This window comes from Inhella sp. (genome assembly GCF_041912635.1).
Classification (GTDB): Bacteria; Pseudomonadota; Gammaproteobacteria; order Burkholderiales; family Burkholderiaceae_C; genus Inhella.
Genome location: NZ_JAYRMO010000039.1, coordinates 1 through 49,410, shown reverse-complemented (window position 1 = coordinate 49,410; position 49,410 = coordinate 1). Strand labels below are relative to the sequence as shown.

The following is a 49,410-nucleotide window of genomic DNA, read 5'->3' as shown; positions in this document are numbered from 1 at the left end:
AAACCAGTCCCGTCAAACCGTCAAAATCCATCCCGGCGTAACCCCCTCGGGACGCCCGTTTACCCCACCTGTTGCTGGCTCCAATATGGCGGACATGGGTGGCTCCAATACGGCGATCCGCGACAGAACCCCTACAAACTGAAGGCCTGACCCCGCTGCCCGTGCCCGAAACGGCGATTTGATGTCGAACTCGGGCGGTCTGGGCAAATCGGCAACTCTCCGGTCAGCGCTTTTCCGCGGCGTTGCCGCCTACGCGAACGACCGTGAGTCCTGAGTCCGCGCCAAAACGCGGCAGCACCTCGGTACGCAGGCGAGCCAGCTGGGTGACGCAGGGTGGGCACGGTTCGGAGACATAGAAGACAGCACGGGGGCCACTGAGCCCAGCGGTGAGTCCGAGCACCTGGGCTTCAGCTTTCCATTCGCGCACTTTGATTTCCGCAGGAGGAAACTGCAGCTTGCTCCCCTTGCTTTGCCATTCGAGTGCCTCCAGCGCTGAACCATGGAAAACCAAATGCCCTCCAGCATCAAACAGTTTCAGTTGGGGCACTTGGATATAGAAGTTGTTCTTTGGATCATCTGGATGCGGTGTCCAGCGAATCAGGCCCTTGTTCTTGATCAATTCCTCGCTAACGGCGACGCTCGACATTACGCTTCGCGAGTCAAGCCGAGAATCGGCGGCGGTCGCGGTAACGGCGATCAAAGCAAACAACGCGAGTGATGCAGCCTTTACGGAGAATGGTTTCGTCTTCATTGCTTTGTCGAATTACCTGTGCCAGAGGCCTGTTGTGACTTCAAATAGTCGCGGATCGTCTCGTAGCGAAGCTTTGCGATGTCTTCGTCGGTCATGAAGCGGCCTTGAGGCTGCGCGGGCCTTGAAACATCTAGCACTATCGCCATACCCTGCGGCTGCAGCTCTGCCTTGGCAAGCGCGACCTGCGCGCCACTCCCTTTCAAATTCTCGCGGAGTGTGTCCATGACATTTGCCGCCGCGGACATATCGCCATTTCTGCTAGCAGTAACATATGGCGGAATGCGCACCATTGCCGTGCAGGCAGCACCGGCATCGCAACGCCAGTCTTCAATTTGGGCCTGATATGCAGACAGGGCTTGTCCCTGCAACGCAATCATGACTGTTTTTCTCATTTCCTGAGTTTGTTCGAGGGCCCGTGGTGCCGATGAAGCACCAACCGTAGCCGCAGGAGCACTCAACGGAACGCTAGCAGCGTCAAAAGTATTCGCGGACGCGTTAACGGTCGTCGCCCGCTCAAGGGATTCACGGCTACGCTCTACGACTTGAACAGCAGGTGTCGAATGCTCGGTCCGCTTGCTGGCAAGCTGATGCCAAGCAATGACGCCCGCCAAGCAAATAGCCATCAACACAATAGAACCGAACTTCAAGCGCTTGCTCTTGCCTGCAGACGCCGGCGAACTGCTTTGCATTCGCATATTCATAGTCTTTGCCCAATGCCCTGCTGACGGTCCGCGTGGTTTTGACTTGGCCCGTCCGCAGAGTCCTACAAAAGGATCACTGCACCAACTGAGAATATCGGGTCACAACACAGCCATCGGCATTGCATGCAACACAGCTTCCATTACCGCAGGTGTAGACGCTGCAGGGAGGATTGCAGCTGACGCCGCCGCCGGGCAGCGGAACCGGCGCAGCGGCCAAAGCGAGCGCAGAAGTAACGGCGCCAGCGAAGGCGAGAAGGATGCTTTTCAGTTTCAGCGAAGTTCCCTAGTTTGGTATTGAATACCGTTTATGGGCCACGGCCAAAGCAACAGTGGCGCTGAATTGTGGCCGACATGTTCAGGCGAAGCTGCATCGGCGATGCGTCCTTCTAGGTGTTTACGCCACAGCAATTGAAACCGTATGCAACAGCGAGCGGCATTTCCGGGCCCGTAGCAGCCGATTTGCCATACCGACTGCCTTCTGCCGCCGCGGCGCCCGAATCTGGCAACTACCGGCGGGCGCCGGGGTCAAGCCTTTAATCTGACGGTGCCTGGGTCAGGCCTTTAGACTGAACCCCTACAAACTAAAGCCCTGACCCCGCTGCCCGCCCAGATTCCGTAGAACAGGCGCTGACCATTGGGTATAGCGGTACCGCTGCATAAGAGTTCAAGGATCTCGTTACAATGCTGAAGAACGCATTCTAGGAACAGCAGGCAGAGGCCTTCGTAGCAAAGAAAAAGCCTTGAAAGCGTTGCCCCCGCAAACTTCTCGGATTGCTGGACACAGGGGGCGCAGCGAAACTTACTGATTCAGGCTTGAAGCCACAAGGCATGACCTCTGTAGAGTTGGCCAACCCTGGCTACGCAGGCAGATCCTCTCATCGCCAACACTGACCAGGCTTTGCATGCATCAGCGCCTGCGCCCACTCCTCATACTGCTTGCGCTCTGCATAAACCTCGATGCATGGGCCCAGCCATTCAACACGCCAGATGCCAGCACGGTCATTTCCGCACTCTTTCCGGGTAAGAGCTTGTTCGAATGGGCGCGAAGCAGCGGAGATTTCAACGAGGACGGGTTCGGGGATTTGGCCCTTATCGTGACCCTCTCGGCGGACGGTACGCCCATGCAGACCCGTCTGGTCGTTCTTGCGGGCTCGGCGGCGGGGACGTTGACGGCGCTTTCCGTCTCGTCAAACTATTGCGAGGCGCAGAAATTCTTCAATCTGAGCGCAAAGGGCTCGAATCTCCTGGTGTCTGCCGTTCAAACGGCGGACGCGAACCAAATGGCTTCTGAAACCCTGCAATTTCACTTCAGTCGCCGTTTGGGGGATTTCGAACTCATCGGCCGCGAGGATTCCTGGGAATCGTATGCAGACAATCGGTCCGGCCGGGTCAGCGTCAACTATTTGACCGGCAACACGGTCGAGTACGCACAGGTTCGCGGCCGAACCAAGGAAATCAGGCGACAGAAGTTCGCCACCGCGCCGCTGGCCAGGCTGAACGGGTTTGATTGCGCCCAGTGGCTGGCGGGCAATCCCAAGTGAACCCCTGAGCCCGGCAACTGGCCCGCGAAGCCCTTGCTGTTGTCTGCTTGGCGGGCGGCAGGGCCTGCCTAGACTGGCCCCCATGTCCGTCCCGCGCCGCACCCTGCTCGCTGCCCTGCCCCTGCTGGTGGCCGGCTGCGGCACGCCGCTGCGCACGCCGCCGCTGGCCATCACGCCGCGCCAGGCCTTGCAGTGGCGCAGCTTTGTGGACGAGCAGCTGCGCGGCCAGATCGCCCTGGGCGAGGTGCAGGGGGCGGATGAGCCCGCCGTGGGCTTTCTGCAGCAGGCGCTGGCCTTTGTGTGGGGCAGCCCGGTGGCGGGCCAGGTGGTGCTGGATGCGCTGGAAGACCAGCTGCGCGCGCTGCGCCTGCTGGCCAGCGCGGCCGAGCCCGGGCGCTACCGGCTGGATGCCAGGCTGATCCAGCTGGAGGTGGGCGGCCTGATTGGCAGTGCCGAGGCACAGGCCCGCGTGGAATACACCGTGCGCGAACGCGAAGAGGGCGGCCGGCTGATCTACCAGCGCCAGGTGCGCAGCGAAGGCAAGGCCGGCTGGCTGGACCATGCCTTCACGGCCGACCGCCAGCGCCTGGCCAAGGAAGCGGCGCTGCGCGCCGGGCTGGTGCTGCTGGCGCAGGATCTGGTGGCGCTGCGCGTCTGAACCCTGCGCCCCGGGGGCTGGCCGGCCTTCAGTCGGTGCGGAAGGCCCCCATCACGCCGATGAGCTGCTGCGCCTGATCCTTCAGGCTCATGGCCGCCGCGCTGCTTTGCTCCACCAGGGCGGCGTTCTGCTGGGTGGCGTTGTCCAGCTCGGTCACGGCCTGGCCCACTTCCTGGATGCCGCGGCTTTGCTCGTTGGTGGCCAGGCTGATGGCGCGCACGGTCTCGGTGACTTCGGCGACGACGCGCAGCAGCTCGTCCATGCCCTGGCCGGCGGCGCGCACGCGGGTGGCGCCGGCCTGCACCTGCTCGCTGCTGGCCTGGATGAGGCTGCGCACCTCGCGCGCGGCGGTGGCGCTGCGCTGGGCCAGGCTGCGCACCTCGGCCGCGACGACGGCAAAGCCGCGGCCCATCTCGCCGGCGCGCGCAGCCTCCACCGCCGCATTGAGCGCCAGGATGTTGGTCTGGAAGGCGATGCCGTCAATCACCCCAATGATGTCGGCGATCTTCTTGCTGCTGCCCTCGATGCCCTGCATCAGCTGCACCACCTCGCCCACCATGGCGCCGTTGCGGGTGGCGGCGCTGCTGGCCTGCTCGGCCAGGCGGCTGGCGTTGCCGGCGGCCTCGGCATTGCTGCGCACCGATTCGCTCAGCTCCGTCATGGCCGAGGCGGTTTCCTCCAGGCTGGAAGCGGTCTGCTCGGTGCGGTGGCTCAGGTCGGCACTGCCTTGCGAGACCTCGGCGCTGGCGGTGGCAATCGAATCGGAGGTGGCACGCACCTGCTGCACCAGCTGCGCCAGGCTGCCGACGAACTGATTGAAGCTCTCGGCCAGGTGGCCGATCTCGTCGCTGCTCTCGACCTTCATGCGGCGCGTCAGATCGCCTTGCCCGTTGGCGATTTCGCCCAGCAGCTGGGCGGCACGGCCCACCGGCGCGGCCACGGCGCGCGAGGCCATCAGCACCAGGCCGAGCGAGAGCAGGCCGCCGATGAGGATGCCGGCCAGCGCGGCCACCTGCACCGCGCGGGTGACCGGGCCGACCAGCTCGGCCTGCGGCACCTCGGCCACCACATAGCCTTCGAGTTCAGGCACGTAGGAGCTGGCCAGGAAGCGCGTGCCCTCGTGCTCGTGCTGCAGCACGGCGAAGGGCTTCTTGTCGAGCAGCACGCGGGCGGCGGCGGCGTCCAGCTTGAACAAGCCTTGCAGCTTGTGCTTGCCCTCAATGCTGAGCTTGGGGTCGCGGTGGATCAGCACGCTGCCATCCCCGCGCACCAGGAAGACCGAGCCGGTCTGGCCGATGGTGTAGGCCTTGATGCTCTGCGCCATCGCGTCCACCGACAGCGCCACCCCGGTGGCGCCGCGCTGCGTGGCGCTGGCCTCAAAGCGCGCGTTGATGAACATCATGTAGGCCTTGCTGGTCGGGTCCTGATCGATCTCGACCGAGTAGGGCTTGCCCGAGTTCAGCATCGCCGGCAGCCAGGTGTCGCGCTCGGCCAGCATGCGCGAGAGCCCTGACTCGTTGAAGTACTTGCCCGTGGCCTGCGAGACCCAGAAGACCTGCGCGGTGGATTGCTGCTGCTTGACGGCGCCGGCCAAGGCCTTCCAGTCGGCCACGCCTTCGTCGGGCAGGCCGGCGGCTTCCCACTTCAGCAGATAGGGGTCATGCGCCACCTGCAGCGAGGCCGACAGCGGCACGGCGATGCGGCGTTGGATGTCGGCACGGATGCCGGTGACCAGGGCGGGCAGCTCGTCGTTGACGATGCGCTCGCGCACCGTGCTGCCGATCATCCAGGTGCTGATGACACCGCTGACCGCACTGAACAGCAGCAGACAGGCCGCCATGCAGGTGATCAGCTTGCGCTGTATGGACCAGCGCGCCCACTGCCGCTTCAGGAATCCGAGCATCGTCGTCTCCACTGGGGGTGAGCGACGATTTCACGCGCGTGCTGCGCGTGAAGGCAGGGGACTTACCCTTCTTTTGCAGGAGGGTGGAGCGGGCGCGGCGGTGCTTCACGCCGCAGCTTGGCAAAGGGCCCGAACAACCACGAGCGCACGGCGATCACCATGGTGTAGGGGCGCTTCTGGTCGGGCGGCAGGCGCTGGTCGGTCAGGTGCTGCTGCGCGAAGTCTTGCGCCACGCGCTGCAGCCGTTCGTTGAAGGCGGTGATCAGGGCCGGGCTGATCTGGCCGTGCACCAGCAGCAGCTTCTCGCCCTCGCCATCGAAGTCGCTGGCGAAGAACTCGTCCACCGCGTGCTCGCGGAAGAAGCGCATCACCGGGCCACCCGGGCGCCAGCGGAAGGTCTTGGCCACCAGCAGGCGGTAGCGGTTCAGCGGCCGCAGCTCGATGAAGCCCAGGCGGTCCAGCTGTGTGAGGCAGCGGATGCCCTCGGCTTCGTCGTAGCGGTAGGTGGCCAGCACCTGCTCGAAGGGCCATTGCGAGAGGCAGCAGATCGCCATCAGCAGCAGCTTGGGGTCGCCCACCACCGCTTGCTCCTGCTCCACCGAGAGCTCGCGGCGCAGCGGCTGGGCGTCGGCCACGCGGCGCGCCAGGTCGGCGAAGTCCATCTTCAGCACGCGCAGCACCTCGTCGATGCGCGAGAGCGGCAGATCGCCCTCGGCCGCGAACATGCGCTTGACGCTGCTCTCGGCCAGATCCAGGTGCTGCGCCAGTTCGGCGTAGGTGATGCCGGCGAGCTTGAGCTCGGCCTTCAGGGCGTTGATGAGGTCGCGCGTACTAGACATCCCGGCAGTATCTATTTCTCCAGGGAGCGCTTCTCGAACAGGTAATCGGTGTTGTCTTGGTGCCCTGCCGCGCGGGCGGCGCCGTAGCGCGGCGTCTGCGGGAACTCGCGCGCCACCTCGAAGCGGATGCGCTCGTAGAGTTGGTTGCCGATCTGCCAGGCGCTGAGCTGCTTGAGGCGCTCCATCAGATGCCAGGCGAACACGGAGTGGCCGTCGCGCCCGGTGTCGGCCACGGGCTCGTTGCCGCCGGAGGACAGCACCACCACGGCTTTGCGGCTGAGCAGGCTGTCAGGGGCGGCGCTGCGGTCCACCTGCACCTTCTCGCTGCCGGCCAGGGTGCCGGAGTAGCAGCTGTCCGAGACCAGCAGGGCCTGGCGCGCACCGATCAGGCCCACCAGGCGGGCGATGTCGGCATTGCTGAGCCAGCTCTGCGGCTGGTCGGCGCGGCTGTCGGCGGGCAGCCAGTAGCCCATGTTGGTGCCGGGCTCGACGACGCCGTGGCCGGCGTAGTAGATGAGCACCGAGTCGTTGCCATCGGTCTCCAGCGCCAGCTGGTTGAGCGCGCGCACCATGGCTTCCTTGCTGGCGTCTTCCAGCGTCACGGTGTCGTAGCCGAGCTGGTCCTCCAGCAGCTGCTGGACGGCGCGCACATCGGTCAGCGCGCCGCTCAGGTCGGGCACTCGGTCGTCCTGGTAGTCGTTGACGCCGATCAGCAGCGCCACCTTGCGCGCGATATTGGGCAGCGCGGCCTCGCGCACCTTGCGCGCCTGGGCGCGGCGCAGGCGCTCCAGCCCGGTCTGGGTCTTGCCGGCGGGGGCCGCCTGGGGCGCCGCGCTGGCCAGGCGCGCGGCCTGGATCTGCGCCTTCAGCGCCTCGGTGATCAGGCACTGGCCGCTGGCCAGTTCGGGCTCGCTGGTGCAGGGACGCACATCGGCCAGGGCCGGGTCCAGCTGCAGGCGGTGCAGGGCGTCGGCGAAGACCTTCTTCTTGTAGTTGTCGCGCGCGGCCAGCAGGGTGATGAGCTCGGCGCGCGACATCTGGCTGCTGTTGATGGGCGTGAAGCTGGCGCCGCCGCTGCCCTGGGCCACACCGGGCAGGGCGTCGAGCGTGCGGCCCTCGCCGGGGGTGGAAAGCTGCACGGTGGGGGTGCTTTGCGTCAGCGCCGTGCCCAGGGCCACCTGGTTGTCCACCGCGGCGGGGGCCACGCTGGCGCTGCTGCTGGGCGGGCCGGACCGGTAGAAGGCGCCGCTGCCGGTGGCGCTAACGAGCAGGCTGCCGCCGGCGTCGCGGCTGAAGGCCGCAGGGCTGAGGCTGTACTGGGTGAAGCTGGGGCTCAAAGCGCCCAGGCTGCCGGTGCTGCCCTGGTCCATGAAGACCAGCCAGCGGCCGTTCGGGGTCTGCAGGGCGTTGGCGCCGGCCTCGTTGCTGAAGCGCTGCAGGGGGCTGCTGCCGTCGGCGCCGAGCAGGGTGATGGCGTCGCCGGGGGCGGTGGAGCGCAGGGCGGCACCGGGGGCCAGGGTCAGGTCGTCGATGCGCACTTCGATGCGGCTGGGCAGGCTGGCGCTGGTGCGCAGGGTGACAGGGGTGCCGGTCAGCGTGATCCGGGTCAGCGCGCTGGCAGGCATGCCGGCCAGCACGGCGCCGAAGCTCGACAGGTCGTCGAGCTCATCGGCGTGCACGGGCAGCACGTTCAGCAACTGGATGTCCACCAGCTTGCCGGCTACGACGCGCGGGTCCTGCGCGCGCTCGTCCGGGAAGGCCATATTGCGCTCGCTGCGGATGCTGACGGTGTCCCCCGCCTGCAGCAGCCAATTGCCGTTCAGCGAAAAGCCATCGTGGTCGTCGCTGGCCAGCTTGTGGCTGCCGCTGATGCTGAGGGTGTTGCCGGCCAGGATGCGACCGCCCAGGCCGAGCAGGTTCACACCGGCGGTGTTGCCCATGGCGATGCCGGTGATCTGCACCTGCGGGGCCTGCAGCAGCGCGCCGCCCCCCATGCGCACGCCGCTGAGCTCGTTGTGGATGATGGCGGCCTCGCCGTACAGGCTGAGCTGGGTGGCGGCGCTGACGCTGCTGTCGACCACCTTGAGCTCGCCACCCTGCGTGGTGCCGGCACGCAGGCTGATGGCGCCCTGGCTGGCGCTGAGCGTGGCGCGATCCAGGCTGAGCGTGGCCGAGGCATTGAGTTCCATGCTGGCGGCGCTGAGCTGCGCGCCGTGCAGCAGGATGCCGCCCTGCGGGGCCGTGATCTTGAGGCTGTTGCTGGCTTGCCAGATGCTGTTGGTATCCGCCAGCTCCAGGGCGGGCTTGGGCATCAGGCCGTTGGCCTGCAAACCGCCGGTGTAGCGGTCGAGCTCAAGGCCCACGCCATTCACCAGCACCTCGATATCGGTGGCGCGCAGGTTCAGCGCGGTGCCGGCCGCGCCCTGGCTGATGTCGGGTGAGCCGCTGACCAGCAGGCCCCAACCTTTGGCGCCGCCATCGCCGAACAGTTCGATGCGGCCCGCGGCAATGGATGTCTCGACGCCGCCCATGACATTGATGCCCCAGCTACCCGTGCTGTCAGCCGCCGGGGCCACCAGGGACTCGCCGCGCCCCCGCAACTTGACCGTACCCGTGCCGGCCTGGATGTTGACGCCCTGCAAGAGCACACCCGTCGCGCCTTCGAACACCACGGCATTGCCCTGAACGGGGTTGTTGTTGGCATCGAAAGATGGCAGGCCCACGGCCGCGCCGGTGCCGCCGGTGATGGTCAGATCGCCGCCCCCTGTCATCAGGCTGCCGAAATCGACGCGCACGCGGCCACTCAGGTCGCTGTCCGCGTCCGACGTGAACGTGACCCGGGTGCCCGGGCCTTGCGAGAAGTCCAGATCGCTGAAGCGCACCGCAATCGAGCGGTCGGCCTGCAGACTGAAGCTGGCCGGCGCCCCCTTCACCTGGCTGTTGAAGATGCCGATGTTGTCGCCCGTCAGACTGACGCTACCCCCAAGTCCGAACTGCAGCGTGCTGCCCTCGGCGATACGGATGCCGGCGTTGTTGCGAAGCAGCTGGGTGTCGGACACCCGCCCGTTCAACTGCAGATCGATGCTGTCCAGCGTGCTGGAGCGGATGCGCAGCCCATCGCCGCCCTCGCCCAGGCCGGTCAGGCTGATGCTGGCCGCCTTGAGCTCACTGCCCTGCATCGAAATGCCGTCGGCGCTCCCCAGGCTGCCGCCGCGTCCATGCAGCTGGATGCGGCTCGCACTGCCCGAAGCCAGCAGCTGGCTGGTGCCGAAGTCGATGCCCGCGCCCTGGCCACCACCGCGCACGGCGCCGCCATCGCTGCCCTCCATGCGGATCGTGGCGCTGCTGCCCGTGGTGCTGAGTTCGCTGTCGAGCAGATAGACCATCGCACCGGCCGGATCGCCAATGCCGGTGCGTGTGCGCAGGCTGATGTCGCCGCCACCCTGCAGCTTGACCTGGTTGAAATAGAAGCCGTCGCTCAGGGCCTCGAAGGGCGCCTTGGTGCTGATGTCGACATCGGACAGCAGCGAGCCCACCAGCCCGGTGTTGCGCCCGCCGATGCCCAGCAGTTCGAGCTTGCCGCCGGGGTCGTCCGGCCCGGCGATGGCCACATGGGTGAAGAGGTAGCTATGACCGTCGGTGATGCCGCGGTTGTTGGTGCCGCTGAGCGTGACGGTGGCGCCCGGCCGCGCCTGGCGCGCGTCGATCTGCAGGCCGCGGCTGCCGAAATCGCCAAAGCCGTACAGGCCGACGCCGATGCTGCTGCCCTGGGTGTTGGTTTGGCCTTCGAGCTTCAGCTCCGCGCCCTGCACCCGAATCAGAGTCTGCGTGGCGCTGCCGCCTTGGCCGCCGATCAGCAGCAGGCCATTGCCGCCGCTGGTGGAGAGGTTGAAGCCCTGCAGGTGCAGCAGCGAGTCGGCCGCCGCCGTCGGGTCCACCACCGAAAGCGTGCTGCCCGGCCCGACGGCCACGCCATTGGCGCCGCTGTCGGTACGGCCGTCCACCAGCAGCCGGTGGCTGGCCTCCAGCACCACGTTTTGCGCCATCTCGATGGCCGCTGCGCCTTCGGAGCGTGCGTTCAGCCCGATGTCGCGCGCGCGCAGCGTGCTGTCGGCGATGCGCGTGGCGGTGGTGGAGCCAAGCGCACTGCCGCCGCCAAAGATGCGACCGGCGTCGAGCGTGGAGGCATCGATGCGCAGGCCAGCAAAGCCGCCCGGCTGGGCCAGGGTGGAGATCATGGTCTGGCAGCCCTGCAGCGCAGTGCAGATGTCGCGCGAGCTGCCGAAGATCAGGTCGCCGCCGGCGGCGTTGACGGTCACATGGTCGAGGTGGATGCCGGTGGTGGCGTCGAAGTTCAGCGTCAAGGCGGCGCCGGTGCTGACCAGGCTGCTGTTGCTGATCAGGATGTCGGCATGCGCGTCCAGCGTCAGGCTGACGGGGCTGGGCGGGTTGACGGACAGCGCAATCGAATCCGCCAGGATGTTGCCGGCCTGGGTGTTGGCGCCTGCGGTGGCCGTCGCCACGGTCACCGAGTTGCCCGCGTTCAGCGCCGCGGCCAGCGTAGCCACGCTGAGCACCGAACCATCGGCGGTGCTGCTGAAGTTGGGGCCGGTGCTGATGTTGACGTCCGGCCCGCTGCTGCTGATGCGGATGTCGTTCGGGTCCAGCAGCCACAGGCCGTTGCGGCCCTGCGGCGCGCGCAGGTTCAGGCCGGCGGGCCGCGCATCCAGCCAGCCGCCCGAGGTCTCCACGAAGCCGCCGTTGCCGCCCTGCGGCCCGCCCTGGGCGCTGAAGTGACCGTAGGCGCGCGTGGCCTCGTTGCTCCACAGCCAGATCGAACCGCCATCACCCGCCTGCGTGGCGTCGGCGCGCAGTTCGGCCTGCGGGGCCATGTAGACGGCGCGGGCGTTGGGCAGCGCCGCATCGCGGCCGCCGGCCCCGCCGCCCACGTAGATGCGCCCGCCGCCGGCCGCTGCCGAGGTGTCCGCCCGGGAGCCATCGAGCAGGGCCACTTCCTGGCCCAGCAGCTGGATCTCGCCGCCGGCGGCGGCAGTGACGCTGCCCGCGCCCAGGCTGAGCCGCTGGCTGGCCTGCAGCACGATGCGACCCTGCGCGTCGGTGCCGAGCGAATCGGCCTGCACCAGACCCTGCTGGTTGACGCTGGCGGCGTGCACGTCGATGCGGCCACCGGGGGCGCTCAGGTGCCCGAGGTTCAGCACCTCGCCCGCCGCCACGTCCACGCGCACGGCCAGGTTGGGCGCACCGCTGTCCACCAGCTCCACCTGGCGCGCCGCGGCCAGCTGCACCTGGCCGGCCTCGATGGTTCCGGCGTTCTCCACCCGGCCGCCGAGCAGCACGATCTGCCCACCCAGGCTGCCGCGCAGCTGGCCCTCATTGCGCACGCTGGCGCCCTGCTCGGCGCTGAAGCGGTAGCGGCCGCTGATGAAGTCGGCGTCGCTCAGGTTCAGGGTCGAGGTGACCAGGCCGGCCACATCCACGCGTGCCCCGGCGCCGAACAGCACGCCCTGCGGGTTCAGCAGCCACACCTGGCCGTTCGAACCCAGGCTGCCGAGGATCTGCGAGGGGTCGCTGCCGACCACGCGGTTCAGCACCTTGGAGCTGGCGTTGGCCTGCTCGAAGTACACGCCGGCGCCGGCACCGATCGAGAAGCTCTGCCAGTTCAGGATGGCGTTCGGGCTGTTGCGCACGGTCAGCTGGTTGCCCTGCTGCTGCAGCTGCGCCTGGCCTTGCTGCACCTGCAAACCGGCGGGCAGGGTGGCGGCCAAGGCGGGCGTGCAGCACAGCGCGATGAGCGCGCGGGCCAGGGGGCGCAGTGTGGGAAAGCGGTTCATGGCGGTCTCCCAGTCTCAGAAGCGGGTTTGCAAGCTGAAGTGCGCGCGGACGCCGTCGCGGCGGGTCTGCAGCGCGTCCTTCAGCGCCACGCCCACGTCCAGGCGCAGCTGGGTGTCGCCCTGGCCCAGGCGCAGGCCCGCACCCAGGCTGGCCAGCTCGCAGTTGCGGCGCGTGTTCACGCAGGGGGTGCTGCCGCGGTTGCGCGCCCAGCCCAGGTCCGCAAACACGATGCCCTGCAGGCGCCAGCGTTCGCTGAAGCGCGCCCCCCAGTTCGGGCTCCACCACTCCAGACTGGCCTGCAGGCCGGAGTCGCCATTCAGCTCGCGTTCCTCGTAGCCGCGCACGCTGAACTGGCCGCCCAGGCCGAAGGCCTCGGCGGGCACCAGGGCGTCGGGGCTGAGCTGACCGTTCAGCTGCAGCTCCAGGCTGCCCCAGTCGTCCAGCGGCAGGCCCAGGCTGCTGCCGAAGCGCAGCAGGCTGTAGCGGCGCTTGGCGTCGGGGCGGATGGCCTCGAAGGCGGCCTGGCTGCTGTCACCCCCGCCCAGGGCCAGATTGGTTTGCAGGCTGGCGTGCAGACCCCAGCGGATGCGCTCCACCGCCTGCGCGGTGTAGCCCAGGCTGAGCGGCTGCAGGCGCACGCTGGCGCCGGCCGCGCCGCAGGCGCCAGGGGGCAGGCCGGCGATCGAACAGTCGTTCAGGTAGTGGCGCTGTTCCAGCGCCACTTGCAGGCGCTGGTCCACATTGCCGGCGCGCTCCAGGTAGCGGCTCAGGCGCAGGCCCATCACGCGGCCGCGGCCCGAGAAGGCCAGGTCGCCCGCGGCCGTCTGGCTGGTGCCGCCGTCCACGTCGGACCAGGCGCCGTAGGCATCCAGCGCCAGCAGGCTGGCATAGAAGGGCTGGCGCAGGCCGGCGCTGAAGACCTTGACGGCCGAGGGCTCCTCGGGCGCGGTCTGGAACTCGGTGCTGAGCACGCGGTCGCCGCCGGCGAAGTTGGCGTGCTGCCAGCCCAGCGCGGCGCGCCAGCGGCCGGTGCGCTCGCCGCCGCTGTTGTCCAGCCGCGCGTGCCAGCGGCTGGGCGGCTGCTGCTGCACGGTCAGCACCGCTTCCACCTGGCCGGGTTGCACGCCGGGCTGCAGCAGCACCTGGGTCTGGTGGGCGGGGTTTTCGTTGGCGAGTTGGATCTGCGCGTCCAGCCGGCGCACCTCGGGCGTGCGGCCGATCTGCAGCGCGGGCAGGCGCGCGCGCACCGCCTCGTGCTGCACGGCCGGCACACCGCGCACCTCGACGGCGCTGAGCTGCCCCTCCACCACCCGCAACTGCACCACGCCGCCGCTCAGGGTCTGCTCGGGCACGAAGGCCACCACGCCGCCGTAACCGGCCTCGCGGTAGAGCGCCTGCAGCGCCGCCGCCGCCTCGCGCAAGCGGGTCACGCTGCCGCTGCCTTGGAAGGGCGCCAAGCGCGCCTGGATGCGTTCGGGGGCCAGCAGGGTGTTGCCCTGCACCTCGAAGCGCTGCACCTGCAAAGGCGGGCTGTCGGCCGCGTGGGCTGCGGGGCGTGCCGCCAGCAGACAGAGCAATACCAGGGGCAGGACGGTTCCACGCATGGTCTAGGGCCTCATCGCTTGCCGGCTGCGGGCGTGCCCGCGCCAGGTTCTTGGAAGGCCCGCCCGGCGGCCGGCCACCTGATCGTGACAGGTTGTTGTACGCCTGTGCTGCGGCAGCGTCCCCCGGGAAGGTGCGGAGAGACAAACCGGGTAAGGGGGCGCAAGGCGATACCGCGCGGCCCGATGCGCGAGACCCCGAAACCCCTGCCCCGAGGTGCACTGTGCCGCGTAGATACTTCGCCGCCCTCAACACAGAGGCACTACGCACCAAGGAGAGACAGATGGCGACCCGCTACGTGATGCAACGCGACACCAAGGCCTGGCAGACCCAAGTCTGGACGGCCTTCATCCTGGCCGTGATGGCCTGCGGCTACGGCGTGCTGAACATCCCTGGCACGGATGTGGACCGCGGCTTCCTGGCCATCGGCCTGTTCTTCTCGCTGTTCGCCTGCTTCGCCGTGGCCAAGACCGAACGCGACAACCGCGACGGCCAGGTGGACACGCAGGGCTGGGTGATGCTGGTGTGGGTGGCGCTGGCCGCGGCCTTCTCCATCACCGCCTGGGGCCTGTGGCGCATGGCGGTGGACGGCTGGGTGAAGAGCTATCTGCTGGTGAGCTGGCTGTTCCTGGTCAGCAGCACCTTCACCCTGGCCAAGATGCTGCGCGACCGCCACGAGGCCGATCTGATGGCCCGCACCGCCGCAGCCGAGAAGGCTGAGAGGGCCGCCGAACGCGGCAGCGGCAGCGCCAACGGCGAAGCCCGCCAGGCCTGATTCGGTCCAGCCCCACCCCCCCGCCGCCGCGCCGCCCCCAGGGTGGCGCGGCTTTTTTACGTCCTGGCCTTGGCCTGCAGGAAGCGCCGCTGGCGTTCCAGGGCCTCGGCGGTGGCAGCGGCCAGCTGCGCTTCCAAGCGCGCGAGCGTCTGCTGCATCAGCTCCAGCTGGGCCACCAGGGTCTGGCTGGGACTGCCCGGCCCCTGCAACGCGCGCTGTGCGGTGGGCAGGCGCAGAAAGGTCTGCAAGGCCTCGGGCAGGTAGCGCTCGGCACAGGCACCCGGGTAGAAGGCGTCTTCGCCGGCCAGGCTGGCGCGGGCCTGCGGGTCCTGGGCCAGCTCCAGCAGGCGCGCCAGGCCCTGCTTGAGCGGCAGCAGCGCCTGCAGCACCGCATCGGGCAGGTCCGGCGCGGCGCGCTCCAGCTGCGCGTCCAGGGCCTCCAGCACCTCCGCCCGCACCAGCGGCAGCAGGTTCACCGCCCCTGCGCTGCGCTGGGCGCGCTGCCATTGCCACAGCGCAGCGCCCAGGCACAGCGCACCCATGCCCAGCGCCAACCCGAGCGACACCGGCCCCTGTGCAAACAGGCTGGCACTGAGGGCGGAGCTGCCCCCCAGCGCCAGCGCCAGTACGCGCTTGCGCATGGGGGCGCGCGCCACCGGTTGCAGCTGCACTGCCAGCGGCGTGCCCACACGGTGGCGAGCCTGCAATTGCTGGGCGCGGCGCTGCAAGGCCTCGTTCGCACCCGCGCCGTCGGGTTCCACGCCGGCCGCCTGCAAGCGGCGTGCGGCGGTGCGGCGATTGATCGGGCCGGAGCCCACGGCGTAGCGGCTGTCCTGAGGGTCGTCGTCGGCCATACACCGGACCAGGGGAAGGGGGGCCGGGATGATACGAAGCACCCCCCGCTCCGGTGGCGCTGCGCCCTGCGCGTAGCGGCTGCCGATACCGTCGGTGCCATGCGCCGGCCGGGGCGCAGGCCGGCGTTGACGCCCCGGCACCCGGCCGCGCAGCATCCGCCGCCATCCCCTGTCACGGAGCGAAATCGAATGAAGTCCCTGCCCACCCTGCTGCGCCCGCTGGCCCTGGCCGCCAGCCTCTGCCTGCTGCTGCCCACCGCCCAGGCGCATGGCGATCTGTCCGAGGCCAGTGCCCTCTCGGCCCTGCCGGTGGCGGTGTCGGTAGCAGCACCGGTGGTGCTGATCTCGGGGGGTGCGGTGCTCACGGTGAAGGCCGTCGAGGCCAGCGCCGAAGGCACCGTCTGGGTGGTGGAGCGCGCCAGCGACGGCGTGCGTGCCAGCATCCGCTTCAGCGGCCAAATCGCGCAGTCCTCGCTGCTGGCGGCCGGCACGGTCATCACCGTCACCGCCCTGTCCGCCGGCCATGTGCTTTCGGCCGCCGGCCAGGCCATCGCCTTCGTACCCAGCGCCATCGGCGAGGCCCTGCTGCACCACGAGCCCATCACGCGCTGAATCCCATGCGAGCCCTGGTTCTGACCCTGGCCCTGCTGGCCGGCACTGCCCAGGCCGGCCGCAGCTGCGAGCCCCAGCCCCCGCAGGTGGAGGGGGTGACACGCGGCCTGGAACTGGCCGAGCGCACCGCCCGCGCGCTCGATGCCAGCGGCGCCGAGGTGGTGGTGCTGGCCCGCGCCGGGCAGGACCTGAGTTCGTACGGCCTGCGCTGGTCGCATCTGGGCTTTGCCTACCGGCTCAGCCCGGCCACTGCCCAGTCGCCCGGCACCTGGCGCGTGGTGCACAAGCTCAACGACTGCGGCAGCGAGCGCGCCGGCCTGTACCGCCAGGGCCTGGGCGAGTTCTTCCTGGACAGCCCGCACCGCTACGAGGCCGTGTTCGTGCCCTTGCAGGGCGAGGCCGCCGAACAGCTGGCGCCGCTGCTGCGCGACAACCGCGCCGTGCAGCGCCTGCACCAGCCGCGCTACAGCATGGTCAGCTACGCCTGGGGCACGCGCTACCAGCAGAGCAACCAGTGGCTGCTGGAAACCTTTGCGCTCATCGAGCCCGGCGTGCGCGACCGCGAGACGGCGCAGGCCTGGCTCAAGCTCAAGGGCTTCCAGCCCAGCCGGCTGCACATCAACGCAATGACGCGGCTTGGCGCCCGCGTGACGCGCGCCAATGTGGCCTTTGACGACCACCCCAATGCCCAGCGCTTCGCCGGCCGCATCGACACCGTCGGCGCCGACGCGGTGCTGGCCTGGTTGCAACAGAACCGCTTCGGCGGCGCCCCTGTTTACGTGCGCTAAACGCCGCCGCTGAGCGGCACCCCTCCCCATGACGCTCTATGCCCTCAAACCCCGCTTCCAGCGGGGGTTGCGCCCCGCCGTGCGCCATTTGGCCGCGGCCGGTGTCACCGCCAACCAGGTCACCGTGCTGGCGGCCCTGCTTTCCGTGGTCCTCGGCCTGGCCCTGTGCGTGCTGCCGCGCGCCGCCTTTGCGCTGCTGCCCCTCTGGCTGCTGCTGCGCATGGCGCTGAACGCGGTGGACGGCATGTTGGCGCGCGAGCACGGCCAGCAGAGCCGCCTGGGCGCCTACCTGAACGAGCTGGGCGATGTGCTCAGCGACGCCGCGTTGGCCCTGCCACTGGCCTTCGTCGCGCCGTTCGACCCGCTGTGGGTCGCGGCCTTCATCTTCCTGGGCCTGCTGAGCGAATTCGCCGGCGTGCTGGGCCCGGCGCGCCGCTATGAGGGCCCGCTGGGCAAGAGCGACCGCGCGCTCGTGCTCGGGGCCCTGGGACTTTGGATTGCGCTGAGCCCGGAGCTGCCGGGCTGGATCGGCGGCGTCATGCCGCTGTTGTGCGGCCTGCTGGCGTGGACCACGGTGAACCGGGTCCGCCACGGCTTGCATTGAAGGGAGCTTGACCATGGACTACCCCACCACCCGGCCCGAACAACAGGGCCAGTTCCAGACCCATGACGGCCAGAGCCTGTTCTACCGGCACTGGCCCGCGCAGGGGCCGCGCCAGGGGGCGCTGCTGCTGCTGCACCGCGGCCACGAGCATTCGGGCCGCATGGCGCACCTGGCCGACGAGCTGAACCTGCCCGGCTTCGACGTGTTCGCCTGGGACGCCCGCGGCCATGGCCGCTCGCCCGGCGTGCGCGGCTACAGCCCGGGCGTGGCCTGTTCGGTGCGCGACCTGCAGGGCTTCGTGCAGCACCTGCAGCAGGCGCATGGCGTGTCGGCGAGCGAGCTGGTGGTGGTGGCGCAGTCGGTGGGCGCCGTGCTGGCCGCCACCTGGGTGCATGACTACGCGCCCCCGCTGCGCGGCCTGGTGCTGGCCGCGCCGGCCTTCAAGGTCAAGCTCTACGTGCCCTTCGCGCGCCCCGGCCTGCGCCTGCTGCAGAAGCTGCGCGGCGAGTTCTTCGTCACCAGCTATGTGCAGGCCGGCCAGCTGAGCCAGGACCCGCAGCGCGTGGCGAGCTACCAGGCCGACCCGCTGATCACCCGCCCGATCGCCGTGGGCATGCTGCTGGGCCTGTACGAGGCCGCCGAGCGCGTGGTGGCCGATGCCGCCGCCATCCAGGTGCCCACGCAGCTGCTGGTGGCCGGGCGCGACTGGGTGGTGCATGAGAAGCCGCAGCGCCGCTTCTTCGAGCGCCTGGGCAGCCCGGTGAAGGAGCTGCGCGTGCTCGAAGGCTTCCGCCACGACCTGCTGGGCGAACGCGAGCGCGAGCGCGCGCTGGCCGAGGTGCGCCGCTTCGTGCTGGCCCGCTTTGCCGCCCCCTTGCAGCCGCCCTGCCTGCGCCTGGCCGACCGCCAGGGCCCCAGCCATGCCGAGGCCCAGGCCCTGGCGCAGCCGCTGCCGCTGGCCAGCCCGCGCGGCGCCTGGTGGGCGCTGGTGCGCGCCAATCTGCGCCTGGGCGCCTGGCTGTCCGAAGGCCTGCGCCTGGGCCGCCGCACCGGCTTCGATTCCGGCTCCACGCTCGACTACGTCTACCGCAACCAGGCCCAGGGCCGCAGCGCGCTCGGCCGCCTGATCGACCGCGTCTACCTGAACTCGATCGGCTGGCGCGGCATCCGCCAGCGCAAGCGCCATGTCGAAGAGCTGCTGCGCCAGGCGATGGCGCGCCTGCAAGGTCAGGGCGAGGGCGTGCGCCTGCTCGACGTGGCCGCCGGTCATGGCCGCTATGTGTTGGATGCGCTGAACCCACAACAGCGCCCCGAGGCCATCCTGCTGCGCGACTACTCGGCGCTGAACGTGCAGGCAGGCACCGAGCTGATCCGCGCCCGCGGCCTGCAGGACATCGCGCGCTTCGAGCAGGCCGATGCCTTCGACCCCGCCAGCCTGGCGCAGGCGCAGCCGCGCCCCAATCTGGCGGTGGTCTCGGGCCTGTACGAACTCTTCCCCAGCAATGAGCAGGTCGGCCGTTCGCTGCAGGGCATCGCGCAGGCGGTGCCGCCGGGGGGCTATTTGGTCTACACCGGCCAGCCCTGGCACCCGCAGCTGGAGCTGATCGCGCGCGCGCTCACCAGCCACCGCCAGGGCCAGGCCTGGGTGATGCGCCGGCGCAGCCAGGCCGAGATGGACCAGTTGGTGCGCGAGGCCGGCTTCGAGAAGCTGGACCAGCGCGTGGACGAGTGGGGCATCTTCACGGTGGCCTTGGCGCGCCGGGTGGCCGCGTGAAGCCGCAGCCCCAGCAAGCCCTGAAACAGACGATGCGCGGCCTGCGCATCGAGCTGCTGTTGCTGGCCTGTGCGCTGCTGCTGGGCTTGCTGCTGCTGCCCCAGCTGGGGCGGCCCGCCCAGGCCCTGCTGCTGGCCAGCGCGCTGGCCCTGAGCGGCCTCGTGCTGCGCCTGGGCCTGGACGCCTGGGTGCTGCGCCGTTGGCTGCGCGCCGCCGATCTGTCGCAGGCCATGCAGGCCTTTGACGACAGCCTGCAACGCTGGCGCCTGCGCCCGGCCCGCGCGCACGCCCGGGGCCTGCCCGAACGCCTGCACGGGCTGGCGCGGCTGCGCCGCCGCGCGCTTTACCTGCTGGCCCTGCACACCGCGCTTCTGATCGCCTGCGCCCAAGGGGGTATTTGATGGCCCTGTCCGCATTCAGCCAACAGCTCTTCACCGGCCTGGCGCTGACCCTGTGCCTGGCCTCTGGCTCCGCCTGGCTCATCAAGTGGCGCGTGGCCAGCGGCCGCCCGCATGCGGTGATCGACAACCTCAATGCCCGCATCAACGCCTGGTGGGTGATGGTGGGCGTGCTGGCCTTCAGCTTCTGGTTCGAGCGCTTCGGCCTGCTGCTGCTGTTCGCCGCCATATCCGCCCTGGCGCTGCGCGAGTACGCGCGCGTGGCCGAGCTGCCGGACCGGCGCCTGCTGCACTACATGGCCTGGCTGTTCCTGCCGGTGCAATATGGGCTGATCGCGATCGGCTGGTATGGCCTGTACGCGATCTTCATCCCCGTCTACGCCTTCCTGGTGCTGCCCATCCTGGCCACGCAATGCGGCGACACGCGCAACTTCCTGGCCCGCTGCGCCTGCGCCCAATGGGGGCTGATGGCCTGCGTCTACTGCCTCTCGCACGTGCCGGCGCTGCAGACCCTGGCCATCCCCGGCTGGAGCGGCAACGGCCTGCAGCTGGTCGCCTTCCTGCTGCTGGTGGCGCAGGGCAGCGATGTGCTGCAGTACATCTGGGGCAAGCTGCTGGGCCGCACGCCGGTGGCGCCGCAGCTCTCACCTTCCAAGACGGTGGAGGGCCTGCTCGGCGGCGTGGCCAGCGCCACGCTGCTGGGCGCGGCCCTGCACCCCATCACCCCCTTCAGCCCGCTGCAAGCGGCGGCCCTGGCGTTCACCATCTGCGTGATGGGTTTTCTGGGCGGGCTGGTGATGTCGGCCATCAAGCGCGGCGCCGGGGTCAAGGATTGGGGCCAGCTGATTGAAGGCCATGGCGGCCTGCTGGACCGCCTGGACTCGGTGGCCTTCGCGGCGCCGGTGTTCTTTCACTTTGTGCGGTATTGGTGGACCTGAGGGCCGCAGCCCGCGCCGGTTCGCCCACCGCTCGGCCCCGGCTTCAGCGGCCGCACCACTGCTCTTCGCAGGGCACCCCATCCCTGTCGCCGTCCATCTTCACGCCCGGGCAGTTGGCCAGAAAGTACTTGGCTTCAGCGCAGGACTTCATCTGGCTGCAGTGTTGCCGGCCATCACAACGAAAGCCCGCAACAGTTGGCTCCGGCTTGGTGGCCGGCGCAGCCGAAGCCCCGGCAGCGGAAGCGGCAACGGCAGGCCGCTGCAGCCTGCGCTCGGCATTGAGTTTCTCGACCGTAGGGCGCTGGCCGGTCTGCCCGGACGGGCAAGGGCTTTGTTGGAAGGTGACGCTGCCATTCAGCACGCACTTGTGCAGCGGCGCCGCGGTTGCACCAGCGCCAGCGAACAGCAGCAGCGCGATCGCACGCATCGATGAGAGAAGGTTGCCCATGTTGCTGAGCCGCACGCAGAGGCGGCGCTTCCGAGGTGTCGTGCCACGCTACCACCTGGCGTGCGCACCGATACACGGCCCCTGAAGCGACGCTTGGGGGGTTGCAGGCCCTAGCATCCCGCCCACTCTGCAGGAGACCTCAGTTGAGCGCATCCCATTCCAGCCAGTTCGCCCTGATGGCCCAGCGCCGCTTCGCGCCCTTCTTCTGGACCCAGTTCCTGGGCGCCGCGAACGACAACCTGTTCAAGTTTGCGTTCACGGTGCTGGTGACCTACCAGCTCTCCATCAGCTGGATGCCGCCGGCGCAGGCCGGGCTGGTGATCGGGGCGGTGTTCATCCTGCCCTTCGTGCTCTTCAGCGCCACCTCGGGCCAGCTGGCCGACAAGTTCGACAAGCGCGCGCTGATGCGGGGCATCAAGTCGCTCGAAGTCGCCATCATGGCGCTGGCGGCCTGGGGTCTCTACACCGGCACGGTGCCGGCGCTGCTGGCCTGCATCTTCCTGCTCGGCCTGCACAGCACCCTGTTCGGCCCGGTGAAGTACGCCTACCTGCCGCAGCATCTGGCGCCCAATGAGCTGACGGGCGGCAACGGCATGGTGGAGATGGGCACCTTCGTCTCCATCCTGATCGGCAACATCGTCGGCGGCATCCTGATCGCCATGCCCGGCGTGGGCCCGCATTACGTGGCCTGGGCCTGCCTGGGCCTGGCGCTGGCCGGGCGACTCACCGCCCAGGCCCTGCCGCCCACGCCGGCCAGCGACCCGAACCTGCGCATCAACTGGAATCCGGTCAGCGAGACCTGGTTCAACTTGCAGCTGGCACGCCAGCAGCTGGCGGTGTTCCGCTCGCTGCTGGGCATTTCCTGGATGTGGTTCGTCGGCGCGGTGTTCCTGGGCAACTTTCCGGCCTTTGCGAAGAACGTGCTGCAGGGCGACCCCAACGTGGCCTCGCTGCTACTGGCGGTGTTCTCAGTCGGCATCGCCATCGGCTCGCTGGCCTGCGAGATGCTGAGCCGGCGCATGGTGGAAATCGGCCTGGTGCCGCTGGGCGCGCTGGGCATGACGGTGTTCGCGGTGGACCTGTACTTCGCCTGCACCACCCTGAGCCCCCACAGCGGCCCGGCCCACACCCTGGCCAGCTTCGTGGCCGCCCCGGGCCATCTGCGCGTGATGCTGGACTTGGCCCTGCTGGCCCTGTGCGCGGGCCTGTACAGCGTGCCGATGTACGCGCTGATCCAGCTGCGCGCCCAGGCCACGCACCGCGCCCGCATCATTGCCGCCAACAACATCCTGAACGCGCTCTTCATGATCGCGGCCAGCGTGAGCGCCGGCCTGCTGCTGGGCGCGGGCTTCACGGTGCCCGAGCTGTTTCTGAGCATCGGCCTGCTGAACGCGGTGGTGGGCAGCTACATCTTCCTGGTGGTGCCCGAGTACCTGCTGCGCTTCATCGCCTTCGTGCTCTCGCACACCTTCTATCGCCTGAAGCTGCAGGGCGCCGAGCACATCCCCACCGAGGGCGCGGCGCTGCTGGTGTGCAACCACGTCAGCTTCATCGACGCGGTGCTGCTGATGGCCGTGAGCCCGCGCCCGCTGCGCTTCGTGATGGACCACCGCATCTTCAAGATCCCGGTGCTGGGCTGGATGTTCAAGCTGGCCAAGGCGATCCCGATCGCGCCGCAGAAGGAAGACCCGGCCACCTATGCACGCGCGTTCGAGCAGGCCGGCGCCGTGCTGCGCGACGGCGAGCTGCTGGCGATTTTTCCGGAAGGCGGCATCACCCGCGACGGCACGCTGCAGACCTTCAAGGGCGGCGTGATGAAGATCCTCGAGGCCGACCCGGTGCCGGTGATCCCGATGGCGCTGAAGAATCTGTGGGGCAGCTTCTTCAGCCGCGTGGAGCAGGGCAAGGCGATGGTGCGGCCGTTCCGCCGCGGCCTGTTCAGCCGCGTGGAGGTGGTGGTGGGCGAGCCCGTGCCGGCGGCCCAGGTCAGCCCGCAGGGCCTGCAGCAGCGGGTGGCGGAGCTGCTCGCTCAGTGAGCGGTATTCGCCCGCACCTCGGCCAGTGAGCTGACGCCCTGCAGCACCTTGAGGATGCCGTCCTGGCGCAGGGTGTGCATGCCCTCCATCAGGGCCTGGCGCTGAATTTCCTCGGCGCGGGCGCCGGACTGGATGAGCTGGCGCAGGCCGGAGCTCACCATCAGCAGCTCGTGCAGGCCGGCGCGGCCGCGCAGGCCGCTGTGCTCGCAATCCGGGCAGCCGGGCGCCTCGTAGTGCTGCAGCACGCCCTTGAGGCCGTACTGGGTCTGCCAGCTGCTCAGCAGCTCGACGCGCTGCGGGCGCTGCTTGGGCGGCAGCACGCGCAGGTAGTCATCCATCAGGGCCTCGCGCTCATGGGCTTCGAGCGGGCGGTGGCGCACGCAGCTGGGGCAGAGGCGCCGCACCAGGCGCTGCGCCAGCACGGCGATCAGCGAGTCGGCGAAGTTGAAGGGGTCGCAGCCCATGTCGAGCAGGCGGCCCACGGTTTCGGCGGCGCTATTGGTGTGCAGGGTGCTGAGCACCAGATGCCCGGTGAGTGAGGCCTCGATGGCGATCTCAGCGGTCTCCTGGTCGCGGATCTCGCCGACCATGATGACGTCGGGGTCGGCGCGCAGGAAGGCGCGCAGCGCGCGCGCAAAGGTCCAGTCGATCTTGGGATTGACCTGCACCTGGCGCAGCCCCGGCTGGGTGATCTCGACCGGGTCCTCGGCGGTCCAGATCTTGCGCTCGGCAGTGTTGATGTGGGCCAGCACCGAGTGCAGGGTGGTGGTCTTGCCCGAGCCGGTGGGGCCCACGCACAGCACCATGCCGTGCGGGCGCTCCACGGCCTCGCGCAGCGCGGCCAGCTGCGGCGCCCCCATGCCCAGCTCGTCCATCGTCAACGGCTTGCTGCTGGCCAGCAGGCGCAGCACCACGTCCTCCAGCCCATGCGTGGTGGGGATGGTGGCGACGCGCAACTCCAGCGGGTGGCGCTGCGAGAAGCGGGCGAAATTGATCTTGCCGTCCTGCGGCTTGCGGCGCTCGGAGATGTCGAGGTCGCACATCACCTTGATGCGCGCCACCACTGCCTGGCGGTAGGTGTGCGGCAGCTCCAGATAGGGCGCCAGCACGCCGTCGCGCCGGAAGCGGATGCGCACCTTCTCGCGCCCGGGCTGGCATTCGATGTGGATGTCGGAGACACCGCGCGCATGCGCCTCCAGGATCATGCTGTTGATCAGGCGCACGAGGTTGTTGTCGCTCTGCTCGATCGGGCGCTCGTCGTGCTCGGCGCGCAGGCCGCCCTCGCGCTCCAGGGTCTCGACCAGCTGATCGGTGCGCGGGGCGTCGAGGTGCTCGCCGTCGCGCCGGTTGCCCTGCATGGCGCCGATGCGCTCGTAGGCGGCTCGGATGCCCAATCCCAGCTGGCCCAGCGGCGCCAGCGTGGGCACCACCTTGGCCTGGCCGACGAACTCGATCTCCTCCAGCACATCGCGCCGCGTCGGGTCTTCCATGGCCACGATCAGCCGGCCTTCGCGCAGCAGCAGGGGCAGCACCTCCAGGCGCCGCGCCACCGCATGCGGCAGGCGCTGCAGGGCCAGCAACTCGACCGGAAAGTGCGCCACGTCCACCGTGGGGTAGCCCATCTTGCGCGCCAGTGCGGACTGCAGCTGCTCGCGCGTCACCCAGCCGCGCAGCACCAGCAGCTGGCCCAGCGGCATGCCGCGTTCGTGCTTCTGCTGCTCCAGCGCCGCCTCCAGCTGCTGCTGGCTGATCAGATGCATGGCTACCAGGGCCTCGCCGATGCGCAGGATGGGCATGCGCGACTGCGACTCAAGCGCTTGCAGCAGCTGTTCGGGGCTGACGATCGGACCGTCCGCCCGGCTGCTGTCCACGCCACGGGGAAGGGGTTGCACACCCAGCCCACCGCCATCCAGCGGCAGCTCGGCGATGCGGCGGCCATAGTCCCAGTGCTCGATGGCCTCGCGCGGCACGAACAGCCGGTGCACCGAATCGTCCTCAGGGCTCAGGGGCAGGAACAGGAACAGCCCGAGCTCGTCTTCCAGATGGCCAATGGTCTGGCCCTGCAAGACCTGGCCGCCGCGCAGGCGCAGTCGGTACCCGTGGCGTGGGCGGCGGTCGAAGTCGCTCTCGGCTTCGTCCTCGCCGCCGACGCGCAGCGGCAAGGCCGGCGGCACGCGCAGTGGGCGCAGCAGGCGCAGGCTGAGTAACTCATCCCAATCCACCTGCAGGGCCTGCGGCGTGCTGGGCAGGCGCAGCAGCACCTGACGCGGGCCGGGCAGCAGGCGCAGCAACTGCCCGACGCTGCGCGCGCCATTGATGGCGATGATCTCGACGGGTTCGGCCTGTTCCTGTGGCTGCGGCGCCGGGTAGGCGGCGAAGGGCGGCGTGGGCCAGCTGAAGCCTTCTGGCCCGATGTGCGCCTCGCCCAGCGCATCGGGCTCGGTGGCCTCGTATGAATCGGTATCGGGCATGAACTCCTCCGCTGCACGCCCCGCCGTGCCCTTGGGAAGCTGCAGCTTAGGGCAGCCCGGTGCCGTCCGGCAGGAAGGGCTTGTAGAGCTTCTGCGCGGCACCGCTGGCGTGCAGCTCGCTCAGGGCCTGGTCCAGACGGCGCAGCAGCTCCGCCGCGCGCGGGGAGCCGCGCCCCACCAGCAGGTGCTGGCTGACGGGCTCACGCCCCGGGTAGGGCAGGAACTCGAAGTCCTCGGACAGGCTGACGAAACCGAGCTGGGCGGCCCCGCGCACCGGCTCGCGCGAGGACAGCACCAGCTCGCAACGCCCGCGCGCCAGTTTGTCCAGCACCGCCTTGAGCGAAAGCGCGCCGCTGTCCACGCCGCTCACGCCGCGCTCGCTCAGCCAGCCGTAGTTGTAGCCATGGATGCCGCACAGACGGTACTGCCCCAGATCCTCCAGGCGCTCCAGCTGCGGGCCCTGCGGATAGCTGCGGCGCGAGTACCAGACGCCGCCGGTGATGCGGTGCAGCGGCTGGGTGAACAGGAAGTGGCGCTCGCGGTCCTGGTTGCGGCTGCCGTAGATCAGCAGCTCGATCTCGCCGCGCTGCGCCACCTCCTGGACCTCGCGCAGGCAGCGCGGCCAGGGCATGGGCCGCCACTGCACGGCCAGGCCGGCGCGATCCAGCGCCGCGCGCGTGAGCGCCAGCGTGGCGCCCTGCCAGCGGCCCTGGGCATCGCGGTACAGATAGGGGGTGTGGTCGGCCTCGTCGAAGCAAACCTGCACCGGAGGGTCGGCCGCCCGGGCGCACCCCGCCGCCAGGGCGAAGCACAGGGCCAGCGCCGCGCGCCAGCGAAACAAGCGAAGGATCTGCATGGGCGGGCGCAGCTTAGGGCAAGGCGCAGTCTCCCGGCGGGGCCAAGCCCAAGCCTGACCGCCTCCGCGGCGGAAGTTCCGCACGGGTGGGCCTTGATGTCGGTCAAGCCGCACCGGAGCGCCCCCGCGCCTGCAGGGGGTGGCCGTTACAGTCCCCCGGCTGCATTCAGGAGGAGAACAGGCATGCGGGACCTCAGCATTCGCGCGCGGCTCTGGTCGGTGATCGCCGGCTTCGTGGTGGTGATCCTGGTCGGCTCCGCAGTCGGCCTGTACGGCACCCAGCAGGGCACGGCCGCGGCGGGCGCCATCTACGAACAACGCGCGCTGCCGATCGCGCAGCTCGGCCGCATCGAGGCCCAGCTGATGGACACCCGGCTGGCCGTGGACGCCGCACTGACGCAGCTCAACGCCATGGCGGCACTGGAGGCGCAGATCGGCAAGCTCGACAGTGGCCTCAAGACCTACCAGGCCCAGCCCAAGCCGGCCAAGCTCAAGGCCGCCGACGAGGCCCTGAGCCAGGCCTACACCAGCTTCCAGAAGAGCGGCCTGGAGCCGCTGCTGGCGGCGCTGAAAGCCGACGACGGCGAGAAGGCCCGTGCCCACTCCGAGGGCCCGCTGGCCGAGCAGTTCAAGGCCCTGCGCGGCCGCATTGCCGAGACCAGCCAGCAACTCGTGGACGACGTGCGCGGCGCGCACGAGGAAGCGCAGTGGCGCTGGCGCACCATGATCTGGGTGGTCATCGTCGGCGTCAGCTTCGCCTTCGCCGCCGTGGGCCTGTACGGGCGCTGGCTGGTGGTCTCCATCACCCGGCCGCTGAACGAAGCGGTCAAGGTGGCCGAGCGCGTGGCCGCCGGGGACCTGACGGCCGATGTGGACGCCCAGGGCCGTAATGAGCTGGCCAAGCTGATGCAGGCGCTGCAGACCATGAACCAGAACCTCTCGTCCATCGTGGCGCGCGTGCGTGGCGTGGCCGATTCGATCGCCACCGGTTCGAGCGAGATCGCCAGCGGTAACACCGATCTCTCGCAGCGCACCGAGGCGCAGGCCAGCAATCTGCAGCGCACCGCCTCGGCGATGGAGGAGCTCTCCACCACCGTGCGCCAGAACGCCGAGACCTCGCGCGAGGCCAACACGCTCTCGGGCACCGCCAGCAGCGCCGCCAGCGCCGGTGGCGAGGTGGTGGCGCGCGTGGTGGACACCATGCAGGGCATCAGCGAGAGCTCGCGCCGCATCGCCGACATCGTCGGTCTGATCGACTCGATCGCCTTCCAGACCAACATCCTGGCCCTGAACGCGGCCGTGGAGGCGGCGCGCGCCGGCGAGGCCGGGCGCGGCTTCGCCGTGGTGGCCGGCGAGGTGCGTGCGCTGGCGCAGCGCAGTGCCACGGCGGCGCGCGAGATCAAGACCCTGATCGAGCAATCGGTCGAGAAGGTCGAGTCGGGCAGCCGCCAGGCGCACGAGGCCGGACAGTCGATGCAGCAGATCGTCGAGCGCGTGCAGAAGGTCAGCAGCCTGATCGGCGAGGTCTCCCATGCCTCGGCCGAGCAGAACGCCGGCATCGCCAGCGTCAGCCAGTCGGTCGTCGAGCTGGACCAGGTGACGCAGGCCAACGCGGCGCTGGTCGAACAGTCCGCCGCCGCGGCCGAGAGCCTGCGCCAGCAGGCCGGCCAGCTCGTCGAGCTGGTCAGCTCCTTCAAGCTGCGCTGAGGCTCAGGCTTGCCGCTTCACTTCGCGCGCCAGCTCACCGGCCCGGCGCGCACGCTGCAAGGCAACCGCCGGCTCGGGCTCACGCTGGCCTTCGTGGCCGGCGCCATGAACGCCGGCGGCTTTCTGGCCGTGCAGCAGTACACCTCGCATGTCACTGGCACCGTCTCCTCGGTGGCCGATCAGTTCGTGCTCGGCCGCTTCGACCTGGTGCTGGACGGCATCGTCGGCGTGCTGGCGTTCTTGTTCGGCGCCATGGTGTGCGCGCTGCTGGTGAACTACGCGCGGCGGCGGCGCCTGCACAGCGAGTACGCGCTGCCCCTGCTGCTGGAAGCCGCGCTGATCCTGGCCTTCGGCCTGCTGGGCTCGCAATTGGCGCATTGGGAAGGCCTGCTGGTGCCTGCCACCGTGGTGCTGCTGTGCTTCATCATGGGTCTGCAGAACGCCGTGATCACCAAGCTCTCGAACGCCGTCATCCGCACCACGCACATGACGGGCATCGTCACCGACCTGGGCATCGAGCTGGGCAAGCTGGTGTACTGGAATCGCGCGGAGACGGAGCAGGCCCCGGTGCTGGCTGACCGCGCCCGCATGGCCGTGCTGGCCAGCCTGCTGGCCTGCTTTCTGGGCGGCGGCCTGGCCGGGGCCTATGGTTTCAAGGCTTTCGGCTACCGCTCCACCTTGCCGCTGGCCCTGCTGCTGGCCGCGCTGGCGGCCGTGCCGGCAGCGGACGATCTGCGCCAGCGCTGGGGCGGCCGCTGATGTCCGCAATGCGGCCGTGCAGGGGCACACTGGGAGGCATGCGTCGCCTGCTGTGGCCTCTGATCGCCAGCCTTCTGCTTGCCGCCAGGCCCGCGGTGGCCGCGCCCGAGCTGCCGACCGAACTGGCGCTCTGCGACGACGCCAACGAATGGCCTCCCTATACCCAGTACCGGCGCGATGCCGCGGGCCAACCGGTGGGCGAGTTGACCGGCTTCACGGTGGAGCTGCTGCGCCTGATCGCCAGCCGCCACGGACTGCAGCTCCGCTTCGAGATGCTCCCCTGGGCACGCTGCCAGTTGCAGGTGCGCCAGGGCGAGAGTCTGGGCCTGCTGAACGCCATCCGCACCCCCGAACGCGACCGGGAGTTCCTGGTTTCGGCGCCCTTGTACGAGACACGGTTGCTCTACGTGTGGAGCCGGCAGCAACACCCCAACGGTCTGGGCCTGAAAAGACAGCAGGATTTGCAGCACTGGCGGGTTGGCGGGCTGAAGGGGTACAGCTACTCGCAGATGGAGGACGTCAATCTGCGCGGCATGACGAGGGTGCGCAGCTACGAAGCCCTGCTGGAAATGCTGCGTCTGCAACGCGTCGATCTCGTGCTGGTCAACGAGAACGTGCTCCAGGGCCGCGCGCTGCTCGGCTTGGAAGCTTTTCGCGACGCGCGGAGCTTTGGCGTGGCCCCATTGCCTGAGCGCAAGCCCAGCGTCTTCCACCTGATGTTCACCCGCACCCGCCCCGAGGGTGCGCTGCTGCACGCGTTGGTTAACGAGGACCTGAAGGTCCTGCAGCGAGGTGGCGAGCTGGCGCGACTGCGCGCGCAGTTCCTTAGCCCTTGATGCGAGCCCGCCCTCGACCGACTGCGGCGGCGGCGCTGGGGCGACCTTAAGCCTCTTAGACTTCGCGCCTTCATGTGGCGCTTCCTCCTTTCCCTGCTGCTCGGCCTGGGCGGCCTTGGCCCGGCCCGGGCTCTGCCAACACCAGTGCGCCTGTGCGACGACGTCAACGAGTGGCCGCCCTACACCTACTTCCGTCGCGTGGACGGCCAGCGCAGCGCCGAGCTGACCGGCTACACCGTGGAGTTGCTGCGCCTGATCGCGCAGCGCCGCGGCTTTGAGCTGCGCATTGAAATGCTGCCCTGGAAGCGCTGTGTCGAGGCGGTTCGCTATGGCGAGATGCTGGGCTTTCTGAACGCCATCGTCACGCCCGAGCGCAAGGCGGACTTTCTGATCTCGGACCTGCTGTACGAAACCCGCTTGCTGGCGCTGTGGAGCCGTCAGCAGCACCCGAACGGCCTGCGCGTGCACAGCCAGGCGGATCTGGCCGCGCTGCGCATCGGCGGCGTGCATGGCTACAGCTATTCGCAGCTGTCGGAAGCCGAGCAGGCGCGCCTGCAGCGTGCGCCGCATTACGAATCCCTGGTGCAGATGCTGCACCGCGGCCGCGTCGATGTGGCGCTGGTGAACGAGGGCGTGATGCTGGGCCACGCGGCACTGGGCAGCCCGGCCTTCGCGGCCAGCGCGAGCCTGGGCCAGACCGCGCTGCAGGACCGCCAGCCCAGCCGCTTTCACCTCATGTTCACGCGCGCCAGACCCGAGGGTGAGCGCCTGCAGGCCCTGGTGAACGAGGAGCTGGCGGCGCTGCAGCGCAGCGGCGAGCTGGCGAAGCTGCGCGCCCAGTTCCTTGGCGGCTCAGGGTCCTAGCGCTTCTTGGCTGGCGGCGGGTTGTAGTCCACCGTCTGGCACTCGGCGCCCTTGGGGTCGGCACAGCAGGCGGCGAGCTTGCGCAGGCTGTCGTTGAAGGCCTCGTCCCATTGCAGTTTGCTGTGCAAGTTGCCCGGGCTCATCCAGTGCGATTGCGGGAACTGGCGCGACCATTCATTGCCGCCCTCCTGCGGCGCGCGGCCGGTGCTCTGCCACATCGCGGTTTGGCAGGAGTTCATGTTGCCGATGCGGTGGCAGGCGGTGCAGGTATTGCCGCGCGTGGTGATGCCGAAGGCGTGCAGGTTCCACCAGGCCTTCTGGAAGTCCTTGCCAATCGCCTTGGGTTGGTAGCGCCCGAAGGGGTCGCCGGGCAGCTGGGTGGTCTGGGCGATGTAGGGGCTGTACATGAAGGGCCCGCTGTCGTGGCAGCTGACACAAGCCGGCTTGCTTTCGGCCACCTGCTTGGGGCTGAGCCAGACCTTGTCGGGCGGCAGCATCTGCAGGTTTTCGCTCGGGCGTGGCTCCATGGCCTGGCGCGTGCTCAGCGCTGACGGAGAGGGCACGAAGCGGCCGTCGATGCCACCGGCCGCCGTCAGCGGCTCCTGGGCCTTGGCGGTGAACCAGCAGCTCTTGCCGCTCTTGAGGCTGTGCGAGATGACATTGATCTCGTCGAACAGCGGGCTGCCGGCCGGGCGCGCCACCTTCTTGCGGCAGATGGCGCTGATCTGCGCCGTGGCGTCGTCGCGCAGCAGCAGGGCGCGGCTGCCGGGCACGCATTGGCCTTGCGAGCCCGGTTCATACGCGGGCAGCAGCGAGGGGCGGTCGCAGGTCTTGGGCGCTTCGGTGGGCGGCACGGGCTTGCCACCGTCCACGGTGATGGGGATCTCCTCGCCGGCCATGCAGTTGAAGGCCGGGATGGCGGCGATCTCCTTCGCGCATTGGCGGCCGTACTCGAACAGGGTCTCGGCCTGCGCGACGCCGGCCAGCAGCAGGAGGGGCAGCAGGCGTTTCATCGCACAAGTCCCTTCTCTTCCAGGATGACGACGCGGATGGCGGCCTGGTAGCGCGCGTAGCCGGTGCAGCGGCAGATGTGCTGGCCCACCGCCTCTTCAATCGCCTGGTCCAGATCGGCACGTGCGATGGGCGCGACGCGCAGGCGCGCGATCAGCATTTCCGTGGCCATCACGAAGCCCGGCGTGCAGTAGCCGCACTGGAAGGCGAAATGCGTCAGGAAGGCCTGCTGCACCATGCTGGGTTTTTGCGGGCTGCCGGTTCCTTCCACGGTGGTGATGCGTTGGCCTTGCAGCAGGGCCACCGGGGTGGAGCAGGCGAGCAGCGGTTGCGGCTGGCTGCTGGGCGTGCGCTGCGCGGCCACGGTGCAGGCCTTGCAGACGCCGATGCCGCAGCAAAGCCGCGTGCCGCTGAGGCCCAGTTCCTCTTGCAGGAAGTCAACCAGGGCGAGGTCACTCGGGACCTCGGTGTTCACAGGCTTGCCGTTGACGTGGAACTGGACTTTGACCGTTTGTGTTGGGTCGCTCATTGCTTCTTCTCCCCTTGTGCTTGCTCGTGGCAGCCCGCAGGGGTCTTCAACCCCTGCACCCCGACCCCCTTTTCTTTGCTGCGCCAAAGAAAAGGGGGGAAAAGAAAGGCGCTCAATGCACGCAGCCGACCTCGGGTCGGCCGCGACTGCACGTCCGGTTCACATGGCTCCCACAGCCCTCCTCTGCCTGCGAAGACCTGCCCGCTAAGCTGGCCGGGGTACCGGCCGACTAGACCACCGCAAACCATCACGGGCTCTCTGCGATGACGAGACCCCCAACGACAAGCTTGTGGGTGGCTGATGCTGATTGGGAGTCTGTTCTTCGGTGCTTGGCGGCCATGGTCCTCGCTGGTCGGGACGACCGGTACTCCGGGCGCCTTCGAAGTCCTGCCCGTGGCAGTCAGAGAAGCGGTGTGGGAGCCATGTGAGCTGGCCGTGCAATCGCCTGAAGGTCCTAGACCGAAGGCGGCATTCAGCGCCTTTCTTTTCCCCCCTTTTCTTTGGCGCAGCAAAGAAAAGGGGGTCGCCTGCCGGGGCGAAATCCCGGCGGGCTGCAACGAACTCGCAAAGCTCATGACCGCAGCCCCTCCCGAATATCCGAAGCACGAATGGGCAAGGACCGCGCCCTGAATCGATACCCCGTGGCCGCCGCCACCGCATTCCCAATCGCGGGCGCAATCGGACACAACACCGCCTCGGCAATCCCCTTCGCCGTGGAAGAGGAACTCGGCAACGCCGTCACCTTCATCGCCCCCAGCGGCACGTCGCTCCACATCGCCACGTGGTAGCGATCGAGGTTCCAACGCCCATTGCCCGCGCCCTCGACCCCAATCGGCAGGTCCTCCAGCAAGGCATAGCCGATGCCCATCGCAATGCCGCCCTGCGCCTGACCCGTCAGCAGATCGGGCTGCAGCACCTTGCCGGCGTCCACGATCAGATCCACCGCCACCACGCGCGGTTCGAACGTGCGCGGGTCGATCTCCACCGCCACCAGCGCCCCCGAAGGCGCGTAGAGGCTGCGGCCGTAGAGCTCGGCCGCCGGGTCTGGTGGGATCACGTCCTTGCGTTCCACGCGCTGCCAATGCCCCACCGCGCCGCCACGCGCCAGCGCCAGGCCGTCGATGGGCAGCAGCAGCTTGCGCTCGGCCACCTTGTAGCTGGCCGAGACCCAGGTGCCCTGGTAGAGCCCGTGCACCATCGCCCCCACGGGCAGGTGGGCGCGGTGCGCCTCGGCGGCCAGCTGCGCCAAGGGCAGGGGCGCCAGGCCCTCAGCGTGCAATCGGCCGTCCGCCCAGCGCGTGCGGCCCTGGATGCGCTCCAGCGGCACGCGCCACAGCACCGCGGCCGCGGGCAGCAGGCCGGTTTCAAACAACACGCGGCTGGCCTGCTCGGCCACATGCACCTGGTGGAAGGCCGTCAGGCAGGCGCTGGAGGACATGCTGACCGAGGCGGTCCAGGTCGGGTCATCCCAGCCGCCCTTGCTGCCGCCCGTCATGCCCAGCGCGTTGAAGGTGGCCACATCGCCCATCAGCGCCTGGCTGGCGTTGGCACCCAGCCAGGCCGCCGTGCTGATGGCCAGCGTGGTGGCTGAGCCATTGCCCATGTCGACGCAGTTGCTGCGCACGGTCAGGGCGCCATCGGGCGCCATCGTCACCTCGGCCATCACGCCATCGGTGCCGGTGCCATAGGCCTGGTTGGCCAGGGCAAAGCCCACGCCGTACCAGCGGCCTTGCTTGGCCTTCTCCTTCCGGACCTTCTCGCGGTCCTTCCACAGCGGGTGGGCCTGGGCGCGGCGGCAGATCTCGGCCAGCGACGCGGCGGCCTCGTCGATCGGCGCGCCGGTGATGGTGCGGTCGCCGGGTTTGAGCACGTTGCGGGCGCGCAGCTCGATCGGGTCGCGCTTCAGCGCCAGCGCCACTTCGTCCACCATCGTCTCCACCGCCCAGCTGGCCTGCGGGCCGCCGAAGCCGCGCATCGAGCCGGCCACCACCCCGAGCGTGGGCTTGGCCTCGGCGTCCACGTAGGCCTGCTTGACCAGGTAGCCGCTGAGCCCGCAGTAACCGGCCAGCGAGGCCACGAAGGGGCTGTAGTTCTGGTTGCCGCCGGCGGGCAGCACCTGGCGGCTGGCGAAGGCGATGAACTCGCCACTCTTAGGGTCGACGGCGATGCGCTGGTGGATGTCGGACGCCAGCTGCTTGAGCCCGCCCTGGAACTGGCCGTAGCGGTCCTCGGCAATGCGCACCGGGCCGTCGCACAGCGCGGCCGTCACCGCCAGCAGGGGCGGGAACATCGAGACATCGCGGCCGCCAAAGCCGCCGCCGGGGTAGCAGGCGTACAGGGCCACCGTCGTCAGGTCCACCTGCGGGGCGGACTTCTGGAACATATTGAAGGTGTCCAGCGTGTCGCCATTGGTGGCCTGGGTGCCCAGCACCAAGTTCATCATCTTGCGCTTGGCGTCGAACCAGGCGAGACCCGCCTCGGGTTCCATGAGCATCGGGTCCAGCACCTGGGTGCGGTAGCGGCCCTCCAGCTGCAGGGGGCCGGGGCGCGCCAGCTCGGCATCGATGGCCTCGCGAACGCGCCGCGCGGTGCGGTTGTAGGGGGCCGTGGGGCTGTCGTCCTGGTGCGGGTTGGATTCATAGCCGCTCTGCACCTGCGAGAACGGCGCCAGGCCGGGCACCTCGTAGCGCGTCAGGTAGGTCGGCGTGCCGTAGGGGGTGTCCACCGGGTCCGGGGCGGCATCGCCCAGGCGCACCACCTCGGGGCGGAACTGCAGCGCGCGCTGGGCGCGCCGGCAGGCCGCGGCGTTCTCGAACACCAGGATGGCGACCGGCTGGCCAAAGAACTGCGCTGGCGTGCCCGGCGGCACCAGGATCTGCTGCACCCCGTCCGGCCCCTTCATCCAGAAGGGCAGCATGAGGTTCAAGCTCACGAGATCCTTCTGCGGCACACCGAAGTCCGGCAGCGAGCTCTGCACGATGGCAAACAGCGGCTGCGCCACGCCCTGCAGCGCCGCCAGGTCCAGGCCCAGGAACTGGCGCCGCGCCGCCGGCGCGCGCAGCACCAGGGCGGCGCGCTCGGCCTTGGGCCAGCTGGGGAAGTCCTTGGAGCGGAAGTCGCGCGCGTAGATCTTCTGGCCGGTGACCTTGGCCAGGCCCTCGATGCGAAAGCGCGCCTGGCCGGGCGGGCCGGACCAGGCGGATGAGGCCGCCGGCTGCGTCGGCAGGCCTTCGGGCAGGGCCTGGGCCGCCGGCACCGGGCGGCCGCGCGGGCGCGCTTCGGCCAACTGGTGCATCAGCAGCATCACGCCGCCCGCGCCCGCGCCCGCGCCGGCCAGCAGGCGGCGCCGCGTCAGTTCAAAGAAGCCTGCGCCCGCATCGTGCAGGTCGTTGTCGTCCTGGCCCATCGCCATCTCCCTGGAATGTCGTCATTCTTCCGGGATGGCGACTCTTCGCCCCCCGGGATGCCCCGGGGGTCAGGGCCGTTTCCCTTGAAGCGCTTCAAGGAAGCGAGGCGGGCCTCTCCCTACGCTGACGCCACCTTCCAGAAACTCGCGCGAAAGGCGCCCTATGAGCCGAGGACTCACCAGCCAGACCGCTCGCAACATCTTTTACGGTGGGACGGTCTTCTTTGCACTGCTGTTCGCAGTGATCGTGTTCCACACCGAGCAGCGCATCCCGCAGCGCTCCAACGTCGCCGAGCTCACGCCGGCGGTGGTGCGGGGCAAACACATCTGGGAAACGCGCAACTGCATCGGCTGTCACACCCTGCTGGGCGAGGGCGCGTACTTCGCGCCCGAGCTGGGCAATGTGTACACCCGCCGCGGGCCGGACTTCATCAAGGCCTGGATCAAGTCCCAGCCCACCGGCGCGCCGGGCCGTCGCCAGATGCCGAACTTCCATCTGAACGACCAGCAGCTCGACGACCTGACCGAGTTCCTCAAGTGGACGAGCAAGGTCAACACCGAGCAGTGGCCGCCCAACATTGAAGGCTGAAACCACCATGGCAACGACACAAATCAAGTATTCGTCGCAGGCCGTCTCGCGCCTGTACTTCATGGGCGCGATCGGGCTCTTCCTCGGGCAGATCCTGTTCGGCGTGGCGCTCGGTCTGCAGTACCTGATCGGCGACCTGCTGTTCCCCGCCATCCCCTTCAACATCGCCCGCATGGTGCACACGAACCTGCTGATCGTGTGGCTGCTGATGGGCTTCATGGGGGCGGCCTACTACATGGTCCCCGAGGAGGCCGAGACCGAGCTCTACAGCCCGAAGCTCGCCATCATCCTCTTCTGGACCTTCCTGGTGGCCGGCGCGCTGACCATCCTCGGTTACCTGCTGGTGCCCTACGCCACGCTGGCGGCAGCCACCGGCAATGACCTGGTAGCCACCATGGGCCGGGAGTTCCTGGAGCAACCCCTGCCGACGAAGCTCGGCATCGTGGTCGTCGCCCTGGGCTTCCTGTTCAACATCAGCATGACGGTGCTGAAGGGCCGCAAGACGGCGGTGAGCATGGTGATGCTGATGGGCCTGTGGGGCCTGGCGCTGATGTTCCTGTTCAGCTTCGTCAACCCCAGCAACCTGGTGCGCGACAAGATGTACTGGTGGTTCGTCGTCCACCTCTGGGTGGAAGGTACCTGGGAGCTGATCCTCGGCGCGATGCTGGCCTTCCTGCTGGTCAAGACCACCGGCGTGGACCGCGAGATCATCGACAAGTGGCTGTACCTGATCATCACCTTCGCCCTGGTCACCGGCATCCTGGGCACCGGCCACCACTTCTACTTCATCGGCCTGCCCGGCTACTGGCAGTGGATCGGCTCGGTCTTCAGCGCGCTGGAACCGATCCCGTTCTTCATGATGACCCTGTTCGCCTTCAACATGGTGCAGCGCCGCAAGCGCGAGCACCCCAACCAGGCGGCGGTGCTGTGGACGGTGGGTTGCGCGGTGATGGGCTTCCTGGGTGCCGGCCTGTGGGGCTTCATCCACACCCTGAGCCCGGTGAACTACTACACCCACGGCAGCCAGATCACCGCAGCGCACGGCCACCTGGCCTTCTACGGCGCCTACGTGATGGTGGTGATCGCCTTCATCAGCTACGCCATGCCGATCCTGCGCGGCCGCGAGGCCAACCCGCGTCGCGCCCAGAGCGTGGAGATGTGGAGCTTCTGGGTGATGACGATCTGCATGGGCGTGATGGTGCTGGCTCTCACCGGCGCCGGCATCCTGCAGATCTGGCTGCAACGCATCCCCACCGAAGGCGCGATGGGCTTCATGCAGACGCAAGACCAGCTGCGCTTCTTCTACTGGATCCGTCTGGCCGGTGGCGTGGGCTTCCTGATCGGCCTGCTGATGTGGCTGAGCAGCTTCTTCATCACCGCCGGTGAAGAGGACGAGCCGGTGGGAGAGCTGGCGCGGGCTTGATGCGGCGCTGAAGCTTCCGCTTGAATGAACAAGGCCCGGCTTGCCGGGCCTTGTTTCTTCTCTGGGGCGCTGCGCTTGATCCAGTCCATGGCCACCCCAAGGGCCGCCGGGCAAGATGGGCGCCAGCCTGCTCAGACGATGAATCCGCCGCCCTCCCTGTCCACCGCACCGCCCGCACCGGAGCTGCGCGGCGACCTCGCCATGTGGCTGCTGATCGGCATCGAGATGCTGACCTTCGGCCTGATGTTCGTGGTGTTCGCCGTGGCCCGGGCCCGCCAGCCCGCCGTGTTCGTCGAAGGCCAGGCCGTGCTGCACCTGGGCGCCGGTGCCCTGAACACCGCCGTGCTGCTGGTGGGCAGCTGGGCCGTGGCGCGCGGCGTGCACGCGCTGCGCGCCGGCCACACGCGCGGCGGCGTGGCCGGCCTGGCCGGTGGTGCGCTGTGCGGCCTGTTCTTCCTGGGCAGCAAGGCCCTGGAATACGCCGGCCTGCCGGGCGGCGAGCAGGACCTGTCCGAGAACCCCTTCTTCCTGCTCTATTTCATGCTGACGGGCTTTCACGTCATGCACGTGCTGGCCGCGCTGCTGATGCTGGCCACGCTGGCCTGGCTGGCGCGCGACGGCCGCTGGAGCCGCGGCGACGCCCACGCACCCGAGACCGTGGCGGCCTTCTGGCACATGGTGGACCTGATGTGGATCGTGCTCTTCCCGCTCGTCTACGTGTTGCGGTGATGAAGCTTCAGCGTCTCGATCTCGTCGGCCTGGGCCTGCTGCTGGCCACCGCGCTGACCTGGGCGCTGGGCGAATCGGGCTGGCTGCGCAGCGCCGGTTCGGCCTCGGCCACCTTCATCCTCGTGCTGGCACTCGTGAAGGGCGCGGGCATCGCGCTGGACTTCATGGAGCTGCGCGAGGCGCCGCGGCTGTGGCGCTGGTTCGTGCTGGGCTGGCTGCTGCTGGTGATCGGCTTGATCGTGGGGGTACGGCTGCTGGCCGGCCGCTGAAGCGGCCGCGTCCCGACGGCTGACCGTCTGGTCCTCAGGCCGCCGGGTTCAGTCCCGAGCCCAGCGGGGAACGAAGCTGCCCATCCCTTTTGCCGTCCTCGGCATCGATGACATCGGCAATGGCCTGCAGTTCGCGCAGGTCGAGCGTGCCCTTGCTGGCCAGCAAGCGCATCAGCGCGGCCAGGCAGAGCTTCAGTTCCGCGTTCTCACGCTCCAACCGGTGCAGGCGCGTGTTCTGGTGTTCGTTCTGCAGCAGGTTCTTGGCATCGGCCTCGCGCAGCGCTTGCTGCAGCCGTTCGATGTCGCGTTCGGTATCGGCAATGTCCAGGCGATTGCCCACGTCTCCGAGCAGGAGCGTGCGTGTCCAACCCATCTTGGCCTCCCTTCAGGCTTGCGCTTTTGAAAGGGGCGGATTGTGCGCAGGCCGGCGGGGCATCCTGCGGGCGGGCTCTGCGCTCAGCCCCGCACCCGCACCACACCCGTCATCTCCGGATGCGGCCCGCACACATAGGGATAGTCGCCGGCCTTGTCGAACACCCGCTCCCAGCTCTCACCGGGCAGCAGGCGCTCGCTCTCGGGCATATCCCGGAACCAGACCGAGTGGCTGGTGCGCTTCTCGTGATTGCTCCAGCGCACGCGCGCGCCGACGGGGACCACCAGCTCGGCGGGCTGGAACTGCATGCCGCGGATCGCGACCTCGTGCAGTTCCGCCGGGGCCTGCGCATGGGCAGGCCCCAGGCTGCAGGCCGCCAGCCAACCGAAGAAGGGGCGGCGCTGCATGGTCTTACTGCTTGGCTGCGGTCAGATCCGCCTTGGCGTCGAGGCCGAGCGTGTAGCCGAGCGACACCTGGTGGAAGCGGCCAATCGCGTGGTCGTCGTGGATGGCGAAACCGAAGTTCACGGTCTTGCCCGGAGCCAGCGCCACGTCGCCCTCGCCTCCGGTGAGCTTGCGGGTGAAGACCACGACCCACTCGTCGCCCTTCTTCTCGCCCTTGGCATCCACCAGGGCCTTGCCGCCTTCCATGACGCGCTTGTCGGCCACATGGCCGTCGAACTTGCCGCCCTTGCTGGTCCACTGGATCAGGTCATAGAACTTGCCGGCGGCCAGATTGCCCTCGGCCACGTACTTGGTCTTCTTGTCGTCCTTGCCCTCGGGCATGGTGCGGGCGTCGGCGTGGCAGGTCTCCCAGCAGCCACTGAGATTGGCGCGGGTGATCTTGTTGTCCTCGAACATGACGGCCAGCTTGACGGCGTTGTCCTTGTCCATCTTCTCGCCGCCGCTGCTGGGCGGCTGCTTCCAGCTGAAGCGCAGATAGAGGTTGGCGCCGTCGTGCGCGGCCTGCACGCTCACCGGAATGGCCGGCGCCTTGCCCTTGATGGGATGGGGTTCGTTCTTCTGCCCCGTCGCCATCTTCTTGCCCATGTCGGCGGTTTCCTCGTGGTGGCAGCTGGCGCAGCTCTCGCCCTTCTTCAGGGCGCGGGCGCCACCGTGTTCGCTGCCCTTGGTGATCCACTCGATCGGCGAGGCACCGGGGTAGAAGACGGTGAACTTGGCGGCCGGTACCTTGCTCCAGTCGGGCGCGGCGGCGTGGGCCGCGCCGCTGGCCAGGGCCAAGGCGACGGCAAGGGGGGTGAGTTTCTTCAACATGGCGCGGGGCTCCTTATTCATCGTCCTCGGGCATGCCCTTGGGCTTGTGGTGCGCGATGCCTTTGTGGCAATCGATGCAGGTCTCGTTGTTCTTGGCGGCCAGCTCGTGGCTCTTCTTGGCGCGGGGCTTCTGCTTTTCCTTGTCCATGCTGGTCAGGGTGTGGCAGTTGCGGCATTCAAGGGAATCAGCGGCCTTCATGCGAGCCCACTCGCTCTGCGCCAGCTGCAGGCGCTTGGCCTCGAACTTTTCGCGCGTGTCGATCGTGCCGGCCAGCTTGCCGTAGAGCTCGCGGGAGGCCTGGATCTTGCGTTTCATCTTGGGCCACCACTCCTTGGGCACATGGCAGTCCGGGCAGGTGGCCCGCACGCCGGTGCGGTTGGTGTAGTGGATGGTGTTCTCGGAATATTCCTTGTAGACGTTGTCACGCATCTCGTGGCAGCTGATGCAGAAGGCTTCCTTGTTGGTCATTTCCACCAAGGTGTTGAAGCCCCCCCACAGCACCACGCCGGCCGCAATGCCGGTGATCAGCAGGAAGCCGAGTGAGAAGCGGCTGGGCGTGCGCAGGCCGCGCCAGAGGCGCTTGATCGCGCCGGGTTGGTCCGAAGAGGCCACAGCCGTCTCCTTGTCGTTCTGTCGTCGTCAGGTGGTTGGCCCCGGTACGCAACTGCGCACCGGGGCTGTCTCATCAATACACGTCGTGCTGGGTGTTGAAGACGTTGAACTTGCCGGTCGGCGTGACGATGCGCGGATCGGTGATCACCTTCTTCAGCTTCAGCGTCTTGTCGTCATAGATGACGATGGCGCTCTGGTCGGTCTTGCCACCCCACAGGCTGATCCAGACCTCGTCCCCGCCCTCGTTGAACTCGGGGTGGGTGGCGCGGCGCAGGGCCTTGGTCTGCGGCAGGCCGCTGTCCTTGGCCACGTCGAGCTTCACCGGGGCCTTGTTCAGGTCCTTGAGGTCGTAGACGTAGACGGCCTCGGCGTTCTCACGCTCGGGGTTCATCGGCATGTCGGCCCAGAGGTGGGTGGACTTCGGGTGCGTCTTGACGAACAGATTGCCCGCGCCGCCGGTCTTCAGCTCCTGCACGACCTTCCAGTTGTTGGCCTTGTACTTGGCGAACTTCTTGTCTTCGCTCGGCGTGGAAATCAGCGTGATCACCGCGTCGCCCAGGTGGCCGGTGGCCCAGACGGGGCCGTACTGCGGGTGAATGAAGTTGGCGCCGCGGCCCGGGTGCGGGATCTTCTTGGTGTCCACCAGCGCGGCCAGCTTGCCGGTCTTGGTGTCCACCGCGGCGATCTTGTGCGAGGCGTTGGCCGCGACCAGGAAGTAGCGCTTGCTCATGTCCCAACCGCCGTCGTGCAGGAACTTGGCCGACTCGATGGTGGTGGTCTTGAGGTTCTTGATGTCGCTGTAGTCGACCAGCATGATCTGGCCGGTTTCCTTGACGTTGACCACCCACTCGGGCTTGGTCATCGAGGCCACGATGGAGGCCACGCGCGGCTCGGGGTGGTACTCGCCGTCCACGGTATTGCCGCGGGTCGAGACGATCTTGATCGGCTTGAGCGTCTCGCCGTCCATGATCGAGTACTGAGGCGGCCAGTAGGTGCCACCGATCAGGTACTTGTCCTCGAAGCCCTTGAACTTGGAGGTGTCCACCGAGCGCGCATCCGCACCCAGCTTCACCGTGGCCACGGTGGTGGGCGTCTCGTACCAGAGGTCAATCAGCGTCACCAGGCCATCGCGGCCCACGGTGTAGACGTAGCGACCCGAGGCCGAGAGGCGCGAGATGTGCACCGCGTAGCCGGTGTCCAGCACCTGCCAGATCTGCTTGGTGTCGCCGTCCACCAGCGCGAGCTTGCCGGCGTCGCGCAGCGTGATCGCGAAGACGTTCTTCAGGTTGATCTTGTTGAGCTGCTTCTTCGGGCGCTGGTCCACGGGCACGAGCAGCTTCCAGCTCGCTTCCATGTCCTTCAGACCGAACTCGGGCGGCACATCGGGGGTGCGCTGGATGTAGCGCGCCATGACGTTGATCTCATCCTTGGACAGGATGTCGTCGTAATTGACCATGCCGCCTTCGGTGCCGAGCGAGATGATCTTTTCCAGGCGCTGGGTGCCCAGCTTGAGCGTGCCGCCCTCCTGGACGTTGCCGTCCTTGTCCTTCTTGGACCAGTGCGGCTCGAGGTTCTTGCCGGTGGCACCCTTGCGCAACACCCCGTGGCAGCCGGCGCAGCGCTCGAAGTAGATCTTCTTGCCGAGCTCGATCTCGGCGGGGGTCATTTCGGGCGCGCCCGTCTGGGCCTGCGCCCCCACCGCCAGCAAGGCACCCAGGGCCAGCGTGGACAGTTTGGGAGACAACATGCTTAGCACTCCTCTTCAAGGGCCGAAGCAATGCGGCCCGGCAGCACGGATCCATCGAACCAGGATGGGCTCGGCGGGGGCTGCTTTCCTCGCTTAGAGCGCCGCCATGGTTCCCGTTGCGGGGCTGCGCTTCCTTGAAGTGGTTCAAGCGGGTGCGGGCTGTGGCTTTGGCGCCATGTCAGCGCGCGTTGGGCAAGAGCCCTCGGGGGCTTCACCCCCGAACCCCGACCCGCATTTCTTTGCTGCGCCAAAGAAACGCGGGGCAAAGAAAGGCGCTGAATGCGCACAGTCGCCCTAGGGGCGAACTGTGATGGCGGTACTTGGGCTCACACTGACACGAGCCCCCATCTGACTCCGACGGTCAGGACAACGAAGGCGCCCGGAGTACCGGTCGTCCCGGGCACCCAGAACCATGGCCGCCAAGCTTCGAAGAACAGACCCCCAATCAGCTTCGGCTCAAGCCAAACCACTCGTTGGGGCTCCGTTCATCGCAGAGAGCCCGTGATGGTTTGCGGTGGTCTAGTCGGCCGGTACTCCGGCCAGCTTAGTGCCCGGGTTTTCGCAGTCCCAGAAGGGCTGTGGGAGCCATGTGAGCCAGCCGTGCAGTCGCGCGCCGCCCTAGGCGGCGTGCGTGCATTCAGCGCCTTTCTTTGCCCCGCGTTTCTTTGGCGCAGCAAAGAAATGCGGGTCGGGGTGCAGGGGGTGAAGCCCCCTGCGGGCTCTCACAAAAAGAGCGCCTCACCTGCCCTTCACCCCACACACCGCATTCGCCCTCGCCCGCACAAGCAGCGGCCCGCTGTCAGCCCCCAATCGCTCCCGCACCCGCTCGCGCAGCGCCTGCAGCTCATCCGCCGTCATCGCCTCAAACAGCGCGCGCACGGTGTTGCTGCTGGCCGCGCTGCGCCAGTAGTCGTCGAAGTCGGGGAACTCGCGTTCCACCGTGAAGACGGTGCTGCGCACCTGCTGCAGACCGGCGGCGCGCCACAGCGCCTCGGAGGCCTCGCGCGTGGAGATGGACACGCTGGGCGGCAGCTTGGCGGGCGTGCCGCGCTTCTGCAGCTCGGCGCCGATGGCGGCGAGCGGGAAGCCGCCATTCAGGATGTCCCAGTGGTAGGCCGCCACCGTGCCGCCCGGGCGCACGGCGCGCAGCATCTCGGCCAGGCCGGCGGCCGGCTCGGGCACGAAGAACAGCACCAGCGCCATCACCGCGGCGTCCTGGCTGGCGCTGGGCACCGGCAGCTGCATCGCATCGCCCTGCAGCCACTGCACCGGCGCGGGCGCGTTCAGGCGCTGGCGCGCGTAGGCGAGCTGGGCGGCGCTGGGGTCAATGGCCTGCACCGTGGCCGGCGCGGCCCTTTGCAGCAGCAGCTCGGTGAAGGCGCCGTTGCCGCAGCCCACGTCCAGCCAGCGCCCGCCCGGCGCCACTCCGATCCAGTCCAGAAAAGGCTCCCCCACCTTGACCGTCCAGCGACCCATCAGGTGTTCGTAGGCAGCGCCATCGTCAAAGCGGATTTCGTCTGTGGACATGGGGTTCTCCTGGCTGCGGGCATCGTAATCAGCAGGTGTTGACGGTGAGCAAGGCAGCGCGCGAACGGTGCGGCGCTTGATCCGCTTTAAGGACGCGGGGCCGGGCCCTGCCTAGGCTGCAGGTACCGATTTCAAGCCTGAGCCGCCATGCGCACCAGCCCCCTGCACGCCGTTGCCCCGATCACCGCCGCGGCACCGAGCTACCTGCCCCAGGCCGACGAGGTCAGCCTGTTCGAGCAGACGTTCGCCGCCCACCTGCCCCTGCTGCTGAAAGGCCCCACCGGCTGCGGCAAGACCCGCCTGGTGGAGCACATGGCCGCGCGCCTGGGCCGCCCGCTGATCACCGTGAGCGGCCATGACGACCTGGGCGCCGCCGATCTGACCGGCCGCTTCCTCATCGAGGGCGGCGACACCGTGTGGGTGGATGGCCCGCTGACCCGCGCCGTGCGCAGCGGTGCCATCTTCTATCTGGACGAGGTGGTGGAGGCGCGCAAGGACATCACCGTGGTGCTGCACCCGCTGGCCGACGACCGCCGCCAGCTGCCGCTGGACCGCAGCGGTGAGCTGCTCGATGCCGCGCCCGGCTTCATGCTGGTGCTTTCCTACAACCCCGGCTACCAGCATCTGCTCAAGGGCCTGAAGCCCAGCACGCGCCAGCGCTTCGTGGCGCTCTCGCTCGGCTACCCGGAGCCCCAGCTCGAAGCGCGCATCGTGCAAAGCGAGAGCGGCTGCAGCGTGGAGGTGGCCCAGCAGCTGGTACGCCTGGCCCAGGCCCTGCGCCGCCTGACCGACCACGACCTCGAAGAGACCGCCAGCACCCGCTTGCTGGTGATGGCCGCGCGCTTGCAGGCCGGCGGCATGGTCTTGGCGCAGGCCGCGCGCGCGGCGGTCATCGAGGCGCTCAGCGATGACGCGCAGACGCTCGCTGCTTTGGCTGAAGTTCAAGATGCCGTGCTCGGTCGCCACTGAACCCAGCGCGCTGCATGGCAAGACCCTGCAGCGCCGCCGCCGCGCACTGCAGATCGGCTTCTTCGCGCTCTTCCTGCTCGCGCCGGCACTGAACCTGCTGCGCTTTGATCTGCACGAGGCCCAGCTCTGGTTCCTGGGTCAGCGCTGGACCCTGGGCATTGACGCCTTCCGCGCCGGCCAGATCACGGCCAACGAAGTGGCGCTCTCGATCCTGCTGCGCGGCATCCTGCCCGTGCTCACGCTGGTGATCGGCTTTCTTTACGTGGCCTACCGCTGGGGCCGCCTGTACTGCGGCTGGTTGTGCCCGCACTTCAGCCTGGTGGAGGGGCTCAACGCGCTCTTGGCCCGGGCCAGCGGCAAGCTCAGCCTGTGGGACCGCGAACGCCTGCCGGGCGCGCAGCCGAACAAGCGCTGGTGGCCCGCCTTCATCGCCACCGCGCTGCTGTTCGGCTTCGTCTGGGCCATCACCCTGCTCACCTACCTGCTGCCGCCGGCCGAGATCTGGGGCGGCCTGCTGACGGCCAGCCTGACGCCCAACCAGGCTCGCTTTCTCTTCATCGCCTGGGGCCTGATCAGTGCCGAGCTGCTGTTCGCCCGCCATCTGTTCTGCCGCTTCGGCTGCGCGGTCGGCTTCTTCCAAAGCCTGGCCTGGATGGCCAACCCCAAGGCCCTGGTGGTGAGCTTTGCGCGCCCGCGCGCCGCCGAGTGCCGCGGCTGCGAGCCCAGCGCAGACGCCTGCGAGCACGCCTGCCCGATGCGCCTGCGCCCGCGCCAGATCAAGCGCCTGATGTTCAGCTGCGTGCAATGCGGGCAATGCCTGCAGGCCTGCGAGAGCTCGCACGCACAGCGCGGCGGCAACCCGAATCTGGTCTGGACCGTGGGCGTGGACGCGCTGCGCGAAACCTTGAAGCAGCGCCGGGAGAACAACTGATGGAAGAGTGGATCGGCGCGAAGTGGGACCGCTTCGTCACCCAGCGGGCGGCGCAGGAACACGCGGCCGCGGCGGTGCACCTGCACGAGATGCAGCGGCCCTTGACCCTGCTGCTGCATGCCGGCGGCGGCCGCGCCCGCCTGGCCCAGGCTGCGCCGGTGCGGGTGGGCGGCGAGCGCGGGCTGTGGCAACGCCTGGCCGGGGCCGGCACCCGCGCGCCCCTGGCCCAGCTGGACCCCGAGGTGCTGGCCCTGCCCGAGCGCCTGGCGCGCTACCCGGAGCGCGAGCTGAACCGCGCGCTCTACCGCTGGCTGGCCGCACTCGCTTCGCAGCTGGATCCGAACACCGGTTGGCTGCAAGGCAATCTGGCCGCCACCCGGCGCGTGCTGCACACCTTCCCCGGCCTGACCGACACCTGGGAGCAGCTGCGTGCCGCCGAGCTGGCGCTGCGCCGGCCCGAGCCTGAATCGGCCGCCGAGCAGCAGCTGCGCGCCGCGCTGCTCAAGGGCGAGGCCGAGGGCGAGCTCGACCCCGTGCTGCTGGCCCCGCTGTGGTGCTGGCTGCGCCCCATGCCCGCGGGCACGCCGGTGGCGCAGGCGCTCGAACCCGAGGCCGACCCCGCCGCCCGCGCGCGCCAGCAAACCCTGGCCCAGCGCCGCCGCGTGCAGCGCCAGGACGAACTGCAAGCCAGCCGCGCGCCCCTGCTGCTGGGCGCCAAGACCGAGTGGCTGAAGACTTTTGCCGACCCCTTCCAGATCGACCGCGCGCAGGACGACCAGGACGATGGCGACGCCGATGTCGCCGCCGAAGAACTCGACACCCTGGTGCTGCAAAAGCAGGAGCAGAAGGGCAGCCTGGCCGCACGCGTGCGCTTTGATCTGGACCTGCCCGCCGCCAGCGCTGACGACCTGGTCGTCGGCGAGGGCGAGCACCTGCCCGAATGGGACCCGCGCAGCCAGACCCTGCAGCCGCGCCGGGTCATCGCCCAGACCCTGCAGGCGCGGGACCCGCAACCCTGGGCACCCACTCCTGCGCTGCGCACCCAGGCCGCCCAGCTGCGCCGCCGCCTGGAGCTGCAGCGCGCCGCGCCGCGCTGGCGCCGTGGCGAGCGCGAGGGCGAACAGCTCGACCTCGACGCCTGGGTGCGCCATGCCAGCCACCCTGTCGGCGTGGCCGCCGTCTACGAGCGCCGCGTGCGCGCCCAGCGCGAGCTGGCCAGCCTGCTGCTGGCCGATCTCTCGCTCAGCACCGACGCCCACGCCAACAACACCCAGCGCGTCATCGACGTCATCCGCGATTCGCTCTACTGCTTCGGCTCCGCGCTGAGCAGCAGCGGCGACGCGTTCTCGATGCTGGGCTTCAGCTCGGTGCGCCGGCAGCTGCGCCTGCACGAGCTGAAGGGCTTCGACGAACGCTGGAACGAGGCCGTGCAGGCCCGCTTGGGGGCGCTCAAGCCCGGCTACTACACCCGCATGGGCGCCGCCCTGCGCGCCGCGACCCGCCGCCTGCAGCAGCGCCCCGAACGCCAGCGCCTGCTGATCCTGCTGACCGACGGCAAGCCGCACGATCTGGACGGCTACGAAGGCCGCTGGGGCCAGGAAGACACCCGCCAGGCGGTGCTGGAAGCCCGGGCTGCGGGGCTACTGCCCTTTGCGGTCTCGATCGACGAGGCCGCGCCCGAGGTGCTACCGGGGCTGTTCGGGGATGCGGGCTGGGCCTGGGTGCGGCGGCCGGAGGAGTTGCCGGGGCGGTTGGCGGGGTTGTATGGGCAGTTGACGCGCTGAACTCCGCGGCACCCTGAGACCAGGGGCGACGGGCTCATCCGCCCGCGGGAGATGGCTGCTTCCGTCGAAGGGCTTTACACCCACGGGAGTGCGGCGCAGTCCTCAACTCGATTCAGAGAGTGACCCGCTGTTCCTGGATCAAGAATTGCTTTGCTTTGGTGTGAGACAGTTTTTCACTCCACTGGAGGATCGTTGTATGAAGAGCACATTGACTGCACTGGCGCTGACAACTGCATTGGGGTTCACCCATGCAGCTCCGACGATTGATACGACGGGGGCCAGCTTTGGCACGGTTTCGCCCTTTGGCGAGAGCAATACCGCAACCTACGGACAGACATTTTTGGTGACTGGCGCAGAAACCCGCCTGCAAGGGTTTCAGCTGCGCTTGAACGACAACCTGAATAGTGATTTCGTGGACTTCGCTGCCTATGTGTATGCATGGGATGGGGCCAAGGCTACGGGACCCCAGCTTTGGGCGAGCGGAGCCCAGAGTTCAAGCAACAACGGCGGGGCGGATGGCATGGAGCTGTTCAGCTTCAGTACCGGCGGTGTTGACTTGGTCGCGGGCCAGCAATACGTGGCCTTCCTGAGCGCCTCCAACTTCTTTGATGGAGTAAACGGCACTGCCTTCATGGAACTGTCCAATAGCGACGCGTACGCCGGCGGAAACTTTGTCTACTTCAATAACGGCAACAACTTCGGTGCTCTAACGGCATCGACTTGGGACTGCGCTGGCAGCTGTATCGGCGGAAGAGACCTTTGGTTCAAGGCAGACTTCAGCGCGCCGAACAATCAAGTGCCGCTCCCAGCCAGCCTCTATTTAGTCGGAATCGGACTGCTGACCTCAGGTGCGCTGCGTCGAAAAGCGCGCTGAATGTGACTCAAGCAGAAGAGGCCGCGACGCGGCCTCTTTTCGTTCCAGCTTCAGGTTGATCACGCCTTGCCTGAAAGCGCACCATGACCGCCCCCCGCATCTGAATCCCGCTCGCGGGCCTTCACCTGCACAACCCCGAGCTCCACGATCTGCTACTGCAGCTTCGCGAGCTGATCCTCGGTCTGATCACCGGCATCCGCGAAGAGCTGCTGGAGAGCACGGGCAAGCTGCGGCGGCACCTGAAGCTGCACGGCCGAAGACAACTTCGCCAAGAAGGTCGGGGCTTTGCTGACACTGGCGCATCAGGCCAGCCTGCAGGGCTGAGGCCGTGGCCACGCTCTACTTCGTCTGCGGCAAGATGGCCGCCGGCAAATCCACCCACGCCAAGGCCCTAGCGGTGCAGAAACACGCCCTGCTGTTCGTGCAGGACGAGCTGCTGGAAATGCTCTACCCCGGCGAGATCCGCGTGCTGGCGGACTTCGAGCGCTGCTCGACCCGGCTGCGCGCGACGCTGGCGCCGCAGATCGAAGCCTTGCTGCGGCGTGGCCTGGATGTGGTGCTGGACTCCCCAGCCAAAACTCTGAAGCAGCGCGCCTGGTTCCGCGAGCTTTTCGAGGCCGCCCGTGCCGCACACGAATTGCACTGGATCGATGCGCTATGCAAGCATGTATTGACCCAGCGGTTTTTGCTCAGGTCAGGCTGCTTTGGCGAAGGCCTCGGCAGGGGTTTGCATGCGTAAGGCCTGGTGAGGCCGCTCGTGGTTGTAGAAGTTGATCCAGTCCCCGATAGCACG

General features: G+C 68.7%; 42 protein-coding genes. 23 read left to right on the top strand and 19 right to left on the bottom strand.

The annotated features are described in order from the left end of the window. Positions 1 to 223 precede the first annotated feature (223 nt). Entirely contained in the window at positions 224 to 751 is a 528-nt protein-coding gene (locus ACE3QP_RS19140) for a hypothetical protein (RefSeq protein WP_374438285.1), read from the bottom strand. Further along, positions 748 to 1,440: a hypothetical protein gene (locus ACE3QP_RS19135; RefSeq protein WP_374438284.1), complete on the bottom strand. Its 693-nt coding sequence runs from the start codon at positions 1,438 to 1,440 to the stop codon at positions 748 to 750. The genes ACE3QP_RS19140 and ACE3QP_RS19135 overlap by 4 nt, the downstream gene beginning before the upstream one ends. Positions 1,441 to 2,354: 914 nt before the next feature. Here ACE3QP_RS19135 and ACE3QP_RS19130 point away from each other — a divergent pair. Beyond that, positions 2,355 to 2,993 (top strand): hypothetical protein, encoded by a 639-nt coding sequence (locus ACE3QP_RS19130; RefSeq protein WP_374438283.1) that lies wholly within the window; start codon positions 2,355 to 2,357, stop codon positions 2,991 to 2,993. Between the two features lie 82 nt (positions 2,994 to 3,075). Next, positions 3,076 to 3,651, top strand: a complete 576-nt coding sequence (locus tag ACE3QP_RS19125) for a hypothetical protein (RefSeq protein ID WP_374438282.1) — start codon at positions 3,076 to 3,078, stop codon at positions 3,649 to 3,651. 28 nt (positions 3,652 to 3,679) lie between these two features. Here the strand turns inward: ACE3QP_RS19125 and ACE3QP_RS19120 are convergent, their stop codons facing one another. From ACE3QP_RS19120 to ACE3QP_RS19105, 4 genes are all read right to left on the bottom strand, one after another. Next, positions 3,680 to 5,554, bottom strand: coding sequence for a methyl-accepting chemotaxis protein (locus ACE3QP_RS19120; RefSeq protein WP_374438280.1), 1,875 nt, complete (start codon positions 5,552 to 5,554; stop codon positions 3,680 to 3,682). A 62-nt stretch (positions 5,555 to 5,616) separates the two neighbouring features. Next, positions 5,617 to 6,393, bottom strand: a complete 777-nt coding sequence (locus ACE3QP_RS19115; protein WP_374438278.1) for a helix-turn-helix domain-containing protein — start codon at positions 6,391 to 6,393, stop codon at positions 5,617 to 5,619. A gap of 11 nt (positions 6,394 to 6,404) precedes the next feature. Continuing rightward, entirely contained in the window at positions 6,405 to 12,245 is a 5,841-nt protein-coding gene (locus ACE3QP_RS19110) for a caspase family protein (protein WP_374438276.1), read from the bottom strand. A 15-nt stretch (positions 12,246 to 12,260) separates the two neighbouring features. Next, positions 12,261 to 13,850 (bottom strand): ShlB/FhaC/HecB family hemolysin secretion/activation protein, encoded by a 1,590-nt coding sequence (locus tag ACE3QP_RS19105; RefSeq protein ID WP_374438274.1) that lies wholly within the window; start codon positions 13,848 to 13,850, stop codon positions 12,261 to 12,263. A gap of 281 nt (positions 13,851 to 14,131) precedes the next feature. On the opposite strand from ACE3QP_RS19105, the gene ACE3QP_RS19100 reads away from it, so the two are divergent. Then, positions 14,132 to 14,623 (top strand): YiaA/YiaB family inner membrane protein, encoded by a 492-nt coding sequence (locus tag ACE3QP_RS19100; protein WP_374438272.1) that lies wholly within the window; start codon positions 14,132 to 14,134, stop codon positions 14,621 to 14,623. A gap of 56 nt (positions 14,624 to 14,679) precedes the next feature. Here the strand turns inward: ACE3QP_RS19100 and ACE3QP_RS19095 are convergent, their stop codons facing one another. After that, complete coding sequence (locus tag ACE3QP_RS19095; RefSeq protein WP_374438270.1) at positions 14,680 to 15,477, bottom strand: hypothetical protein; 798 nt, start codon at positions 15,475 to 15,477, stop codon at positions 14,680 to 14,682. A 189-nt stretch (positions 15,478 to 15,666) separates the two neighbouring features. Here ACE3QP_RS19095 and ACE3QP_RS19090 point away from each other — a divergent pair, with 189 nt between their 5' ends. The 6 genes from ACE3QP_RS19090 to ACE3QP_RS19065 are packed head-to-tail and all read left to right on the top strand — an operon-like array spanning position 15,667 to position 20,591. After that, positions 15,667 to 16,089, top strand: coding sequence for a hypothetical protein (locus ACE3QP_RS19090; RefSeq protein ID WP_374438268.1), 423 nt, complete (start codon positions 15,667 to 15,669; stop codon positions 16,087 to 16,089). Positions 16,090 to 16,094: 5 nt separating this feature from the next. Then, positions 16,095 to 16,877 carry a DUF2145 domain-containing protein gene (locus ACE3QP_RS19085; RefSeq protein WP_374438266.1) on the top strand — a complete coding sequence of 261 codons (783 nt, stop codon included), beginning with the start codon at positions 16,095 to 16,097 and terminating at the stop codon, positions 16,875 to 16,877. A gap of 28 nt (positions 16,878 to 16,905) precedes the next feature. After that, positions 16,906 to 17,481 (top strand): CDP-alcohol phosphatidyltransferase family protein, encoded by a 576-nt coding sequence (locus ACE3QP_RS19080; protein WP_374438264.1) that lies wholly within the window; start codon positions 16,906 to 16,908, stop codon positions 17,479 to 17,481. A gap of 13 nt (positions 17,482 to 17,494) precedes the next feature. Beyond that, positions 17,495 to 19,255 carry a bifunctional alpha/beta hydrolase/class I SAM-dependent methyltransferase gene (locus tag ACE3QP_RS19075; protein ID WP_374438262.1) on the top strand — a complete coding sequence of 587 codons (1,761 nt, stop codon included), beginning with the start codon at positions 17,495 to 17,497 and terminating at the stop codon, positions 19,253 to 19,255. Further along, positions 19,252 to 19,656, top strand: coding sequence for a hypothetical protein (locus ACE3QP_RS19070; RefSeq protein WP_374438260.1), 405 nt, complete (start codon positions 19,252 to 19,254; stop codon positions 19,654 to 19,656). Before ACE3QP_RS19075 ends, ACE3QP_RS19070 begins: the two co-directional genes overlap by 4 nt. After that, positions 19,656 to 20,591, top strand: coding sequence for a phosphatidate cytidylyltransferase (locus ACE3QP_RS19065; protein ID WP_374438258.1), 936 nt, complete (start codon positions 19,656 to 19,658; stop codon positions 20,589 to 20,591). Before ACE3QP_RS19070 ends, ACE3QP_RS19065 begins: the two co-directional genes overlap by 1 nt. 43 nt (positions 20,592 to 20,634) lie before the next feature. Here the strand turns inward: ACE3QP_RS19065 and ACE3QP_RS19060 are convergent, their stop codons facing one another. Then, positions 20,635 to 21,039: an excalibur calcium-binding domain-containing protein gene (locus tag ACE3QP_RS19060; RefSeq protein WP_374438257.1), complete on the bottom strand. Its 405-nt coding sequence runs from the start codon at positions 21,037 to 21,039 to the stop codon at positions 20,635 to 20,637. A 176-nt stretch (positions 21,040 to 21,215) separates the two neighbouring features. Between ACE3QP_RS19060 and ACE3QP_RS19055 the strand changes: the two genes are divergently transcribed. Next, entirely contained in the window at positions 21,216 to 23,075 is a 1,860-nt protein-coding gene (locus ACE3QP_RS19055) for an MFS transporter (protein WP_374438287.1), read from the top strand. Here the strand turns inward: ACE3QP_RS19055 and ACE3QP_RS19050 are convergent. Together ACE3QP_RS19050 and ACE3QP_RS19045 are read right to left on the bottom strand one after the other, a co-directional pair. After that, complete coding sequence (locus tag ACE3QP_RS19050; RefSeq protein WP_374438255.1) at positions 23,069 to 25,546, bottom strand: GspE/PulE family protein; 2,478 nt, start codon at positions 25,544 to 25,546, stop codon at positions 23,069 to 23,071. The two genes, ACE3QP_RS19055 and ACE3QP_RS19050, sit on opposite strands and share 7 nt — an antisense overlap. Before the next feature lie 46 nt (positions 25,547 to 25,592). Further along, positions 25,593 to 26,402 (bottom strand): substrate-binding periplasmic protein, encoded by an 810-nt coding sequence (locus ACE3QP_RS19045; protein WP_374438253.1) that lies wholly within the window; start codon positions 26,400 to 26,402, stop codon positions 25,593 to 25,595. A 183-nt stretch (positions 26,403 to 26,585) separates the two neighbouring features. Here ACE3QP_RS19045 and ACE3QP_RS19040 point away from each other — a divergent pair, with 183 nt between their 5' ends. The 4 genes from ACE3QP_RS19040 to ACE3QP_RS19025 all read left to right on the top strand — a co-directional run bounded on the left by ACE3QP_RS19040 (position 26,586) and on the right by ACE3QP_RS19025 (position 30,568). After that, positions 26,586 to 28,109, top strand: a complete 1,524-nt coding sequence (locus ACE3QP_RS19040; RefSeq protein ID WP_374438251.1) for a methyl-accepting chemotaxis protein — start codon at positions 26,586 to 26,588, stop codon at positions 28,107 to 28,109. 9 nt (positions 28,110 to 28,118) lie between these two features. Further along, positions 28,119 to 28,868, top strand: a complete 750-nt coding sequence (locus tag ACE3QP_RS19035; protein WP_374438249.1) for a YoaK family protein — start codon at positions 28,119 to 28,121, stop codon at positions 28,866 to 28,868. A 38-nt stretch (positions 28,869 to 28,906) separates the two neighbouring features. Continuing rightward, the gene (locus tag ACE3QP_RS19030) at positions 28,907 to 29,704 is read left to right on the top strand and encodes a substrate-binding periplasmic protein (RefSeq protein ID WP_374438247.1); all 798 of its coding nucleotides are present in this window, start codon (positions 28,907 to 28,909) and stop codon (positions 29,702 to 29,704) included. A 72-nt stretch (positions 29,705 to 29,776) separates the two neighbouring features. Then, the gene (locus ACE3QP_RS19025) at positions 29,777 to 30,568 is read left to right on the top strand and encodes a substrate-binding periplasmic protein (RefSeq protein ID WP_374438245.1); all 792 of its coding nucleotides are present in this window, start codon (positions 29,777 to 29,779) and stop codon (positions 30,566 to 30,568) included. Here the strand turns inward: ACE3QP_RS19025 and ACE3QP_RS19020 are convergent. The 3 genes from ACE3QP_RS19020 to ACE3QP_RS19010 all read right to left on the bottom strand — a co-directional run bounded on the left by ACE3QP_RS19020 (position 30,565) and on the right by ACE3QP_RS19010 (position 35,514). Then, complete coding sequence (locus tag ACE3QP_RS19020; RefSeq protein WP_374438243.1) at positions 30,565 to 31,581, bottom strand: hypothetical protein; 1,017 nt, start codon at positions 31,579 to 31,581, stop codon at positions 30,565 to 30,567. The genes ACE3QP_RS19025 and ACE3QP_RS19020 overlap by 4 nt on opposite strands. After that, complete coding sequence (locus tag ACE3QP_RS19015; RefSeq protein ID WP_374438241.1) at positions 31,578 to 32,108, bottom strand: (2Fe-2S)-binding protein; 531 nt, start codon at positions 32,106 to 32,108, stop codon at positions 31,578 to 31,580. The genes ACE3QP_RS19020 and ACE3QP_RS19015 overlap by 4 nt, the downstream gene beginning before the upstream one ends. Before the next feature lie 571 nt (positions 32,109 to 32,679). Next, positions 32,680 to 35,514 carry a xanthine dehydrogenase family protein molybdopterin-binding subunit gene (locus ACE3QP_RS19010; RefSeq protein ID WP_374438239.1) on the bottom strand — a complete coding sequence of 945 codons (2,835 nt, stop codon included), beginning with the start codon at positions 35,512 to 35,514 and terminating at the stop codon, positions 32,680 to 32,682. Positions 35,515 to 35,677: 163 nt separating this feature from the next. Between ACE3QP_RS19010 and ACE3QP_RS19005 the strand changes: the two genes are divergently transcribed. The 4 genes from ACE3QP_RS19005 (at position 35,678) to ACE3QP_RS18990 (ending at position 38,524) form a co-directional block, all read left to right on the top strand. Next, positions 35,678 to 36,103, top strand: coding sequence for a cytochrome c (locus tag ACE3QP_RS19005; RefSeq protein WP_198113639.1), 426 nt, complete (start codon positions 35,678 to 35,680; stop codon positions 36,101 to 36,103). Between the two features lie 7 nt (positions 36,104 to 36,110). Further along, a complete protein-coding gene (locus ACE3QP_RS19000) occupies positions 36,111 to 37,526 on the top strand; it encodes a cbb3-type cytochrome c oxidase subunit I (protein WP_374438237.1) in 1,416 nt (471 codons plus the stop codon). A gap of 138 nt (positions 37,527 to 37,664) precedes the next feature. Beyond that, the gene (locus tag ACE3QP_RS18995) at positions 37,665 to 38,255 is read left to right on the top strand and encodes a cytochrome c oxidase subunit 3 (protein WP_374438235.1); all 591 of its coding nucleotides are present in this window, start codon (positions 37,665 to 37,667) and stop codon (positions 38,253 to 38,255) included. Beyond that, positions 38,255 to 38,524: a cytochrome C oxidase subunit IV family protein gene (locus tag ACE3QP_RS18990; RefSeq protein ID WP_374438233.1), complete on the top strand. Its 270-nt coding sequence runs from the start codon at positions 38,255 to 38,257 to the stop codon at positions 38,522 to 38,524. The genes ACE3QP_RS18995 and ACE3QP_RS18990 overlap by 1 nt, the downstream gene beginning before the upstream one ends. A gap of 34 nt (positions 38,525 to 38,558) precedes the next feature. On the opposite strand, the gene ACE3QP_RS18985 is transcribed toward ACE3QP_RS18990, so the two are convergent. From ACE3QP_RS18985 to ACE3QP_RS18960, 6 genes are all read right to left on the bottom strand, one after another. After that, entirely contained in the window at positions 38,559 to 38,897 is a 339-nt protein-coding gene (locus ACE3QP_RS18985) for a hypothetical protein (RefSeq protein WP_374438231.1), read from the bottom strand. An 83-nt stretch (positions 38,898 to 38,980) separates the two neighbouring features. Then, the gene (locus ACE3QP_RS18980; RefSeq protein WP_374438229.1) at positions 38,981 to 39,304 is read right to left on the bottom strand and encodes a cupredoxin domain-containing protein; all 324 of its coding nucleotides are present in this window, start codon (positions 39,302 to 39,304) and stop codon (positions 38,981 to 38,983) included. Positions 39,305 to 39,308: 4 nt separating this feature from the next. After that, positions 39,309 to 40,172, bottom strand: a complete 864-nt coding sequence (locus ACE3QP_RS18975) for an ethylbenzene dehydrogenase-related protein (protein ID WP_374438228.1) — start codon at positions 40,170 to 40,172, stop codon at positions 39,309 to 39,311. Positions 40,173 to 40,185: 13 nt separating this feature from the next. Further along, complete coding sequence (locus tag ACE3QP_RS18970) at positions 40,186 to 40,785, bottom strand: NapC/NirT family cytochrome c (protein ID WP_374438226.1); 600 nt, start codon at positions 40,783 to 40,785, stop codon at positions 40,186 to 40,188. A gap of 73 nt (positions 40,786 to 40,858) precedes the next feature. Further along, positions 40,859 to 42,532 (bottom strand): cytochrome D1 domain-containing protein, encoded by a 1,674-nt coding sequence (locus ACE3QP_RS18965; protein ID WP_374438224.1) that lies wholly within the window; start codon positions 42,530 to 42,532, stop codon positions 40,859 to 40,861. 738 nt (positions 42,533 to 43,270) lie between these two features. Further along, positions 43,271 to 44,059: a class I SAM-dependent methyltransferase gene (locus ACE3QP_RS18960; protein WP_374438222.1), complete on the bottom strand. Its 789-nt coding sequence runs from the start codon at positions 44,057 to 44,059 to the stop codon at positions 43,271 to 43,273. A 147-nt stretch (positions 44,060 to 44,206) separates the two neighbouring features. Between ACE3QP_RS18960 and ACE3QP_RS18955 the strand changes: the two genes are divergently transcribed. From ACE3QP_RS18955 to ACE3QP_RS18935, 5 genes are all read left to right on the top strand, one after another. After that, positions 44,207 to 45,028, top strand: coding sequence for a CbbQ/NirQ/NorQ/GpvN family protein (locus tag ACE3QP_RS18955; RefSeq protein WP_374438220.1), 822 nt, complete (start codon positions 44,207 to 44,209; stop codon positions 45,026 to 45,028). Next, the gene (locus tag ACE3QP_RS18950; RefSeq protein WP_374438219.1) at positions 45,006 to 45,959 is read left to right on the top strand and encodes a 4Fe-4S binding protein; all 954 of its coding nucleotides are present in this window, start codon (positions 45,006 to 45,008) and stop codon (positions 45,957 to 45,959) included. Before ACE3QP_RS18955 ends, ACE3QP_RS18950 begins: the two co-directional genes overlap by 23 nt. Next, positions 45,959 to 47,743, top strand: a complete 1,785-nt coding sequence (locus ACE3QP_RS18945) for a nitric oxide reductase activation protein NorD (RefSeq protein WP_374438217.1) — start codon at positions 45,959 to 45,961, stop codon at positions 47,741 to 47,743. Before ACE3QP_RS18950 ends, ACE3QP_RS18945 begins: the two co-directional genes overlap by 1 nt. Before the next feature lie 196 nt (positions 47,744 to 47,939). Then, complete coding sequence (locus tag ACE3QP_RS18940; RefSeq protein WP_374438216.1) at positions 47,940 to 48,617, top strand: hypothetical protein; 678 nt, start codon at positions 47,940 to 47,942, stop codon at positions 48,615 to 48,617. A gap of 328 nt (positions 48,618 to 48,945) precedes the next feature. After that, positions 48,946 to 49,356 (top strand): AAA family ATPase, encoded by a 411-nt coding sequence (locus ACE3QP_RS18935; RefSeq protein WP_374438214.1) that lies wholly within the window; start codon positions 48,946 to 48,948, stop codon positions 49,354 to 49,356. Positions 49,357 to 49,410: the final 54 nt, after the last annotated feature.

Bases quoted from the DNA above. Each gene is read 5' to 3' on its own strand.
- ACE3QP_RS19015 (WP_374438241.1), bottom strand. From the start codon at position 32,108: ATGAGCGACCCAACACAAACGGTCAAAGTCCAGTTCCACGTCAACGGC.
- ACE3QP_RS18990 (WP_374438233.1), top strand. From the start codon at position 38,255: ATGAAGCTTCAGCGTCTCGATCTCGTCGGCCTGGGCCTGCTGCTGGCC.
- ACE3QP_RS19125 (WP_374438282.1), top strand. From the start codon at position 3,076: ATGTCCGTCCCGCGCCGCACCCTGCTCGCTGCCCTGCCCCTGCTGGTG.
- ACE3QP_RS19110 (WP_374438276.1), bottom strand. From the start codon at position 12,245: ATGAACCGCTTTCCCACACTGCGCCCCCTGGCCCGCGCGCTCATCGCG.
- ACE3QP_RS19030 (WP_374438247.1), top strand. From the start codon at position 28,907: ATGCGTCGCCTGCTGTGGCCTCTGATCGCCAGCCTTCTGCTTGCCGCC.
- ACE3QP_RS19105 (WP_374438274.1), bottom strand. From the start codon at position 13,850: ATGCGTGGAACCGTCCTGCCCCTGGTATTGCTCTGTCTGCTGGCGGCA.
- ACE3QP_RS19090 (WP_374438268.1), top strand. From the start codon at position 15,667: ATGAAGTCCCTGCCCACCCTGCTGCGCCCGCTGGCCCTGGCCGCCAGC.
- ACE3QP_RS19100 (WP_374438272.1), top strand. From the start codon at position 14,132: ATGGCGACCCGCTACGTGATGCAACGCGACACCAAGGCCTGGCAGACC.
- ACE3QP_RS19040 (WP_374438251.1), top strand. From the start codon at position 26,586: ATGCGGGACCTCAGCATTCGCGCGCGGCTCTGGTCGGTGATCGCCGGC.
- ACE3QP_RS19010 (WP_374438239.1), bottom strand. From the start codon at position 35,514: ATGGGCCAGGACGACAACGACCTGCACGATGCGGGCGCAGGCTTCTTT.
- ACE3QP_RS19140 (WP_374438285.1), bottom strand. From the start codon at position 751: ATGAAGACGAAACCATTCTCCGTAAAGGCTGCATCACTCGCGTTGTTT.
- ACE3QP_RS18995 (WP_374438235.1), top strand. From the start codon at position 37,665: ATGAATCCGCCGCCCTCCCTGTCCACCGCACCGCCCGCACCGGAGCTG.
- ACE3QP_RS19130 (WP_374438283.1), top strand. From the start codon at position 2,355: ATGCATCAGCGCCTGCGCCCACTCCTCATACTGCTTGCGCTCTGCATA.
- ACE3QP_RS18945 (WP_374438217.1), top strand. From the start codon at position 45,959: ATGGAAGAGTGGATCGGCGCGAAGTGGGACCGCTTCGTCACCCAGCGG.
- ACE3QP_RS18985 (WP_374438231.1), bottom strand. From the start codon at position 38,897: ATGGGTTGGACACGCACGCTCCTGCTCGGAGACGTGGGCAATCGCCTG.
- ACE3QP_RS19025 (WP_374438245.1), top strand. From the start codon at position 29,777: ATGTGGCGCTTCCTCCTTTCCCTGCTGCTCGGCCTGGGCGGCCTTGGC.
- ACE3QP_RS19005 (WP_198113639.1), top strand. From the start codon at position 35,678: ATGAGCCGAGGACTCACCAGCCAGACCGCTCGCAACATCTTTTACGGT.
- ACE3QP_RS19080 (WP_374438264.1), top strand. From the start codon at position 16,906: ATGACGCTCTATGCCCTCAAACCCCGCTTCCAGCGGGGGTTGCGCCCC.
- ACE3QP_RS18965 (WP_374438224.1), bottom strand. From the start codon at position 42,532: ATGTTGTCTCCCAAACTGTCCACGCTGGCCCTGGGTGCCTTGCTGGCG.
- ACE3QP_RS19085 (WP_374438266.1), top strand. From the start codon at position 16,095: ATGCGAGCCCTGGTTCTGACCCTGGCCCTGCTGGCCGGCACTGCCCAG.
- ACE3QP_RS19115 (WP_374438278.1), bottom strand. From the start codon at position 6,393: ATGTCTAGTACGCGCGACCTCATCAACGCCCTGAAGGCCGAGCTCAAG.
- ACE3QP_RS19055 (WP_374438287.1), top strand. From the start codon at position 21,216: ATGGCCCAGCGCCGCTTCGCGCCCTTCTTCTGGACCCAGTTCCTGGGC.
- ACE3QP_RS19065 (WP_374438258.1), top strand. From the start codon at position 19,656: ATGGCCCTGTCCGCATTCAGCCAACAGCTCTTCACCGGCCTGGCGCTG.
- ACE3QP_RS18960 (WP_374438222.1), bottom strand. From the start codon at position 44,059: ATGTCCACAGACGAAATCCGCTTTGACGATGGCGCTGCCTACGAACAC.
- ACE3QP_RS19050 (WP_374438255.1), bottom strand. From the start codon at position 25,546: ATGCCCGATACCGATTCATACGAGGCCACCGAGCCCGATGCGCTGGGC.
- ACE3QP_RS18975 (WP_374438228.1), bottom strand. From the start codon at position 40,172: ATGTTGAAGAAACTCACCCCCCTTGCCGTCGCCTTGGCCCTGGCCAGC.
- ACE3QP_RS19000 (WP_374438237.1), top strand. From the start codon at position 36,111: ATGGCAACGACACAAATCAAGTATTCGTCGCAGGCCGTCTCGCGCCTG.
- ACE3QP_RS19120 (WP_374438280.1), bottom strand. From the start codon at position 5,554: ATGCTCGGATTCCTGAAGCGGCAGTGGGCGCGCTGGTCCATACAGCGC.
- ACE3QP_RS19095 (WP_374438270.1), bottom strand. From the start codon at position 15,477: ATGGCCGACGACGACCCTCAGGACAGCCGCTACGCCGTGGGCTCCGGC.
- ACE3QP_RS19020 (WP_374438243.1), bottom strand. From the start codon at position 31,581: ATGAAACGCCTGCTGCCCCTCCTGCTGCTGGCCGGCGTCGCGCAGGCC.
- ACE3QP_RS19075 (WP_374438262.1), top strand. From the start codon at position 17,495: ATGGACTACCCCACCACCCGGCCCGAACAACAGGGCCAGTTCCAGACC.
- ACE3QP_RS18955 (WP_374438220.1), top strand. From the start codon at position 44,207: ATGCGCACCAGCCCCCTGCACGCCGTTGCCCCGATCACCGCCGCGGCA.
- ACE3QP_RS19060 (WP_374438257.1), bottom strand. From the start codon at position 21,039: ATGGGCAACCTTCTCTCATCGATGCGTGCGATCGCGCTGCTGCTGTTC.
- ACE3QP_RS19135 (WP_374438284.1), bottom strand. From the start codon at position 1,440: ATGCAAAGCAGTTCGCCGGCGTCTGCAGGCAAGAGCAAGCGCTTGAAG.
- ACE3QP_RS18980 (WP_374438229.1), bottom strand. From the start codon at position 39,304: ATGCAGCGCCGCCCCTTCTTCGGTTGGCTGGCGGCCTGCAGCCTGGGG.
- ACE3QP_RS19045 (WP_374438253.1), bottom strand. From the start codon at position 26,402: ATGCAGATCCTTCGCTTGTTTCGCTGGCGCGCGGCGCTGGCCCTGTGC.
- ACE3QP_RS18940 (WP_374438216.1), top strand. From the start codon at position 47,940: ATGAAGAGCACATTGACTGCACTGGCGCTGACAACTGCATTGGGGTTC.
- ACE3QP_RS18950 (WP_374438219.1), top strand. From the start codon at position 45,006: ATGCCGTGCTCGGTCGCCACTGAACCCAGCGCGCTGCATGGCAAGACC.